This is a genomic window from Pseudomonas sp. Ag1 (assembly GCF_000278565.1).
Taxonomy (GTDB): Bacteria; Pseudomonadota; Gammaproteobacteria; order Pseudomonadales; family Pseudomonadaceae; genus Aquipseudomonas.
Genome location: NZ_AKVH01000101.1, coordinates 1 through 56499, shown reverse-complemented (window position 1 = coordinate 56499; position 56499 = coordinate 1). Strand labels below are relative to the sequence as shown.

The 56499-nt window shown below is 61.0% G+C and carries 51 protein-coding genes and 1 tRNA gene (1 of these 52 only partly in view); 29 read left to right on the top strand and 23 right to left on the bottom strand.

All coding sequences use genetic code 11. The annotated features are described in order from the left end of the window. The 3 genes from A462_RS14585 to bcsQ all read left to right on the top strand — a co-directional run. Nucleotides 1–174: the 3' end of an MBOAT family O-acyltransferase gene (locus A462_RS14585; protein WP_008435709.1), read on the top strand. The gene continues 1242 nt to the left of window position 1, outside the view; 174 of the gene's 1416 nt are visible here — the last part of the coding sequence; its start codon lies beyond the left edge, outside the window; the stop codon is at nucleotides 172–174. A 12-nt stretch (nucleotides 175–186) separates the two neighbouring features. After that, nucleotides 187–1314, top strand: coding sequence for an alginate O-acetyltransferase AlgX-related protein (locus A462_RS14590; RefSeq protein ID WP_008435708.1), 1128 nt, complete (start codon nucleotides 187–189; stop codon nucleotides 1312–1314). Nucleotides 1315–1487: 173 nt separating this feature from the next. Next, nucleotides 1488–2429, top strand: a complete 942-nt coding sequence (gene bcsQ / locus A462_RS14595) for a cellulose biosynthesis protein BcsQ (RefSeq protein ID WP_008435707.1) — start codon at nucleotides 1488–1490, stop codon at nucleotides 2427–2429. 242 nt (nucleotides 2430–2671) lie between these two features. On the opposite strand, the gene A462_RS14600 is transcribed toward bcsQ, so the two are convergent. The 5 genes from A462_RS14600 to A462_RS14620 form a co-directional block, all read right to left on the bottom strand. Beyond that, nucleotides 2672–3886 carry a methyltransferase gene (locus A462_RS14600; RefSeq protein WP_008435706.1) on the bottom strand — a complete coding sequence of 405 codons (1215 nt, stop codon included), beginning with the start codon at nucleotides 3884–3886 and terminating at the stop codon, nucleotides 2672–2674. Continuing rightward, a complete protein-coding gene (locus A462_RS14605; protein ID WP_032899447.1) occupies nucleotides 3867–4556 on the bottom strand; it encodes an ABC transporter permease in 690 nt (229 codons plus the stop codon). Before A462_RS14605 ends, A462_RS14600 begins: the two co-directional genes overlap by 20 nt. 38 nt (nucleotides 4557–4594) lie before the next feature. Continuing rightward, nucleotides 4595–5290: an ABC transporter permease gene (locus A462_RS14610; RefSeq protein ID WP_003218063.1), complete on the bottom strand. Its 696-nt coding sequence runs from the start codon at nucleotides 5288–5290 to the stop codon at nucleotides 4595–4597. Between the two features lie 73 nt (nucleotides 5291–5363). Continuing rightward, nucleotides 5364–6116: an ABC transporter substrate-binding protein gene (locus A462_RS14615; protein ID WP_003218061.1), complete on the bottom strand. Its 753-nt coding sequence runs from the start codon at nucleotides 6114–6116 to the stop codon at nucleotides 5364–5366. Nucleotides 6117–6129: 13 nt separating this feature from the next. After that, nucleotides 6130–6903, bottom strand: coding sequence for an ABC transporter ATP-binding protein (locus tag A462_RS14620; protein ID WP_003218059.1), 774 nt, complete (start codon nucleotides 6901–6903; stop codon nucleotides 6130–6132). A gap of 554 nt (nucleotides 6904–7457) precedes the next feature. Here A462_RS14620 and gabP point away from each other — a divergent pair. After that, entirely contained in the window at nucleotides 7458–8849 is a 1392-nt protein-coding gene (gene gabP, locus A462_RS14625; protein ID WP_003218057.1) for a GABA permease, read from the top strand. A gap of 135 nt (nucleotides 8850–8984) precedes the next feature. Here the strand turns inward: gabP and A462_RS14630 are convergent, their stop codons facing one another. Together A462_RS14630 and A462_RS14635 are read right to left on the bottom strand one after the other, a co-directional pair. Continuing rightward, nucleotides 8985–9398 carry a hypothetical protein gene (locus A462_RS14630; RefSeq protein ID WP_008435696.1) on the bottom strand — a complete coding sequence of 138 codons (414 nt, stop codon included), beginning with the start codon at nucleotides 9396–9398 and terminating at the stop codon, nucleotides 8985–8987. Nucleotides 9399–9471: 73 nt separating this feature from the next. Continuing rightward, a complete protein-coding gene (locus tag A462_RS14635) occupies nucleotides 9472–10392 on the bottom strand; it encodes an alpha/beta hydrolase family protein (protein WP_008435695.1) in 921 nt (306 codons plus the stop codon). A gap of 172 nt (nucleotides 10393–10564) precedes the next feature. Between A462_RS14635 and A462_RS14640 the strand changes: the two genes are divergently transcribed. From A462_RS14640 to A462_RS14650, 3 genes are all read left to right on the top strand, one after another. Next, on the top strand, nucleotides 10565–11530 hold the full coding sequence (locus tag A462_RS14640) for an arsenic resistance protein (protein ID WP_008435694.1): 966 nt from the start codon (nucleotides 10565–10567) through the stop codon (nucleotides 11528–11530). Between the two features lie 87 nt (nucleotides 11531–11617). Beyond that, the gene (locus tag A462_RS14645; protein ID WP_032899441.1) at nucleotides 11618–13258 is read left to right on the top strand and encodes an ArnT family glycosyltransferase; all 1641 of its coding nucleotides are present in this window, start codon (nucleotides 11618–11620) and stop codon (nucleotides 13256–13258) included. A gap of 252 nt (nucleotides 13259–13510) precedes the next feature. Then, nucleotides 13511–13786 (top strand): hypothetical protein, encoded by a 276-nt coding sequence (locus A462_RS14650; protein WP_008435692.1) that lies wholly within the window; start codon nucleotides 13511–13513, stop codon nucleotides 13784–13786. Nucleotides 13787–13877: 91 nt separating this feature from the next. Here the strand turns inward: A462_RS14650 and A462_RS14655 are convergent. The 4 genes from A462_RS14655 to A462_RS14670 form a co-directional block, all read right to left on the bottom strand. Then, nucleotides 13878–13953 (bottom strand) — tRNA-Phe (locus tag A462_RS14655). 103 nt (nucleotides 13954–14056) lie between these two features. Continuing rightward, on the bottom strand, nucleotides 14057–14329 hold the full coding sequence (locus A462_RS14660; protein WP_003218046.1) for an oxidative damage protection protein: 273 nt from the start codon (nucleotides 14327–14329) through the stop codon (nucleotides 14057–14059). After that, nucleotides 14326–15393: an A/G-specific adenine glycosylase gene (gene mutY / locus A462_RS14665; protein WP_008435691.1), complete on the bottom strand. Its 1068-nt coding sequence runs from the start codon at nucleotides 15391–15393 to the stop codon at nucleotides 14326–14328. The genes A462_RS14660 and mutY overlap by 4 nt, the downstream gene beginning before the upstream one ends. Continuing rightward, nucleotides 15390–17606, bottom strand: coding sequence for an AsmA family protein (locus A462_RS14670; RefSeq protein ID WP_008435690.1), 2217 nt, complete (start codon nucleotides 17604–17606; stop codon nucleotides 15390–15392). Before A462_RS14670 ends, mutY begins: the two co-directional genes overlap by 4 nt. Before the next feature lie 295 nt (nucleotides 17607–17901). Between A462_RS14670 and A462_RS14675 the strand changes: the two genes are divergently transcribed. The 7 genes from A462_RS14675 (at nucleotide 17902) to A462_RS14705 (ending at nucleotide 23690) form a co-directional block, all read left to right on the top strand. Continuing rightward, on the top strand, nucleotides 17902–19563 hold the full coding sequence (locus A462_RS14675; protein ID WP_008435689.1) for an OFA family MFS transporter: 1662 nt from the start codon (nucleotides 17902–17904) through the stop codon (nucleotides 19561–19563). A 256-nt stretch (nucleotides 19564–19819) separates the two neighbouring features. Next, the gene (gene hisB / locus A462_RS14680; RefSeq protein WP_003218037.1) at nucleotides 19820–20413 is read left to right on the top strand and encodes an imidazoleglycerol-phosphate dehydratase HisB; all 594 of its coding nucleotides are present in this window, start codon (nucleotides 19820–19822) and stop codon (nucleotides 20411–20413) included. Then, nucleotides 20413–21051: an imidazole glycerol phosphate synthase subunit HisH gene (gene hisH, locus A462_RS14685; protein WP_003218034.1), complete on the top strand. Its 639-nt coding sequence runs from the start codon at nucleotides 20413–20415 to the stop codon at nucleotides 21049–21051. Before hisB ends, hisH begins: the two co-directional genes overlap by 1 nt. Next, entirely contained in the window at nucleotides 21051–21308 is a 258-nt protein-coding gene (locus A462_RS14690) for a DUF2164 domain-containing protein (RefSeq protein ID WP_003218033.1), read from the top strand. Before hisH ends, A462_RS14690 begins: the two co-directional genes overlap by 1 nt. A 39-nt stretch (nucleotides 21309–21347) precedes the next feature. Beyond that, a complete protein-coding gene (gene hisA, locus A462_RS14695) occupies nucleotides 21348–22085 on the top strand; it encodes a 1-(5-phosphoribosyl)-5-[(5-phosphoribosylamino)methylideneamino]imidazole-4-carboxamide isomerase (RefSeq protein WP_008435688.1) in 738 nt (245 codons plus the stop codon). Nucleotides 22086–22094: 9 nt separating this feature from the next. Next, nucleotides 22095–22865 carry an imidazole glycerol phosphate synthase subunit HisF gene (gene hisF, locus A462_RS14700; protein WP_003218030.1) on the top strand — a complete coding sequence of 257 codons (771 nt, stop codon included), beginning with the start codon at nucleotides 22095–22097 and terminating at the stop codon, nucleotides 22863–22865. A 66-nt stretch (nucleotides 22866–22931) separates the two neighbouring features. Next, nucleotides 22932–23690: a substrate-binding periplasmic protein gene (locus A462_RS14705; RefSeq protein WP_003218028.1), complete on the top strand. Its 759-nt coding sequence runs from the start codon at nucleotides 22932–22934 to the stop codon at nucleotides 23688–23690. On the opposite strand, the gene A462_RS14710 is transcribed toward A462_RS14705, so the two are convergent. From A462_RS14710 to A462_RS14725, 4 genes are all read right to left on the bottom strand, one after another. Further along, complete coding sequence (locus A462_RS14710; protein ID WP_008435687.1) at nucleotides 23643–24947, bottom strand: Vps62-related protein; 1305 nt, start codon at nucleotides 24945–24947, stop codon at nucleotides 23643–23645. The two genes, A462_RS14705 and A462_RS14710, sit on opposite strands and share 48 nt — an antisense overlap. Before the next feature lie 74 nt (nucleotides 24948–25021). Continuing rightward, entirely contained in the window at nucleotides 25022–25804 is a 783-nt protein-coding gene (locus A462_RS14715) for a divergent polysaccharide deacetylase family protein (protein WP_008435686.1), read from the bottom strand. Nucleotide 25805: 1 nt separating this feature from the next. Then, nucleotides 25806–27113: a S41 family peptidase gene (locus tag A462_RS14720; RefSeq protein ID WP_003218023.1), complete on the bottom strand. Its 1308-nt coding sequence runs from the start codon at nucleotides 27111–27113 to the stop codon at nucleotides 25806–25808. Between the two features lie 31 nt (nucleotides 27114–27144). Next, nucleotides 27145–28449, bottom strand: coding sequence for a murein hydrolase activator EnvC family protein (locus A462_RS14725; RefSeq protein WP_003218021.1), 1305 nt, complete (start codon nucleotides 28447–28449; stop codon nucleotides 27145–27147). Nucleotides 28450–28826: 377 nt separating this feature from the next. Here A462_RS14725 and A462_RS34635 point away from each other — a divergent pair, with 377 nt between their 5' ends. Continuing rightward, a complete protein-coding gene (locus A462_RS34635; protein ID WP_238544241.1) occupies nucleotides 28827–29258 on the top strand; it encodes a PBECR2 nuclease fold domain-containing protein in 432 nt (143 codons plus the stop codon). A gap of 217 nt (nucleotides 29259–29475) precedes the next feature. On the opposite strand, the gene gpmI is transcribed toward A462_RS34635, so the two are convergent. After that, the gene (gene gpmI / locus A462_RS14730; protein WP_003218015.1) at nucleotides 29476–31002 is read right to left on the bottom strand and encodes a 2,3-bisphosphoglycerate-independent phosphoglycerate mutase; all 1527 of its coding nucleotides are present in this window, start codon (nucleotides 31000–31002) and stop codon (nucleotides 29476–29478) included. Nucleotides 31003–31153: 151 nt separating this feature from the next. On the opposite strand from gpmI, the gene A462_RS14735 reads away from it, so the two are divergent. The 3 genes from A462_RS14735 to secB are packed head-to-tail and all read left to right on the top strand — an operon-like array spanning nucleotide 31154 to nucleotide 32351. After that, nucleotides 31154–31567, top strand: coding sequence for a rhodanese-like domain-containing protein (locus tag A462_RS14735; protein WP_003218014.1), 414 nt, complete (start codon nucleotides 31154–31156; stop codon nucleotides 31565–31567). Between the two features lies 1 nt (nucleotide 31568). Beyond that, complete coding sequence (gene grxC / locus A462_RS14740; protein ID WP_003218011.1) at nucleotides 31569–31823, top strand: glutaredoxin 3; 255 nt, start codon at nucleotides 31569–31571, stop codon at nucleotides 31821–31823. Nucleotides 31824–31865: 42 nt separating this feature from the next. After that, the gene (gene secB / locus A462_RS14745; protein WP_003218009.1) at nucleotides 31866–32351 is read left to right on the top strand and encodes a protein-export chaperone SecB; all 486 of its coding nucleotides are present in this window, start codon (nucleotides 31866–31868) and stop codon (nucleotides 32349–32351) included. A 131-nt stretch (nucleotides 32352–32482) separates the two neighbouring features. Here secB and A462_RS14750 read toward each other — a convergent pair whose 3' ends face one another. Next, on the bottom strand, nucleotides 32483–32938 hold the full coding sequence (locus tag A462_RS14750; protein ID WP_003218007.1) for a tRNA (cytidine(34)-2'-O)-methyltransferase: 456 nt from the start codon (nucleotides 32936–32938) through the stop codon (nucleotides 32483–32485). On the opposite strand from A462_RS14750, the gene A462_RS14755 reads away from it, so the two are divergent. Next, on the top strand, nucleotides 32937–33377 hold the full coding sequence (locus A462_RS14755; protein ID WP_003218005.1) for a hypothetical protein: 441 nt from the start codon (nucleotides 32937–32939) through the stop codon (nucleotides 33375–33377). The two genes, A462_RS14750 and A462_RS14755, sit on opposite strands and share 2 nt — an antisense overlap. Nucleotides 33378–33987: 610 nt before the next feature. Here the strand turns inward: A462_RS14755 and ntrC are convergent. From ntrC to glnA, 4 genes are all read right to left on the bottom strand, one after another. Then, complete coding sequence (gene ntrC, locus A462_RS14760; RefSeq protein WP_008435682.1) at nucleotides 33988–35424, bottom strand: nitrogen regulation protein NR(I); 1437 nt, start codon at nucleotides 35422–35424, stop codon at nucleotides 33988–33990. Further along, nucleotides 35421–36506 (bottom strand): nitrogen regulation protein NR(II), encoded by a 1086-nt coding sequence (gene glnL / locus A462_RS14765; RefSeq protein WP_003218001.1) that lies wholly within the window; start codon nucleotides 36504–36506, stop codon nucleotides 35421–35423. The genes ntrC and glnL overlap by 4 nt, the downstream gene beginning before the upstream one ends. A 391-nt stretch (nucleotides 36507–36897) precedes the next feature. Beyond that, nucleotides 36898–37434, bottom strand: a complete 537-nt coding sequence (locus A462_RS14770) for a chorismate mutase (protein ID WP_008435681.1) — start codon at nucleotides 37432–37434, stop codon at nucleotides 36898–36900. A 189-nt stretch (nucleotides 37435–37623) separates the two neighbouring features. After that, complete coding sequence (gene glnA, locus A462_RS14775; RefSeq protein WP_003217999.1) at nucleotides 37624–39030, bottom strand: glutamate--ammonia ligase; 1407 nt, start codon at nucleotides 39028–39030, stop codon at nucleotides 37624–37626. 333 nt (nucleotides 39031–39363) lie between these two features. Here glnA and thiI point away from each other — a divergent pair, with 333 nt between their 5' ends. After that, a complete protein-coding gene (thiI, locus tag A462_RS14780; protein WP_023659343.1) occupies nucleotides 39364–40818 on the top strand; it encodes a tRNA uracil 4-sulfurtransferase ThiI in 1455 nt (484 codons plus the stop codon). Between the two features lie 139 nt (nucleotides 40819–40957). After that, nucleotides 40958–42778, top strand: coding sequence for a translational GTPase TypA (typA, locus tag A462_RS14785; protein ID WP_003217997.1), 1821 nt, complete (start codon nucleotides 40958–40960; stop codon nucleotides 42776–42778). 203 nt (nucleotides 42779–42981) lie between these two features. Here the strand turns inward: typA and A462_RS14790 are convergent, their stop codons facing one another. After that, on the bottom strand, nucleotides 42982–43416 hold the full coding sequence (locus A462_RS14790) for a YkgJ family cysteine cluster protein (protein WP_003217996.1): 435 nt from the start codon (nucleotides 43414–43416) through the stop codon (nucleotides 42982–42984). A gap of 235 nt (nucleotides 43417–43651) precedes the next feature. Here A462_RS14790 and A462_RS14795 point away from each other — a divergent pair, with 235 nt between their 5' ends. The 6 genes from A462_RS14795 to A462_RS14820 all read left to right on the top strand — a co-directional run bounded on the left by A462_RS14795 (nucleotide 43652) and on the right by A462_RS14820 (nucleotide 53282). After that, entirely contained in the window at nucleotides 43652–46102 is a 2451-nt protein-coding gene (locus tag A462_RS14795) for a glycogen/starch/alpha-glucan phosphorylase (RefSeq protein WP_003217995.1), read from the top strand. Between the two features lie 170 nt (nucleotides 46103–46272). After that, nucleotides 46273–49809, top strand: coding sequence for a DUF2339 domain-containing protein (locus A462_RS14800; RefSeq protein ID WP_008435680.1), 3537 nt, complete (start codon nucleotides 46273–46275; stop codon nucleotides 49807–49809). Beyond that, complete coding sequence (locus A462_RS14805; protein WP_008435679.1) at nucleotides 49809–51164, top strand: DUF3999 domain-containing protein; 1356 nt, start codon at nucleotides 49809–49811, stop codon at nucleotides 51162–51164. The genes A462_RS14800 and A462_RS14805 overlap by 1 nt, the downstream gene beginning before the upstream one ends. A 107-nt stretch (nucleotides 51165–51271) precedes the next feature. After that, entirely contained in the window at nucleotides 51272–52282 is a 1011-nt protein-coding gene (locus A462_RS14810) for a class 1 fructose-bisphosphatase (RefSeq protein ID WP_003217989.1), read from the top strand. Nucleotides 52283–52425: 143 nt separating this feature from the next. After that, entirely contained in the window at nucleotides 52426–52680 is a 255-nt protein-coding gene (locus tag A462_RS14815; RefSeq protein WP_003217986.1) for a hypothetical protein, read from the top strand. A 32-nt stretch (nucleotides 52681–52712) separates the two neighbouring features. Further along, nucleotides 52713–53282 (top strand): lipocalin family protein, encoded by a 570-nt coding sequence (locus A462_RS14820; protein ID WP_003217984.1) that lies wholly within the window; start codon nucleotides 52713–52715, stop codon nucleotides 53280–53282. Nucleotides 53283–53411: 129 nt separating this feature from the next. On the opposite strand, the gene A462_RS14825 is transcribed toward A462_RS14820, so the two are convergent. After that, complete coding sequence (locus A462_RS14825; RefSeq protein WP_008435678.1) at nucleotides 53412–54776, bottom strand: formimidoylglutamate deiminase; 1365 nt, start codon at nucleotides 54774–54776, stop codon at nucleotides 53412–53414. 147 nt (nucleotides 54777–54923) lie between these two features. On the opposite strand from A462_RS14825, the gene hutC reads away from it, so the two are divergent. Further along, entirely contained in the window at nucleotides 54924–55634 is a 711-nt protein-coding gene (gene hutC, locus A462_RS14830; protein WP_003217980.1) for a histidine utilization repressor, read from the top strand. Beyond that, entirely contained in the window at nucleotides 55631–56191 is a 561-nt protein-coding gene (locus A462_RS14835; protein WP_003217978.1) for a HutD/Ves family protein, read from the top strand. Before hutC ends, A462_RS14835 begins: the two co-directional genes overlap by 4 nt. The last annotated feature ends 308 nt before the right edge of the window (nucleotides 56192–56499 follow it).

The following is a 56499-nucleotide window of genomic DNA, read 5'->3' as shown; positions in this document are numbered from 1 at the left end:
CTCGGTTTGGTGTGCATCATCGCGCCGATCTGGCAGACCCGCTGCGAGCAGCGTTTTGGTACGCAGCCCTGGTTTGTGGTGGCCGCATCCCTGTGGCCGGTGGCCGGGTTTGTGTTGTCGTTCGCGCTGATTGCCAGCCGCGATGCCGTGCCGTTTCTGTACTTTCAGTTCTAAGGAAGCCTGACGATGCCCGCCCCTACCGCGCCGACCCCACCGAGTGAACTGGCCGTCCGCACCAGCCCCCTGGCGGGCTGGGTGTTGGTGCCTTTCCTGGCGGCGGGGCTGTTGTCTTGCGTCTGGCTGATGGTCAAGGGGCCGGTGAGTTTCCTGCCGCCCAAGGTCGACAGCGACATGCTGCTGCACGGTGAAGTGACCCATCGGTTTGCCAAGGAATTGTCCAAGGCACCGATGGCCATCGAAGCGGCAAACCTGGAGCGCGGCGCCAGTTGGCTGGCGTTCGGCGACACCGGGCCGCGGGTGCGCCAGGGCTGCCCGGGCTGGCTGTTTATCAGCGATGAGCTGAAGCTCAACCGCCACGCCGAAGACAATGCGCGCACCAAGGCCGACGCGGTGATCGACCTGAAAAAGCAGCTGGGCCAGCGCGGTATTGATCTGCAAGTGATGGTGGTGCCGGATAAAACCCGCATCGCCGCTGCCCAGCGTTGCGGCTTGTATCGTCCGGCCGTGCTGGATGGCCGGATCCAGCAATGGAGCACGCTGTTGCAAGCGGCGGGCGTTGAAGTGCTGGATTTGACCGACACCCTGAAACCCCTCGGCCCGGATGCCTACCTGCGTACCGACACGCACTGGAGCGAAATCGGCTCGAATGCCGGCGCCCGCGCCGTGGCCCTGCGCATCCAGCAGCGCGGTATCCAGGCCACGCCGGAGCAAGCCTTCGACATTACCCAGGCACCGCTCGCACCGCGACCGGGTGACCTGGTGCGCCTGGCCGGTCTCGACTGGTTGCCGCCGAAGTTACAGCCGGTGGGCGAGCAGGTTGCGGCCAGCACCGCGCATGAGAACGGCCCGGCGGCGTCGAGTAACCCTGACGATTTGTTTGGTGACGCCGGCCTGCCGAACGTGGCGCTGATCGGTACCTCGTTTTCGCGCAATTCGAATTTCGTGGGTTTCCTGCAAAAAGCCCTGAACGCTCCGGTGGGTAACTTCAGCAAGGACGGCGGCGAATTTTCAGGCGCCGCCAAGGCTTATTTCGACAGCCCGGCGTTCAAGCAGACGCCGCCCAAGCTGCTGATCTGGGAGATCCCCGAGCGGGATTTGCAAACACCTTACGACCCGATAAAGATTAGTCAGTAAATTGACCATTTACCGCTCGTCTTAAAGATTTCTTCAGAAACACCAAAATAATGACACTTTCATTCCTTTGTCACAGAATGCGTACACAAAGGCGCCCACAAAAAGACCTGCGGTAAGCATCAGTACAGCTGACCTTTCACGTCTTTAAGATGCGTCGTGAGGGAGTGTTGGCGATGAGCCGTACCGATGATCTTTTTTCGTTGTTCGATAAGACGACTGCCAGTGATGTTCAAGGGATGGATTCGATGCTGCAGTTCTTCGAAGACATGCCGGTCGACGACAGTGCCAGCCTCAATATGGGCAGTGGCGCGTCGTTCTCCCGACATTCCCCTTGTGCCAACGAGCAGTCCCGCGAAGCCGCGAACATCCGGGCGAAGGTGGTAGCGCTGGTTTCGGTCAATGGCGGCGTCGGCCGCAGCACCCTGGCCACCGCGCTGAGCAGCGGTTTGCAGCGCCTGGGGCAGCCAGTGGTGGCGCTGGACCTGGACCCGCAAAACGCGCTCTATCACCACTTCGGCCTGGGCCACACCTTGCCCGGCATCGGGCGCACCAGCCTGCATAACGAGCGCTGGAGCCAGATCCTTCATTCAGGCTTTGCCGGTTGCCAGGTGATCACGTTTGGCGAAACCGATATCCGTCAGCAGGAAGACCTCCAGCGCTGGCTGAAACAGGAGCCGCATTGGCTGGCGCAACATTTGTCGGCCCTGGGCTTGGGTGAGCAGGACACGGTGATCATCGACACCCCGGCGGGTAATAACGTCTACCTGCATCAGGCACTGAACGTGGCCGATGTGGTGCTGGTCATCGCCCAGGCGGATGCGGCTTCCCTTGGCACCCTGGAGCAGATGGAGCAGTTGCTGGCGCCACACCTTGATGATCGGCCGGCGCTGCGTTGCCACTTCGTGATCAACCAACTCGACGAGACCTCGGGCTTCAGCCTGGACATGGTCGAGGTGTTCAGGAAGCGCCTGGGTGACAGCCTGTTGGAGGTGGTGCATCGGGATCCGGCGATCAGCGAGGCCCTGGCTTTTGGCAGCGATCCGCTGGATAACCAAGCCGCAAGCATGGCCTGTGACGATATAAACGCGCTTTGCCGCCTGCTGGTTGCCCACTGAAAAGCCCGGGTTATGCCGCTAACCTCAGATGCTTATGCACAATCGGTTGGTTCGACCTGTCATCAAACCGCAATTTTGCGGAGCGGTTCTCATCACGCTGCAACTGCCTGTTTTGCGTGCGTTTTATTTTGTGAACAAAAAATGACCAGTCAGCATTTTGCCCCGCGAAGCTTGCCGGCAGGGCCTCTGCCAGAATTCCATCAACAGAGTTATCCACAGGGCACGCTGCGACAAAATGCCCTTTAATTGCGCTCGGCGAGCAGCATCAGGTTGCGCGGGGTGAGCGGTGTTTCGCAGAAGCTGCCGACTTGAACCCTGTAACCGTTTTCTTCGAGAAACAATGCCCGGTCCAGCACCAGCCACATTTCCAGCGGGCGCCGAAACAGACCACGCACTAATTCCAGGTTTCGCACCTGCGCCAAGCGCTGCCAGCCTTGGGCCTCCAGTGCCGACCAATGCTGTTCCCCTGTGGATAATCCCTTGAGGGCCGCCAGTTCGCGGCAGTAGTCGGCGAACGGCTTGGCCAGCCAACTCGCGGGCAGGGACGGAGTGGGCAGGTAAGCATCGCTCCCGCGTACTTGCCGCTGCAGAACATCAAAACCCAGTCGCCTGGCCATCGACGTATCGCGCTGCTGACGCACTCGAGCGCCGGCGGTAACGGTTTCGCTCAGCGGCAGGCCGAGGTCTTCCACCGATAAATGCAGTGACGACGCCTGGGCGGCAATCGACAGCGGCTGGTACTGCTCGGCGCGGATGCGGTTGTAGCAGCAGGGCGCCACGGCCAACTGCTGGCAGCCGGCGGCGCTGGCCAGCTGGAGCAGGCGCACATGCAGGTCGCCGCAGGCGTGCAGTGCCACCGGGGTTTGGTCGCTGCTGATCTGTACGTCGGCCATCACGTCTTGCAGGCGATGGGTGACGGGCAATTGATGGTGTTCGCTGAGGGCTTGCCCTGAGGCGATGAGGGCCGGGTCGTATTCCAGGCAGGTCAGTTGCTGCCCGGGTTGCAACAGGCGGCGGCCGAGGTGGCCCTTGCCGGCACACCAGTCGAGCCAGTGTTCGGGGGTTTGGCGAAATTGCAGCGCGGCGCCGAAGGCTTCGATCTGCTGCCATTTGCGGCCGGGTACATCGACGTTCAGGCGATGGCGGGCGGCGGGTAGCGGGCGGGATGGTAAGTTATCCACAGCGCTGAGATTCAGCGACTGCATGGCCAGCTCAGGGAAAGGCGCAGGCGCCGGCAAGTGGTGAGGCTGGTTATGGCTGGTTTCCGCTTCGGCCAGCGAGCGCTGGCGCAGCCAATGGGCCAGTTCGGGATGCTGGGTTTCCCACGGCAATTGCAGATGGGTAAAGGGCCGTGGTCGCCACAGCCCTTGATGTTCGGTGAGGAACGTATCCAGCGCCTGGAAGCGGGCGAGCAGGTGCTCACCCGTCAACAAGGCGTCAGCGGCCCTGGCAGGCATCGACCCGCAACCAGCGCTCCAGCAGCTTGAAGAAGCGCACCAAAACGTACGACATCAGCAGGTAGAACAACCCGGCAGCGAAGAAGATTTCCACCGGCAGGTAGGTGCGGGCAATGATCGTGCGGGCCATGCCGGTCAGTTCCAGCAGGGTCACGGTACTGGCCAGGGCGCTGGCCTTGAGCATCAGGATCACTTCGTTGCTGTAGGCCGGCAGGCCGATGCGCGCGGCACGCGGCAGGATGATGTAGAACAGCGCCTTGGGCCTGGACATGCCCAGCGCCCGCGCGGCTTCGATTTCACCCGGCGGGATGGCCTGGATCGCGCCGCGCAGGATCTCGGCGATATAGGCGGCGGTGTGCAGGGTCATGGTGGCGGTGGCGCACCAGAACGGGTCCCGCAGGTACGGCCACATGAAACTCTCACGCACGGCGTCGAACTGTGCCAGGCCGTAGTACACCAGGAACAGCTGCACCAGCAGCGGCGTGCCGCGGAAGAAGAAAATGTAGCAGTAGGGCAGGGTGCGCACGTACCACAGGCGTGACGAGCGGGCGATGCCCAGCGGGATTGCCAGCAGCAGGCCGGCGATCACGGCGATGGCCACCAGCTCCAGGGTCAGGGTTGCGCCCTGGGCCAGTTTCGGCAGCCATTTGATGATCACGGCCCAGTTCAGGCCCAGGTCGAAATGCGACAGCCAGCTGTAGTCGCCACTCATTGCGTGCTCCTCGCAAAGCCGCGCGCGGCACGTTTTTCCAGGAAGTGCATGCCGGTCATCGCCAGGACAGTTAGGCCCAGGTACATGAAGGCCGCGACCATAAAGAAGGTGAAGGGCTGCTTGGTGACGGTCACGCCGATCTGCGCGTGGCGCATGATTTCTTCCAGGCCGATCACCGAGACCAGCGCGGTGTCCTTCATCAGAATCATGAACAGGTTGCCCAGGCCAGGCAGCGCGATGCGCCACATCTGCGGCATGATCAAGCGGGTGAAGATCCGGACCTTCGACAAGCCCAGTGCGACACCGGCTTCACGGTGGCCCTTGGGAATGGCCAGGATCGCGCCGCGGAAGACTTCCGTGGCGTAGGCGCCAAAGCACAGGCCCAGGGCGATCACCCCGGCGGCGAAAGCGCTGAGGGAAAGGTCGGGGTTGCCGAAAAACTCCCCGAGGGAGCGCATCAGGTTGACCGTGCCGAAGTAGATCAGCAGGACCCACAGCAGTTCCGGGATGCCGCGAACCAGGGTGGAGTAGCTGCCGCCAAGCCATTGCAGCGGCTTGTACGGGGAAGTCTTGGCCAGGGCGCCGGCCAGCCCGAGCACCAGCCCGAGACACAGGGCGGTGAGCGCCAGCTTGACGGTCATCAGCGCACCGGCGGCAAGCGCCGGGCCGAATCCGTAGAGGTCGAAATTCATGGTTTAGTCGTTTCGCAAGGCAAAGCTCAGGACCGGCGCACTCAAGCGAGCACGCCGGGCAGGCCATTCAGGATCACTCGATACTGAAAGGGAAGTACTTGTCGTTGATCTTCTTGTAGGTGCCGTCGGCCTTGATTTCAGCCAGGGCTTTGTTCAAGCGCTCGCGCAGCGGGTCGCCTTTGCGTACGGCGATACCGATCTTGTCGCTCTCGACCACCGGGTCGCCCTTGAATTCGTAGGCGGAGCCGTCTTTGCTTTTCAGCCACTCGTACTGCACGTACTTGTCGGCGAGCATCCCGTCCAGGCGGCCGGAAGTCAGGTCGAGGTAGGCGTTTTCCTGGGTGTCGTAGAGCTTGGCGGTGGTGTCCGGCAGCTTGTCTTCCAGGTAGGTACCGGCCAGCGTTGCGCGCTGTGCACCGATGATCTTGCCCTTCAGGTAGTCCGCGTCGGTCTTGAAGTCTTTGTTGGCTTTGGGCGCGATGAACTGCAGCTTGTTGGAGTAGTACGGGTCGGTGAAGTCGACGGCCTGCTTGCGTTCATCGGTGATGGACAGCGAGGAGACCAGGAAGTCGAACTTCTTGGCATTCAGGGCCGGGATGATGCCGTCCCAGTCGGAGACATACACTTCGCACTTCTCGACTTTCATCTTGGCGCACAGGGCGTCGCCGATGTCCTTGTCGAAGCCGACGACGTTGCCGCTGGCATCTTTATTGTTGAACGGCGGGTAGGCTGCTTCGATCCCCATTTTCAAGGTTTCAGCCATCGCCGTGGCGCTGAACGCCATCGAAACAGCGGCGGCCAAGAGGAATTTTTTATAGTTCTGCATGCATGTTGCTCCGTTAGCGGTTGCTGGACATGAATTGTTTGCAGCGCGCCGAAAGCGGGTTTTCAAATACCTGCTGTGGCGATCCTTGCTCTTCGACCAGGCCCTGGTGCAGGAACACCACTTCACTGGACACCTGGCGGGCAAAGCCCATTTCATGGGTGACCAGCAGCATGGTGCGGCCTTCTTCGGCCAGGGCGCGGATCACATTAAGTACTTCCTGAACCATTTCCGGGTCAAGGGCCGATGTGGGCTCGTCGAACAGGATGACTTTGGGCTGCATGGCCAGGGTGCGTGCGATCGCGGCGCGTTGTTGCTGGCCGCCGGACAGTTGCGCGGGGTAGGCATGACGCTTGTCACTGATGCCGACCTTGGCCAGCAAGGCTTCGGCGATTTCAGTGGCTTCGGCCTTGCTCTGGCCGAGCACGCGGCGCGGGGCCTCGATGATGTTGTCGAGGACGCTCATGTGCGGCCACAGGTTAAAGTTTTGAAACACAAAACCGATTTCGCTGCGCAGGCGGTTGATCTGTTTGCCGTCGGCGGCCACCAGTTCGCCGTTTTTCGCAGCCTTGAGCTTGAGCTCTTCACCAGCCACCAGGATTTGCCCCTGGTGCGGGTTTTCCAGCAGGTTGATGCAGCGCAGGAACGTGGACTTGCCGGAACCGGAGGAACCCAGGATCGAGATCACATCGCCGTCGCGGGCGGTCAGCGAGATACCTTTAAGCACCTCCAGCTCACCATAGCGTTTATGCAAGTTGCGGATTTCAAGCGCGGGCGTGGCCTCAGCCATGTGCGGTCCTCATTGTGTTCATTGCGCTCCTGCTGTTGGCCCGCCTTCCTGGCGAGGCGCCAAGCTAGCATAGCGTCCGGATGACAGCCAACAGCCCTGCAGGCGGTAAACAGACGGTCTGCGGCAGGGTGTCGCATCGGCACAGCAGTGTGTCGCGCCATCAACAACCGAACAGCCGTTTGAACCAGTATTCCTACAGGTTTCGCGTAAAAAAGGGCGCGATGGTGCCAGCTTTGGCCGGGTGTTGGAAGGGTTAAACCGGCGAACGGTCCTTATCAGCCCTTTTATGGGGCGTCACGTACAAATTGTGTGTGTTTTTGGTGCACTGATTCGTCTTTCAAGTGAGTCGCACAGTAACGCTATAGCGGAATGCCATTAGTGTCAGTGACTTACGAGAGCTATTGAGTTTCCCTACAGCCCGCGTCAATCGCGGCTCTGTAACATTTTGGCGCAAATCTTGCGTAAAAAATAAAGAACGCCCCGTTGGTTTCTTTTCACGAGAAAGACGCCAGACCGGGTGGACCGTATTCGCAATTCCTCGCAAAGGTGTGTCAATGAGTAGTACGCAAAGCTCCAATGACCTCGAACAGGGGCTCAAACCGCGTCACGTCACCATGCTGTCGATTGCCGGCGTTATCGGTGCCGGGTTGTTTGTGGGCTCCGGCCACGCGATTGCTGCGGCGGGCCCGGCCGTGCTGCTGGCTTATGCCGCCGCCGGTACGCTGGTGGTGTTGGTGATGCGCATGCTGGCCGAGATGGCCGTGGCATCGCCGGACACGGGTTCGTTCTCTACTTATGCCGACCGTGCGATCGGGCACTGGGCCGGTTTCACCATCGGCTGGTTGTACTGGTGGTTCTGGGTGCTGGTGATTCCGCTGGAAGCCAACGCTGCCGCGACCATCCTGCACGCCTGGTTCCCCGGCGTGGCGATCTGGGCCTTCACCCTGATCATTACCTTGCTGCTGACCGCGACCAACCTGTTCAGTGTGAAGAACTACGGCGAGTTCGAGTTCTGGTTTGCGCTGATCAAAGTGGTGGCGATCATCGGGTTTGTGATCCTCGGCATCCTGGCGATCTTCGGCTTCCTGCCGGGCAGCCAGGTCAGCGGCGTTTCGCACCTGTTCGACACCCAGGGCTTCCTGCCCAACGGCATGGGCGCGGTCTTGGCGGCGATCCTGACCACCATGTTCTCGTTCATGGGCACCGAGATCGTGACCATCGCGGCCGCTGAATCGAAGAACCCGGGCCAGCAGATTTCCAAGGCCACCAACTCGGTGATCTGGCGGATCGGCTTGTTCTACCTGGTGTCGATCTTCATCGTCGTGGCCCTGGTGCCGTGGAATGATCCTGCGCTGGCAGCGGTCGGTTCCTACCAGACCGTGCTGGAACGCATGGGCATCCCGAATGCCAAGCTGATCGTTGACCTGGTGGTGCTGGTGGCCGTGACCAGTTGCCTGAACTCGGCGCTGTACACCGCTTCGCGCATGATGTTCTCCCTGGGCCGTCGCGGTGATGCACCGGCGGTGTCCAAGATCACCAACAAGAGCGGCACGCCTTACTGGGCGGTGTTGCTGTCTACCGGCGCGGCGTTCCTGGCGGTATTCGCCAACTACGTGGCACCGGCGGCGGTGTTTGAATTCCTGCTGGCCAGCTCCGGCGCCATCGCGCTGCTGGTGTACCTGGTGATCGCCGTGTCGCAGCTGCGCATGCGCCAGAAACGCACGGAAGCGGGCGAGAAGATTGCCTTCAAGATGTGGCTGTTCCCGGGCCTGACGTATGCGGTGATCGTGTTCATCGTGGGCGTGCTGACGATCATGTTGTTCCAGGAAGCGCATCAGGTGGAGATCATTGCCACCGGGATCCTGAGCTTGCTGGTCGTTGCGGCGGGGCTGATGGTGTCGCGTCGGCGCAAGGGCCGGAAGGTTGGGGCTGCGGTGCTTAACTGACGGAGTGCTTTCGTCGCAATACCGTTGATCAAATGTGGGAGCGGGCTTGCTCGCGAATGCGGTGGATCAGTCGACATTTGAGCTGACTGACACACTGCCTTCGCGAGCAAGCCCGCTCCCACATTTCGTTTTGTATCAGTCTTCGGAATTCACCAGCGCCTGTGACGCCGCGACGTAATCGGCCTGGAATTCCGGCGACTCAATCCACGCCAGCGCTGCCGCTTCATCCTCGGTATCCGTGGCCCACTGGCGATACTCGATCAGCGCCGCGAGGATAAAGTCCGTCGCTTCTTCTTCGCCTTCCTGCTCCAGCACCACTGCCAGCAGCGGGTGCGCCAGGAACACGGCACACAGCGCCTGCTGGCTGGTTTCGCCAGCGGTGCGCATCTCCAGGAACAGCTCGGTCAAATCCACCGATTCAAGATCAATGCGGCTGTCATCGCCGGCAAAGGCATCCGGCTTGGTGGCGACGGCGCGTTGGGTGCGATTCTGCTTGGCCTTGGCTTTTGCCCGGTGGGCGCGTTTTTGCTGCTTGTTCGGCGAAGCCATGGGCTCACGTCCTTGGTGTCAGGATCTGGGGATGGGGTATTGAAGCGCAGGTCTGGAGAAATCCCAAGGCTTTCTAGGTGCGATCCGTCACTTGGCGCCCCGGCGTGCCGTTGGCCAACTCTCCCCGTTGCAGCCAAGCCAATGCAATCGGCCACAGCCGATCCTGATACTGGCTGCGAAAGAATGCGAAGTGTCCGACCTCTTTTTCGCCGATATCTTCAGGGGCGATCCGCAGGTGCGTGCGCTTGCTGCCGTCGAAGTAACCCAGCAGGCGCTCGATTGCCGCCACTGTGCCAAACGGGTCGTCGGTAATGCTGATGGCCAATATCTGTGCCTTCACCCGCGAAAACGGCAACTCGGGCAAGGCTCGCCCACTCGGACGTTTTTCATAACTCGGCGTCGGCGTACTCCAGTCGCGTACCACGCCCGCCGGGGTATCCTCCAGCCAGCCTATGCGCTTGCCCGGGAAGTAGCCAAAAACCGCTGTCACCAGCGGCATCACCACATGCCATTTGGCAAACATCCGCCAGCGCCCGCTCGCCTCGTAGTCGCGCCAGTAGGCAAACTGCGCGCCTACCGTCACCAGGCGCCGAATCACTGCGCCGGAAGCCCCGAGCCCCGCCGCACACCCTCCAAAACTGTGCCCGACCACATCAATCGGCTGCCCGGCAAACTCCCGCTGGGCCCGCTGCAGGATCGCTTCGAAGTCCAGCACGCCCCAATCCGACCACGAGGCCTTGAACCCTTTCAGCGAGCCGCTGCGGGATTCGCCGATGCCGCGGTAGTCGTAGGTGATGACGTCGAAGCCATTGGCAAACAGGTAATCGGCAAACCGTGAGTAGTGACGGCAGCGTACGGAGGTGGCGGCGTTGATGATGACGACCGGGCGTTCAACGTCTGTGCGCGGATGGCGCCATGTGAAGCCGCCGATGGAATGCCCATCGGCTGTGGGCTCGCGGAATGCTTCGGCTTGAGGTCGGACTGGCAGGTTCATGAACAGGCTCGATCATTGCGCTTTCGATGGGGTGTCAAAGGCCCGTGCGCAGTTTTATGAGAAGTCGAAACTAACAAATTTCTGCTATGAAGACCCCGGGGATTTTTCTGAGGCTCGACCTGAGCGGCACAGATGCCTAGGCTTAGACCCTTTCGCCCACCAGAGCCGGCCCATGACCCGCGACACCCTCGAACAAAACCAGATCCCGATCTACTTCGCCAGCGTGGTGCTGGCTGCCGTTGTTGGCCTGCTGGCGCCCTCCATGGCTCAAGGTGTGGCCGCCCTGGTTACGCCCGCCATCGCCGTGCTGATGTACGCGATGTTTCTGCAAATCCCCTTTCTGGACCTGCGCCAGGGCTTGGGCAACAAACGCTTTATGGCCGCATTGCTGCTGGCCAACTTCATCCTGATTCCGCTGCTGGTGTGGGCGCTGACTCGGGGCCTGGTGGAACACCCGGCGATCCTGGTGGGTGCGTTGCTGGTGCTGTTGACGCCGTGCATCGACTACGTGGTGGTGTTTACCCATATCGGCAAGGGTGACTCGCGGTTGATGCTGGCGGCGACCCCGATTCTATTGTTGCTGCAACTGCTGCTGTTGCCGGTCTACCTGGGGTTGATGCTGGGGGCGCAGTCGCAGGTGGCGGTTGCAGTGGGGCCGTTTGTCGAGGCCTTCCTGCTGCTGATCGTTGCCCCCATGATTCTGGCGGTGCTGACCACTTCCCTGTCCCGGCGCTCACCGGTCGTCAGTGCCTGGAACGATGCCTGGGCCTGGCTGCCCGTGCCGGCCATGGCGCTGGTGCTGATGGTGGTGATCGGTTCGCAGATCACCGCCGTGGTCCGCGATATCGGCCTGCTGGCGCCGGTGATCCCGGTGTATATCGGCTTCCTGTTGCTGGCCCCGCTGATGGGGGCGCTGGCTTCGCGCCTGTTCAAGCTATCGGCGCCCACGGCGCGGGCGGTCACCTTCAGCGCCTCCACGCGTAATTCCCTGGTGGTGCTGCCGCTGGCGCTGGCGTTACCCGAAGAGATCCGTGGGCTCGCTGCTGCCGCAGTGATCACGCAAACCCTGGTGGAATTGGTAGGGGAGCTACTCTATATCCGCCTGCTGCCGCTGCTGATCTGGCCCGCTCGTCGTTAGGCGGATGAATGTTTGATTCCGTTCAGGGCTTATTCAGGGTGGCGTTCGGCAACATGAGCCGGTTTACCCCACCTGACAGGCTGAATAATGGATCAACACAATCGCTTTCGAATGGAATCGCTGGGTATTTTCCTCATCGCCCTGCTGCTGTTCACCCTGGGCATCTGGGACCAGCAGCCACAGGGCTTCGACGGCCGCTGGGCCGTGTTCATGCAAGAGATGTTTCGCCACGGCGCGAGCCTGTTTCCTACCACCTACGGTGAGCCTTACCCGGACTATCCGGGCACCGCGACCTACCTCAGCTACCTCTTTGCCCGTTTATTCGGCGCGCCCAACGACCTGGCTAACGTGATGCCCACCGCCCTGGCGTCTGCCGGGGTCATGGCGCTGATCTACCGCTTGCTGGTGCCGTCGGGCCGGGCGTGGGCGCTGCTGACGGTGCTGCTCACCGCATTGACTGCCCAGTTGCTGGAGAAGTCGCGCTCGGTGTGCCTGGACCAGATGATCTCGTTGTTGTGCCTGGGGTGTTTCTACCTGCTGCATACCGGTGAGCGCCTGGGCTCGCGGCTGCGCCAATATGCGATCTTTCCGTTGTTCGTGGTGGCGTTTGCCATTCGCGGGCCGCTGGGGTTGATCGAGGTGTGCGGGGTGGCCTGTGTCTACTGGGCGCTGGGCACCGCTCGTACGCGGCAAGAGCGGATTGCACTGCTGAAAAAGGTGATTGCCCACGGCGTGGTCGGTTTGATCCTGCTGGCCGGCTGTTGGTGGGCGCTGTTGAAACTGGCACGGATCAGCGGTGGCGATGCTTTCGTCGATGATGTGCTGCGGATGCAATTCACCGGGCGCCTTGATGAAACCGGTGAGGCGTTCTACTTCTATTTCAAGCTGAGCCTGTACCGCTATTTCCCGGTGGTGCCGCTGGCCCTGGCGACGATGATTGCCCTGCGCCACAAATGGTCGGCCCGCCACGACGATGCCGATGTGCAGTTGATGCTGCGTTTGGCCGCCTGCGGACTGATGATTTTGCTGGGCTTGTCGGTGCCGCACTTCAAGCGCGCCTACTACATCGTGCCCATGGTCCCGATGTTTGCCGCGGTGGCCGCCTATGGCTTGCTCCAGGCCCAGGGCTGGTTGCTGGGCGTGCGGCGTGGCTATGAGTGGCTGGTGGCGGTCCTGCCGGTGCTGGGCATTGTCGTGGTGTTTGTCTGTCGGCATCTGTGGCACAAGCACGGCTACTGGCCGGACGTTTCAGTGCCGGCGCTGGTGGGTGTGCTGATCGTGCTGCAACTCGCAGCCGTGATTGCCTGGCGCCGTTTGCAGGGCAATCTCGGCCAGCGCCTGGTGGTGCTCAGCGTGATTGCGCTGGCCACCCAATGGCTGGTGCTGGTGAAGGTTGTGGAGCCGGCCAAGGACCTGCAATTCGACACCAGGAACTTCGTAAGCGCGGTGGAAAAGCTGCGTGCCGATAATCCCGGGACCCTGGTGTTCGTCGATCTGGCCAAGGACACCTGGGCGATTCGCTACATCATGAACCTGGATCACGACGAGCAGCCGCTGTTCATCGGGCGCAACCAACCCTTGCTGGTGGATACGCTACCGCGCCCCGCCTGGGTGATTGTGGAGCGCAAGCAAACCGCATTGCTCAGCGGCACGCCGCTGGAACACATGGCGCCGGTGTTCAATGGGCGGTTGAATGACAACCCGCTGCTGGTGTTCCTGGTGAAGTGACTCAGTCGCCTTGACATCCTTGTCGGTGGTGACGCCGACGAGAGTGGCGATCACTGGGGAATTAAGGATGGATCAATGGGGTCGGAATGAGGTGTTGATAACCGGCACTTTGGATCGTCTTACTGTATGGTCGCCGCCTGGATGACCGGTTGGTCTGATTGGAGCGCTTTGCAGCCTGCCGCAAAACAGGCGCCTGCTAGGCTTGGGTACTTTCGTGGTGATGAGTTTGGGTGCGACATGGAAGCAGTAAAAATGGATTTTGAGTATGCCGGTGCCGAGAGCGTCGGTAGTGCCCACGTGATCGGCCGTTCCTGGCTTGGCGGCCTCAGCATCTGTTTTGACGGAGGCTGCAGCTACCCCTCGATGATCAGCGTGCTGGAGGCTGTATTCAGGCGCTACGGACGCCTGGTGCGTTTTGGCGAGTCGCTCTCGGCGCAGGATTGGATTGCGCGCGTGGAGGAGAGTGGTTTTCACATCTCCGAGCAGGAGCGGGTTGCGGTGTTGACGTTGATGCGGGGCGGGGGCTGAAGGAGTCAAAAACGGCAGGCAACAAAAAACCCGCACCAGGCGGGTTTTTTGTGTGTTTCAGATGACGTTTGCACCACCTGAAACTAATTAGTGGTGCCCAGAGACGGAATCGAACCGCCGACACGGGGATTTTCAATCCCCTGCTCTACCGACTGAGCTATCTGGGCAACGGGGCGCATTAAACGGGTTTTTCAGGGGGTCGTCAAGCAAGTTTTCAAAAAATATTTAATTATTACCGTCGCTTACGGGCCAACCCCCAAATTTGATCAATTATTCAGCAGGTGGCACGTAGCCGTCGGCCTTGGCGTAATCCTCGCCGGAAAAGTACTTGTCCATCTCGTCCTGCAGGTATTTGCGGTCTTCGGCGTTCATCATGTTCAGGCGCTTTTCGTTGATCAACAGGGTCTGGTGCTTTTGCCAGTCAGCCCAGGCCTTGGCGGAGACGTTGTCGAAAATGTCCTGGCCCTTGGCGCCAGGGAACGGGGCGCGCTCCAGGGCGGGCAGTTCTTCGTGGTACTTGCGGCAGATGATGGTGCGGGTCATGACGGAACTCCTGCGTTCAATACTTCAGCCGCGCGCTTCAGCAGTTTTTTCACCGGGGCGGCAAGGCCCAGGCGCGGCGGGGTGGCGAGGTTATACCAGAGCCAGTCAGCCTCGGCCACGTGATGGGCAGACTCCTGGACCTGGACCAGCCAGGGTTCGATAGCCAGTTGGAAGTGGCTGAAGGTGTGGATCAGGCTCGGCAGCTCCTGGTGTTTGCCCAGCGCCAGCGAGTGCTGGTTGGCCAGGTGTTCCAGGTCTGCCAGGTCATCCAGCTCCGGCAGGCTCCACAAACCGCCCCACAGGCCCGTGGAGGGGCGACGGTAAAGCAGGATCGCGCCCTCGCCATTGGCCAGCATCGGCATCAGAGTGCGCTTCTGGGGCACGGTCTTGCGTGGCTTGGGGATCGGGTAGCGGGTTTCCAGGCCGAGCAGGTGCGCTTCGCAGCCCTTTTCCAGCGGGCACAGCAGGCAGCTGGGCTTGCTGCGGGTGCAGAGGGTGGCGCCCATGTCCATCATGGCCTGGGTGTAGGCGTTGACGCGGTCATGGGGCGTAAAGCGCTCTGCGGTGGCCCACAGCTGTTTGGCGACCTTCGGCTCGCCCGGGTAACCCTCTTGCGCGGTAAAGCGCGCCAGCACGCGTTTGACGTTGCCATCGAGGATCGGCGCTCGCAGGCCCATGCTCAGGCTGGCAATCGCACCCGCGGTGGACAGGCCAATGCCGGGCAGTTCGGTGAGTTTTTCGACGTCACGGGGAAACTCGCCACCATATTCGGCAACGACGATCTTCGCGGTCTTTTGCAGGTTGCGCGCCCGGGTGTAGTAACCCAGCCCGGTCCACAGGTGCAGCACTTCGTCTTCCGGCGCGGCAGCCAGGGCTTCGACCGTTGGCAAGGATGCCATGAACCGGTCGAAGTAGTTCAGCACGGTGCTGACCTGGGTCTGCTGCAACATGATCTCCGAGACCCACACCCGGTAAGGCGTGATGCCCTGTTGCCAGGGCAGGTCATGGCGACCGTGGCGGTCGTACCAGTCGAGCACCGCCGTTGAAAACTGCTCGTTTCTCATCGTTTGAACAGGCCTTTAAGCGCGTCTTTCAGCTGTGGATTGACCTTGTCGAGCTTCTGTTCAAGCTTCTCGCCGAGCTTGTTGCCTGCCGCCTTGATGGCGACCTGGCTCAAGCCGTCCTTGTCCAGGCGGCAGGCCTTGGCGCCCAGTTCCAGTGGGCCACGGCAGCGCAGCGGGACTTCGATGTTCTGGAAGTTGGAGCCCACCTGGCAAGCCGGGTCCGGCACGTCGCGCTGGTCGCCTTCGACGATGATGCCGACGCGGTAGTCCATGCCCAGCACGCGCAGGTCGACGTCACCGTCGCCGTTGACGGTCAGGCCTGGGATGCGCACTTTCAGGTCGGGGTTGCTGGCCACGCCATTGCGGAAGGTCAGGTTGCCCTTGAGTTCCTGGAACGGGGTGTCCTTGCCGCGCTGGTCGCCGCTGAGGGTCTTGCGGTTGAGCAGGGCGATGCCGGTGCACAGCTGTTGCTCGATGTTGGCGTTGAGCAGCACGCCGTTGTTGATCGCGAAGCTGGCGGTACCGTTGAGGCTGTCGATCAGGGCTTTCTGGCTATTGCCGCGGCCGTTGAGGTTGCTGTCGAGGGTGAGCTGGCCCTTCACCGGCGGGTTCTGCCCCTGGGCTTGCAGGATGCGTTCGACCGGTACCTGCTTGATGCGGGTTTGCAGCGCCAGCAGCGGGATGTCCTGGCGCACGTCAAGGTTGCCGTTGGCCTGGAAGGTGCCGTTGTAGAGGCCGCCGCTCAAGGTATCGAGCTTGAGCTGGCCATCGAGGCCGGAGGCTTTCAGGGCGGCATTCTGGATCGGCAGCTTGCTCAGGGTCAGTTGGCCAAAGGACAGGTCGGCGTTTACGTCCAGGGTGCGCAGGCGGGTCAGCGGCAGCAGCTTGTCGGTACTCCACGCGGCTTTGGTCGGGGCGTCCGGCAACGGTGTGGTGCCACCGGCCGCCATGGCGCCGGCTTCGCTGTTCTGCACTTCAGCCTGGCGTGCGGCCGCGGCGCCCTTGGCGGCTTCGGACTTGGCCGGCAGGTAGTTGTCGGCGTTGAACGTATCGGCCTTGAGCTGCACCCGCAGGGATTGCCTGGCGAAATCATCCACGGCCACGCGACCGGTGAAGGTGCTGTCGTCGAGTTTCAGGTTGAGGTCTTCAAGCGCCAGGCTGGTCGGCGTGCCCTTGAGGCGGCTGACCAGTTCGACCTTGCTCAGGCTGCCGGCGGCCATCGGTGGCAGCGGGTTGCCGACGCTGTCGAGGAACTTGGCCAGGTCAAACTGGGCAATCGACAGGGCGCCGCTGAGCTGTGGAGTCTTGTCCAGGTCGTTGACCTTCAACTCGCCCAGGGCGCGCAGTTGGTTCAGCGACAACTTCATGCCGGTCCATTCGGCGATATTCGCAGACTGGTCCACCAGCAATTGGCCCTGGGTCGAAAAGGTCACGGTCTTGCCTTGCAGCGGCTCGCCGGTGGCTTCACCAGTGACCTTCATGTCTTCGAACTGGTAGCGCTTGAGGGCGCGCTGAATGCGCAGGTTGCCGTTGACCTCGGTCTTGACGCGCATCAGCGGCTGGTTGGTGCCGAAGAACGCGGTGAGTTTGACCGGGATGCTTGCACCTTCGTGCACGGCGCCGGCACTCAGCTGGATGCTTTCGGCGCTGAACTGCTTGCCGGTCTGCTCGTCGTTGTATTCGACGCGGGCGTTGTTGATGGTCAGGCTGTCGATGTCCAGGCGGATCGGCTGCGGCGGCTTTTCAGGCTTGGGCGGTGTGGCCGCTTCAGCCACGGCAGGCGTGGTGGCGGCGGTAGCCGGGTCCGGCACATTCTTGCCGATGTCTTCCCAGTTGCCGTGGCCATGCACGTCTTTGTTCAGGCGCAGGTTCAGGCCTTCGACACGTACATCGCTCATCTGCACTTCACGGCGCAGCAGCGGCAGCACGCGCACCGACAGGCCGAGCATCTGCAGGTCGGCAAACGGTTGGCTCGGATTGGTCAGGGTCGCAACGCTGGCCTCGTGCAATTCAAGACCGAGCCAGGGGAACAGGCTCCAGCCGATGTCGCCATTGAGCGTCAGCTCGATGTGGGCCTTGTCGCGGGCAATCTGGCGAATCTCGTCTTTGTAGTCGTTGGGATCGAAGAGATGGGTCAGGGCAAAGCCTAGAGCCACAATGATCAGCAACAGCCCGAGAAGTACCAGACCCAGGATTTTGCCGAACGCTTTCATGGGCGAGTCCTTGTATGTCGATTTTAAAATTTAGCCGAAGAGTATAACGCTCGTAGCCCTATGGCTGTTTAGGGATCGTTACATGGCGTCAAACAAATCAGATAACTCCAGAAAGGTGATATCAGTTTGGTTTTTCTGTCATCCACAGATGCTAATCTGCGCATGTTCGTCTGCCGTCTGCGACTAAACGTCGCGTTTAAAAGGAGCTTTACTCAACAAAACGGCCACGCCTTGCGTGTAAGGCCGAGGGAGAGAGCGCCCGACGGACACATACTAATAACTGGGGGAAACATCAATGAGCACTAGCACTGCGGCGGGTAATACTGCTGCACAGCCTGCGTTCCTGTCCAAGGAACGCATTATCGCCAAGCCCGGGTTCAACCGTTGGCTGGTACCACCGGCCGCCCTGGCGATCCACCTGTGTATCGGCATGGCCTACGGTTTTTCGGTGTTCTGGCTGCCGTTGTCCAAGGCGCTGGGGATCACCGCACCGGTCGCCTGCGCGCCGGACATGAGCTTCATCAGCCAGGTCTTCTCGTCGCAATGCGACTGGCCCATCTCCATGCTGGGCTGGATCTACACCCTGTTCTTCATCTTCCTCGGCTGCTCCGCAGCGATCTGGGGCGGCTGGCTGGAACACGCCGGGCCACGCAAGGCTGGTGTCGTTTCGGCCTTGTGCTGGTGTGGCGGCCTGCTGATCTCCGCGCTGGGGATCTATACCCACCAGATCTGGCTGATGTGGATCGGCTCCGGGGTCATTGGTGGTATCGGCCTGGGCCTGGGTTACATCTCGCCGGTCTCGACCCTGATCAAGTGGTTCCCGGACAAGCGCGGCATGGCTACCGGCATGGCGATCATGGGTTTCGGCGGCGGCGCGATGGTTGGCGCTCCGTTGGCAGCCGCCCTGATGGGCCACTTCGCTTCGCCGACCAGCGTGGGCGTGTGGCAGAGCTTCGTGGTCATGGCCGTGATCTACTTCGTGTTCATGATCGGCGGCGCCTTGTCCTACCGCGTTCCGCCTACCGGCTGGAAGCCTGAGGGCTGGACTGCCCCGGCGAAAAAAGCCAGCAACGCGATGATCACCCATCGTCACGTGCACGTGAACGTGGCCTGGAAAACCCCGCAATTCCGCCTGGTGTGGCTGGTGCTGTGCCTGAACGTGTCTGCCGGCATCGGCATCCTCGGCATGGCTTCGCCGCTGCTGCAGGAAGTGTTCGGCGGCAAGTTGCTGGGTAACGGCCTGGCATTTGGCCAACTGGATGCCGGCCAACTGGCTTCCATCGCGGCCATCGCCGCCGGCTTTACCGGCCTGTTGAGCCTGTTCAACATCGGTGGCCGGTTCTTCTGGGCATCGTTCTCCGACTACCTGGGCCGTAAAAACACCTACTTCGTGTTCTTCGCATTGGGCTTTGCCCTGTACGCGTTGATCCCGAACCTGGGTCACCTGGGCAACGTCACGCTGTTCGTGGCGGCGTTCTGCATCATCCTGTCGATGTACGGCGGTGGCTTTGCGACCGTCCCGGCTTACCTGGCGGACCTGTTCGGTACGCAAATGGTGGGCGCGATCCACGGTCGTCTGCTGACCGCATGGGCAGCGGCGGGCGTGTTGGGCCCGGTGCTGGTGAACTACCTGCGTGAGTATCAGTTGAGCATCGGCGTTGAACGCGCTGCCGCCTACGACATCACCTTGTACATCCTCGCCGGCCTGCTGGTGCTGGGCTTTATCTGCAACCTGCTGGTACGGCCGGTGGCAGACAAGTACTTCATGACCGACGCCGAACTGGCTGCCGAGCAGGCGCTGGGCCATGACAAGGGCGCCGATTCCAGCACCGTGCTGGAGTGGAAAGCCTCCTCCGGCAGCGTGCCATTGGCGGTGGCTGCCTGGCTGGCGGTGGGCATTCCGTTGGCGTGGGGCGTGTGGGTCACCCTGCAGAAAACTGCGGTACTGTTCCACTAACACCGCGTAACCCTTGTGGGAGCGGGCTTGTGTGGGAGCGGGCTTGCTCGCGAATGCGATGGATCAGTCAGCACATGTATTGGCTGACCCACCGCCTTCGCGAGCAAGCCCGCTCACACACAAAGCTGCTCCCACACTTGTACTGACATGTCTATCCCCGACACTCCATCAGTCTTATCCCCTCCGATGTTTCTGTTTAGCGCCCGCGCCCCTATAATGGCTGCCTTTTTCGCCCAATGATTTTGCGGAGCTGGTGATGGCCGAACGTAAGGCGTCCGTCGAGCGCGACACTCTGGAAACCCAGATCAAAGCCTCGATCAACCTGGATGGCACCGGAAAGGCCCGATTTGATATCGGTGTACCTTTTCTTGAGCACATGCTGGACCAGATCGCCCGTCACGGGCTGATCGACCTGGATATCGTCAGCAAGGGCGACCTGCATATCGACGACCACCACACGGTGGAAGACGTCGGTATCACGTTGGGCCAGGCATTTGCCAAAGCCATCGGCGACAAGAAAGGCATCCGTCGCTACGGCCACGCCTATGTCCCGCTGGATGAAGCGCTGTCGCGTGTGGTCATCGACTTCTCCGGCCGCCCGGGCCTGCAGATGCACGTGCCGTACACCCGCGCCACCGTGGGCGGCTTCGACGTCGACCTGTTCCAGGAATTCTTCCAGGGTTTCGTCAACCACGCCCTGGTCAGCCTGCACATCGACAACCTGCGTGGCACCAACACCCACCACCAGATCGAGACCGTGTTCAAGGCTTTCGGCCGTGCCCTGCGCATGGCCGTGGAGCTGGATGACCGCATGGCCGGGCAAATGCCGTCGACCAAGGGCGTCCTGTAATGCAGACGGTCGCGGTTATCGACTACGGCATGGGTAACCTGCACTCGGTGGCCAAGGCCCTCGAGCACGTAGGTGCCGGCAAGGTGCTGATCACCAGCGATGCCGACGTGATTCGCGAAGCCGACCGGGTGGTGTTCCCGGGGGTTGGCGCGATTCGCGACTGCATGGCCGAGATTCGCCGCCTGGGCTTCGACAGCCTGGTGCGTGAAGTCAGCCAGGACCGGCCGTTCCTCGGCATCTGCGTGGGCATGCAAGCCTTGCTCGACAGCAGTGAAGAGAACGACGGCGTCGACTGCATCGGTCTGTTTCCGGGCCAGGTGAAGTTTTTCGGCAAGGACCTGCACGAAGACGGCGAGCACCTGAAGGTGCCGCACATGGGCTGGAACGAAGTGCGCCAGACCGTGGATCACCCGCTGTGGCACGAAGTGCCGGACCTGGCGCGTTTCTATTTCGTGCACAGCTATTACATCGCCGCCGGTAACCCGCGCCAGGTGGTGGGTGGCGGGCACTATGGCGTCGACTTCGCCGCGGCCCTGGCCGACGGTTCGCGCTTTGCCGTGCAATTCCACCCGGAGAAGAGCCATACCCATGGCCTGCAATTGCTGCAGAACTTCGCCGCGTGGGACGGGCGCTGGTAATGGCCAAGAAGGTCAAGCCGCCGATCTTGAACCTCACTCCCCAGCAGGAGAGTGAGGCCACCGACAAGATCAAGCGTTTCATGGAAGACCGCTTCGAGCTCAAGCTCGGCTCGTTCGAGGTCGCAGAAATCCTCGAACTGTTCACCACTGAAATTGCTCCGCACTATTACAACAGGGCGATTTTCGATGTGCAGACGCACCTTAAAGAAAGGTTCGAAAGCATCGAAAGCGACTTGTGGGCGCTCGAGAAACCCTGATTTCCCGAGCAACGCTGAATATCGAATAAGGTTTGCCAGATGCTGATTATTCCCGCTATCGATCTCAAGGACGGCGCCTGCGTACGTCTGCGCCAGGGCCGCATGGAAGATTCCACGGTGTTCTCCGATGACCCGGTGAGCATGGCTGCCAAGTGGGTGGAAGGCGGCTGCCGTCGTCTGCATCTGGTGGACTTGAACGGTGCGTTCGAAGGCCAGCCGGTCAACGGCGAAGTGGTGACGGCGATCGCCAAGCGCTACCCGAACCTGCCGATCCAGATCGGCGGCGGTATCCGCTCCCTGGAAACCATCGAGCACTACGTGAAAGCGGGCGTGAGCTACGTGATCATCGGCACCAAGGCCGTGAAAGACCCGGCCTTCGTCGCCGAAGCCTGCCGTGCGTTCCCCGGCAAAGTGATCGTGGGCCTGGACGCCAAGGACGGTTTCGTCGCCACCGACGGCTGGGCCGAGATCAGTACCGTCCAGGTGATCGACCTCGCCAAGCAGTTTGAAGCCGACGGCGTCTCCGCCATCGTTTATACCGACATCGCCAAAGACGGCATGATGCAGGGCTGCAACGTACCGTTCACCGCTGCGCTGGCCGCCGCCACCAGGATCCCGGTGATCGCTTCCGGCGGTATCCACAACCTGGGCGACATCAAGTCGCTGCTGGACGCGAAGGCGCCGGGGATCATCGGCGCCATCACCGGCCGGGCGATCTATGAAGGCACCCTGGACGTCGCTGAAGCCCAGGCTTACTGCGACGCCTACAACGGCTGAGGACTGACCATGGCGCTGGCCAAACGCATCATCCCTTGCCTGGACGTCGACAACGGTCGCGTGGTCAAGGGCGTCAAGTTCGAGAACATCCGTGACGCCGGCGACCCGGTGGAGATCGCCCGTCGCTACGACGAACAGGGTGCTGACGAGATTACCTTTCTCGACATCACCGCCAGCGTCGATGGTCGCGACACCACGCTGCATACCGTGGAGCGCATGGCCAGCCAGGTGTTTATCCCGCTGACCGTGGGCGGTGGCGTGCGCACCGTGCAGGACATTCGCAACTTGCTGAATGCCGGCGCGGACAAGGTTTCGATCAACACCGCCGCGGTGTTCAACCCGGAATTTGTCGGCGAAGCCGCACAGCACTTCGGTTCGCAATGCATCGTGGTTGCCATCGACGCCAAGAAAGTCTCCGGCCCGGGCGAAACTCCGCGCTGGGAGATCTTCACCCACGGCGGGCGCAAGCCGACCGGGCTGGATGCCGTGCAGTGGGCGATGAAGATGGAAGCCCTGGGTGCCGGCGAAATCCTGCTGACCAGCATGGACCAGGACGGCATGAAAAACGGCTTCGACCTGGGCGTGACCCGCGCCATCAGCGACGCACTGGGCATCCCGGTGATTGCTTCCGGCGGCGTCGGCAACCTGCAGCACCTGGCCGACGGCGTGATCGAAGGCCACGCCAGCGCAGTGCTGGCGGCGAGTATTTTCCACTTTGGCGAATACACCGTGCCTGAGGCCAAGGCCTACATGGCGGCGCGCGGTATCGTCGTACGCTAAACGTCACTGGACACCATGGCAGGCTCGCGGCACTCTCTGGGCTTGCCATGGATTCCGGTAACTTTCATGTTCAAAGACCTGCTGCTCGCCCTCGCCAGTACCACCGTTCTGCTGACGGGTTCGGCTTACGCTGATGAACCGTCCGACGGCGCTTCCCTGGTGTTGCTGACGGAAAACTTCCCGCCGTACAACATGGCGAAAAACGGCAAGAACTTCGCCAAGGAAGAGAACATCGAAGGCATTGCCGTGGACATCGTCCGCGAGACGTTCCAGCGTGCGGGTATTTCCTACAACCTGACCCTGCGGTTCCCTTGGGACCGGATCTACAAACTCGCCCTGGAAAAACCCGGTTACGGCGTGTTCGTGATGGCGCGCTTGCCGGACCGTGAGGCGCTGTTCAAATGGGTCGGCCCCATCGGCCCGGACGATTGGGTGCTGCTGGCCAAGGCTGACAGCAAGATCCAGCTGAGCGACCTTGAGCAGGCGCGGCGCTACAAGATCGGCGCCTACAAGGGCGACGCCATCGCCGAGAGCCTGGAGAAGCAGGGGCTCAAGCCGGTAATCGTGTTGCGGGATCAGGACAACGCGAAAAAGCTGGTGGATGGCCAGATCGACCTGTGGGCCACCGGGGACCCGGCGGGCCGTTATCTGGCACGCCAGGTCGGGGTGACCGGGCTCAAGACTGTGTTGCGTTTCAACAGCGCGGAGCTGTACCTGGCGCTGAACAAAAACGTGCCGGATGACGTAGTGGCGAAACTCCAGGCGGCCCTCGATCAGTTACGGCAGGAGGGTGTCGTCGATGAAATCATGGGGCGTTATCTCTAGGTTGTTTTCTGTGGGCTCGGGCACCGCTGCTGGTACTTCCTCTGGCTCCTCAACAGCAGTAACCGCCGCTTCAGGTTGCAGCAGCTCGCTGAAGTAGACGTTATCTCCGCTGGCATAGGTCAGGGTTGGCCCGAGCTGGCTGCCGTCAGCCCGCAATAGCTCGTATCGGCTTTTGACCAGGTAGGCAGCGATGGATTTATTCGCCGGGATGTAAGCCATCACATCCGCCACGCCCTCCCGTTCCCAGCCTTGTGCGGTCAAGCCCGTATGCGTGAAGTCGCGATTGAGGTTGGCACTGATACTCAACGGATGCCGGGGTGCCCAGGCAGCCTTTATATCGACGCCGGTCAAGGAGCGCAGGCCCAAGGAGAAGTCACTGATCTCTCCTTTTGCGAATACCCAACTGAAGGTTTGGCTTGCTGGCGTGGTGTTTTGACCGCTGGCCACCAAGCTGTACTGGTCGATTCTTTTCAACCGATATACCGGGCACGTTTGCAGTTTTTCCAGGGGCGTCAGGGTCGGGTCGTTCACGGTAAACCAGGGCAGTTCGCACACATGAATGCCCTCTGTTACCTGCTCCGGCATCGTGCGTCCTGGTGCCATTTCGGGTGAAAGTGGCTGCAAATCTTCGGAATGAAGCGCAAGGTCCAGCCGCAGGGCGTGCACCGGGCTTTGCCTGGTTGGCTTGGCATAGCCCTCGGCGCCGGTAAAGGTGCCCGGTGCCAGGTAGGCTTGGCCAGGAGCTGCTTGCGACGGGGAGACACCCCAGGCGCTGAAGTCCCGGTGGGCGCCGCTGCCTTGGTCGCTCCAGATCAATTGGTCGACATAGGCCTGAGTCACCAGGTCTTCTCTGACACAGCGGATGGTATTGCGTGGTGGTTTGTCGTTACCGAGGCCACAGACCAGCCCCATCGCCACATAACCTTCTGGAGCGGTGGGCAGCCAGATTGAGAAATTGGCGCGTGCCCTTGGTCCCGAGTGTTCCCAGACTCTCTCGAAGTCGACGGGGGGCCGCAAGGCGGTGCCATTCTCCCGGTCAACTTCGCTGACAACCGCGACGATGTTCAGTTGATTGATGTTGTGGTAGCCCGCCACCGCCACATCACCCAGCGGGACGAAGTTGCCCAGCGCGTCGGAGGATGTGCTCGGGCGCCAGAAGGTCACGGGTTTCTCGGCGCGAGTGCCTTTGTCGTTCCATACAGGAACGAACTCGGTGGTGAAGTTGATCAGCAGGTCTTTGTATTGCAGTGAGTTCATCTACAGACTCTCCAGTGGATACGAAGATCCACTATCGGAGAGTCCGCTCGGTCAGGCGCGGTAGCTATATAGCACTAGCGGTAAGTGCCGTTTTTTCCGTGGCCGGCCATGGCCTGGTTGCTGCGCAGGCTGATCATCAACTTGATGTCGATCCACTCGACGCCCTGGGCCTTGAGCTTGGGCAGCTCACGTTCGAGTACCGCCAGGGTCTGTGGATAAGGGTGGCCGATCATCACCGCCGAACCCTGTTTGTGGGCCAGCTTGATCGCGGTCTGCAGCTGGGTGGTGATGGCCGCTTCGGTGCGTTCGTCGTCGAGGAACACATCCCGCGAGACGCTGGCCAGGCCAATCTTTTGCGCCTCGGCGGCGGCGACGGTTTTAGCGCTGGTGCGGCTGTCGACGAAGAACTTGTGGCGTCGTTGCAGCTCACCCATCAACCAGGCCATGGCCTCCGGCTGGGCGGTCATGCGGCTGCCCATGTGGTTGTTGATGCCGGCGGTGTAGGGCACGGCCTTGAAGGCCGCGTCCAGGCGTTTGCCCAGCTCTTCGATAGGCAGGTCGGGGTGCCAGGCGAACGGGCCGGTGGCCGGGTCCATGGGCATGTGCAGGATGACGATCTTGCCGGCCTTGTGGGCTTCGCGGGCGAATTCGGCGGCGTGGGGTGTGTCGGGCATGATCGCCGTGGTCACCGGGCCGGGCAGGGCGAGCACACGACGATCCCGGGGCAGGTTTTGCCCAAGGTCGTCGATGATCAGGGTCAGGTAGGCTTTGTGTTCAGCGGGGGCTGCACTGGCGGGGTTGCCTTGGGCAACTCCCGCCAGACAGCACAGCAAAGCGATGATCAGTCCACGGCGCATATCAACGGCTGCGCGTAATGCTCAGGCCCTTGAGCAGGCTCAGCGCCTGGGCCAACTGATAATCGTCGTCCTGCGGCATCGGCTTGGCTTTCGAGCCGCTGCCGGTCGGCTGGTCGGCGCCGCCGTTGCCATTGCCCAGGTGGCCTTGCAGGTCCGCTTCCTTGTAGAACTCGCTGTCGGCTTCGTTGGTGATCTTGGCCTTGCGCACTTCGATGTCCGGCACGATGCCCTGGGCCTGGATCGAGCGACCGTTCGGCGTGTAGTACAGCGCCGTGGTGATCTTCAAGGCACGCTCGTTGTTCAGCGGCAGCACGGTTTGCACCGAGCCTTTGCCGAAGCTGGTGGTGCCCATCAGCACGCCGCGTTTCTGGTCTTGCAGGGCGCCGGCGACGATTTCCGAAGCCGAGGCGCTGCCGCCGTTGATCAGCACAACCATCGGCACGCCTTCGCTGAGGTCGTTGCCGGTGGCCGAGAAGCGCAGCTCGGAGTTGGCGATACGGCCCTTGGTGTAGACGATCAGGCCCTTGGTGATGAAGTGGTCGACCACTTCCACAGCGGCCTGCAACACGCCGCCCGGGTTGTTGCGCAGGTCGAGCACGATGCCGCTGAGTTTCTTGCCGTTGTCTTTGCGCAGCTTGGCGAGGGCCTTGGCCACTTCGTCGCCGGTCTTGACCTGGAACTGGGTGATACGGATGTAGCCGTAGCCCGACTCCAGCAGCTGGCTCTTCACGCTCTTGACCGTGATGGTGGCGCGGGTCAGGGTCACGTCGAACGGCGTGCCGCCGTCGCGCACCAGGGTCAGAGTGATTTTCTGGCCGATCTTGCCGCGCATCTTGTCGACGGCTTCGGTCATGGTCTGGCCGCGGGTCGGCTGGCCGTTGATCTTGACGATAAAGTCACCGGCCTGGATGCCGGCCTTGGACGCAGGGGTGTCATCGATCGGCGAAACGACCTTGATGTTGCCGTCGTCGGCGCCGACTTCAATGCCCAGGCCACCGAATTCACCGCTGGTGCTCTCCTGCAGCTCGGCGAAATCTTCCGGGCCCAGGTAGGCGGAGTGCGGGTCAAGGTTGCTGAGCATGCCCTTGATGGCATTTTCCAGCAGGGTCTTGTCGTCCACAGGTTCGACATAAGCGGCCTTGATCCGGTCCATGACCTCGGCAAAGGTGCGCAACTCGTCCAGCGGCAGCGGGGCCTTGGTGGTCGCGGCCGTGGCCGACTGGGCGGTCTGGTCGGCGAATGCCAAAGGCGCGCCGATCACCAGAGCGATCGTCAGGGCCAGCGATGTGAGGCGGGACAAATGCAGCATGTCGAACGAACTCCTAATGTAGATGCGACCCTTATCCTTGGGTACGGCACCATTGTGCCGGGTCGCTCGGGCGGCCCTGCTGACGAATAGCGAAGTACAGCGCCGGGGTGTCCTGGCCACCACTGTTACCGACAGTGGAGATGGATTCACCGGCTTTTACAACATCACCTGCCGCTTTAAGCAAAGTTTGATTGTGGCCGTAAAGGCTCAAATAGCCATTACCGTGGTCAAGAATCACCAACAAACCTGCGCCACGCAGCCAATCGGCGAATACCACACGGCCGCCGTGGATAGCGTGGACCTGGGTGCCGGCACCGGCACTGATCATCACACCGTCCCACTTGGCGCGGGTGTCATCGCCACGGGTTTCACCAAAGCGTGCCAGTAATCGACCATCAACTGGCCATGGAAGTTTGCCCCGAGCTGAAGCAAAAGGTCCGCCGAAGGATTCGCCGGCGCTGGAAACCAGCGGGCCAGGCGCTGCACGCGCCGGTTTACGCGGGGCCGGGGCGTCGGTAGTGGCGCTGGCGACTGCCTCGGCGGCTTCACGCTCGCGCTTTTTTTCGGCTTCCTGCTGGGCAAGCAGCGCTTTTTGCCGCGCCTGCTCTGCCTCACGGGCCTGGCGCGCCAGGGTTTCCTCGATGGTTTTCAGGACTTTGCCGAGGTCGGCCTGGTCTTGCTCGCGGGCCTGGAGCTTGGCGTCACGGGCTTTCACGTCGTCATTCAGCTTGGCCAGCGCCTGCTGGCGCTCCTTGCGGACCTTGTCCAGCTCGTCGCGCTGGCTGTCGAGGGCGGTTTTCTGGTCGAGCAACTGCGACTGCTGGTTGGCGATTTCCTGCTCGACGTTGGCCAACTGGCGCAGGGTCTCGTTGAAGCTTTTCAGTTGCTCCAGGCGGGCCTTGCTCAGGTAGTCGTAATAGGTAAGGGTGCGGGCGAATTTTTCCGGGTTCTGCTGGTTGAGCAGCAGCTTGAGGTATTCCTGGCGACCGTTCTGGTAAGCGGCGCGGGCCTGGATCGCGATCAGGCGTTGCTGTTCAACGCGTGCGCTCTGGAGTTTTTTTTTCTCAGCGTCGAGTCGCTCCAGTTCCGACTCGCTCTTCTTTAGTTCTTTTTGCAGCTCCTGGACCTGCTTCTCCAGCTTGCCCATCTCGGTTTCCGTGCCGCGCAGGTCTTTCTGCACGCCGGACTTCTCTTCCTGGAGCTTGCCGAGCAGCTTCTTCAGCTCGGTAATGTCCTGACGCGTAGCGTCCAACTGTTGTTGGGTTTGTGCGCGCTCATCGGCAAACGCCGGTTGGAGCAGGCAGACAAGAGCAAGGGTAATCAAGGCGCGAAGCATAGAGGCGGGCGACACCAGGGAAAGGGACGGCCTAGTATGCCCGCCAAGCGCTGCAAAAAAAACGCCCAATTCGGCTTGGCAGGCAAGTTAGGTGCCCAGTGGCCGCATTCTGCAAGCAATTGTGGGCAAGTCCCATAGCCCTTTGAAGGCGACGAGCGGTAGAGAGCGTCGTGTCGTGCTTCTGCAGTTGTTTTGTGTGCTTCGCGAAATGCCTTGAAATGCTCCACCCTGACGGTGCATTTGCGCTCGGAATAGACTCTTCGGCCCTGTTAATCCGACGGTCGGCATAGTCAGTAATGCCTTGTATTCACGAGTCAAAAGGCCAGCAAACGTGGCTTGATTATGGGCTTCCCGACCTTCGTAGTCTGGATCGGGCTTTGCGAGCGCGTCCACTTGAGGAAGTGGCCGCCGGCAATGACGTCGAAGCGGCCATCGATATAGTCGCAATGCATTTTGGCATTGCCCATTCGAGCTGTTCGGAAGTGGAAGTCGCCTCGCCTTTGGGGCAAATAGCGATCAGGCGTAGCTGTCTGCAGCACATTGTTGAAAAGCGGCAGGACGCCAGAGAGCGTTATGTCAGGTTCGCCTTGGACACATTGACGGGGCCTCTGGAAATATGGCGTGTTGCTTATAGCGATTGCTCCGCTCGTTTAGCATTCATTGGGGCTTATGAATCCAGGAGGCAGATGCTGGTGGTGGTCAATGTTCAGGCTGGCAATGTGCTGTGGAACTTCATGCAGACAGACGCCAAGGCCTTGAACAAGCATCGTCATGGTGAGTTGCTCTACAAGCGTTACGAGCTTTTGTGATGCCCAAAGAAAAGGGCAGCTCTTTCGAACTGCCCTAAGTAGTGCTTGCTTGATATTCATATACACACCCTCAAGCAGGGGTGTGGAGGTCTCACCCTACGCGGATATCCAGCCATCTGCGGGGTTCCTACGCCAGTTATCGCCGCTGGAGGCAACTGGTTTCGCGCTCGAGTCCATTATTGACGGGCTGCCTGTTTTGAGCAACCCCTGAACTGTGTCAGACCAGAATCGAAGTGCCAGTCATCTCTTTCGGCTTCTCCAGCCCCATCAGCATCAACATGGTCGGTGCCACGTCGGCCAGCACGCCGCCATCACGTACTTTAAAGTCACGTTTGCCTACGTAGATGAATGGCACCGGCTCGGTGGTGTGGGCGGTGTGGGCCTGTCCGGTGGATTCGTCGGACATTTGCTCGCAGTTGCCGTGGTCAGCGGTGATCAGCGCTTCGCCGCCCACCTTTTCCAGCGCGTCGACGATGCGGCCGACGCACAGGTCCAGGCATTCCACGGCTTTTACCGCCGCTTCCAGGTTGCCGCTGTGGCCCACCATGTCACCGTTGGCGTAGTTGACCACGATCACGTCGTAGCGCTGGTGTTCGATGGCGTCGACGATCTTGTCCGTGACTTCCGGGGCACTCATCTCCGGCTGCAGGTCGTAGGTGGCGACTTTCGGCGACGGGATCAGGATGCGTTCTTCACCCGGGAACGGTTCTTCACGACCGCCGGAGAAGAAGAAGGTCACGTGGGCGTATTTCTCGGTTTCGGCAATACGCAGTTGGGTCTTGCCGTTTTTCGCCAGGTAATCCCCCAGCACGTTTTCCAGGCTGCCCGGGGCGAATGCCGACGGGGCCGGGATGTTGGCCGCGTATTGGGTCAGCATCACGAATTCGACTTTCGGCTGGCGGGCGCGCTCGAAGTCCTTGAAGCCGGCATCGACGAATACGTGGCTCAGCTCGCGGGCACGGTCGGCGCGGAAGTTCATGAACACCACGGCGTCGCCATCTTCGACCTTGACCGGTTCGCCGATGGTGGTGGCCTTGACGAACTCGTCACTCTCGCCACGGGCGTAGGCGGCCTCCAGGCCTTCCTGGGCGGTGGCGGCGTTGAATTCGGCCTGGCCGTCGACGATCAGGTTGTAGGCCTGTGCCACGCGGTCCCAGCGGTTGTCGCGGTCCATGGCGAAGTAGCGGCCGACCAGGCTGGCGATGCGGCCTTTGCCGAGGGTCTTGAAGGTTTCATCCAACAGTTCGATGGAGGACTGGGCGCTTTTCGGCGGGGTGTCGCGGCCGTCGAGGAACGCGTGCAGGTAGATCTTCTCGGCGCCGCGCTTGAAGGCCAGTTCGGCCATGGCGATCAGGTGGTCCTGGTGGCTGTGGACGCCGCCGTCCGACAGCAGGCCCATGAAGTGCACGGCCTTGCCGGCCTTGACCGCTTTATCCACTGCCGCGCAGATGTTTGGGTTCTCGAAAAACTCACCGTCGCGGATCGCTTTGGTCACGCGGGTGAAGTCTTGATAGACCACTCGTCCGGCACCGAGATTCATATGGCCGACTTCCGAGTTGCCCATTTGGCCGTCCGGCAGGCCAACATCCATGCCCGAGCCCGAGATCAGGCCGTTCGGAACGGTAGCGCTCAGACGGTCCAGTACTGGCTTGCTGGCCGAGTACACGGCGTTGTCGTGGTGGCTTTCACTGTGTCCGAAGCCATCGAGAATTATCAGGACCAAAGGTTTAGGCGTAGTAGTCATAGATCCTCTCGCGGCGGTAATGAATGAAGGGAATAGAAAAGGGAGTGGCAGTTTAAAGCGAAGTTCCGACCACGTCACCGCTTTACGGGGGTTGGCCGACCATGACGGCTGTGTATACTTACCGCCATTTTAACGCCCTGGAACCTCCTTGATGGTTGATCACCTGATTGCATTTGCCACTACCCACTATTTGCTCGCTGGTGCGTTCGTCGTACTGCTGGCGCTGCTGATCGCTCACGAATTGAGCCGCGGTGGCCGCAGCCTCAGCACGTCCGAGCTGACCGCCCTAGTCAACAAGGATGAGGCCGTAGTGGTGGACATTCGTCCCGCCAAGGATTTCGCCGCCGGTCACATTGTCGGCGCGCTGAACATTCCCCAGGACAAACTGATTTCGCGCCTGGCCGAGCTGGAAAAGCACAAGGCCAAGACCATTATCCTGGTCGACGCACAGGGCCAGCACTCCGGCACCCACGCCCGCGAGATGCTGAAAACCGGCTTCAACGCCGCCAAACTGTCGGGTGGTATTTCCAGCTGGCGTGGCGATAACCTGCCGCTGGTGAAGTGATATGAGCCAGGTTGTCGTTTATTCCAGCGATTATTGCCCTTATTGCATGCGGGCCAAGGCCCTGCTTGTGAAAAAGGGCGTTGTCTTCGAAGAGATCAAGGTTGATGGCAAGCCCCAGGTGCGCGCCGAGATGACCAAGAAAGCGGGACGCACGTCCGTGCCGCAGATCTGGATCGGTGACAAGCATGTCGGTGGTTGCGATGACCTGTTCGCACTCGAGCGCGCCGGTAAACTGGATGCGCTGCTTCACGTCTGACTCCTAACCCCTAAAAGACCCCAAGATCACGAAGGATCTGCGATGACTGACCAACAGAACACCGAAGCGGCAGCAGAAGAAGCTCAAGGCCCACAATTTTCCCTGCAGCGTATTTACGTGCGTGACTTGTCGTTCGAAGCGCCGAAAAGCCCGGCCATCTTCCGTCAGGAATGGACCCCGAGCGTTGCGCTGGACCTGAACACCCGTCAGAAGGCCCTGGAAGGTGACTTCCACGAGGTCGTGCTGACCCTGTCGGTCACCGTCAAGAACGGCGAAGAAGTGGCCTTCATTGCTGAAGTGCAACAGGCCGGTATCTTCCTGATCCAGGGCCTGGACGAAGCGTCCATGAGCCACACCCTGGGCGCGTTCTGCCCGAACATCCTGTTCCCGTATGCCCGTGAGACCCTGGACAGCCTGGTCACCCGTGGCTCGTTCCCGGCGCTGATGCTGGCTCCAGTGAACTTCGATGCCCTGTATGCGCAAGAGCTGCAGCGCATGCAACAGGAAGGCTCGCCAACGGTTCAGTAAGCTGTTCTGAGCAACGACGCCGATCCAATGTGGGAGCGGGCTTGCTCGCGAATGCGGTACTTCAGTCGATATCTTCGTTGACTGGCACTCCGCTTTCGCGAGCAAGCCCGCTCCCACATTTGTTATGTGCGTTATTTGAAACCGAGTTGCCGCCAACCTTCGTAAACGGCGACGGCCACGGTATTGGACAGGTTCAGGCTGCGGCAGCCTTCGCGCATCGGCAGGCGCAGGCGGTGGCCGTCTGGCAGGGCGTCCAGCACGTCTGCCGGCAGGCCGCGGCTTTCCGGGCCGAACAGGAAGGCGTCGCCTTCGGCAAAGCTGGCATCATGAAACGGCCGCGAACCCTTGGTGGTAAACGCGAACAACCGTGGGTGGTTCAGGCTTTCCAGGCAGCTGGCAAGGTCGGCGTGGCGTTGCAGGGTGGCGTACTCGTGGTAGTCCAGCCCGGCGCGGCGCAGGCGCTTGTCGTCCATGTCGAAACCCAGGGGCTCGATCAAATGCAGGTGGCAGCCACTGTTGGCGCACAGCCTGATAACGTTGCCGGTATTCGGCGGAATTTCTGGTTGAAAAAGGATGACGTGAAACATGCACGGCTCCGAAGGCAAAGATGCGCTGCATTCTACCCCTGAAGAAGACCCCAGGCCGAAGCTATTGCCACGGGTTTTAGGCTCGTTGGCGATTGTCGGCTTGATGGTGGGCCTGATGATCGGCCGGCTGACCACGCCAGACCCGGTTGAGCTGCAGCAGGTAGAGCCCGCCGCCGATGGCCTGGTGGTGTGGTTCAACAGCGAACCCAAGCTGCACGGCGAGCATATCGACGGCACCGTGGCGCTGCTGTTCGACGCGCTTGGCAAGGCCCAGGGCGGCCAATTGAAGGTCAATGACAAGGATGTGAACTGGCGCGTACGCAAGACCGATGGCGGCTTGCTGCTGAACCTGGTGGCGGCTCGGCCGTTGCGCGGGGAGTGGTCGGGAGAGAAGGCCGATGGACGCTGGCGGGTGGAGATCCATCTCCAGGAGCAATAAAAGAGGGAATCCCCAGCCTGCCTGTACCAAGGTTCCCAAAACGGGCTGGGGCTATGGGCGCGTTGCCTCATAAGCCCCGGGTGTAAAGAAGGGAGTTCCCGGCCTGCCTGTACCAGGGCTCCCAAAACGGGGTGAAGCCAAAGGCTTCGGTGTTAAAGAGGGAATCCCCGGCCTGCCTGTACCGAGGTTCCCGAAACGGGTGTGGGGCGCGACGCGATCCGCATCAAGCACCCCGAGTGTTAAAGAGGGGATTCTCGGCCTGCCTGTACCAAGGTCCCCGAAACTGGGTAGTAACAGGGTTATTGCAGGGCGCGTGCCAGAATTGCGAAGTGGCGCCAAAAAATTTCTTCAGAAAGCGCAAAGCCCCGGAATACGGGGCTTTGGCTTTTTTGGGTTTTAATATTTTCTTAACAAGGCATGGGTTTCAGGCGTTGGATAAGTGCGCGATGCCGGTTCGTGGTGCATTGAAGCGGTGCACGGTCGTTAGTCTGGTACAAAACAAATGTGGGAGCTGGCTTGCCTGCGATGGCGCTGTGTCAGTCGATAAATCCAGTGACTGACACAGCGCCATCGCGGGCAAGCCCGGCTCCCACATTAGATCTTCAGTGGATCAGGCCTCATCACCTTCATCATCATCCCCACCGTCGACCTTCATCCCCAGCTCCTTGATCTTGCGTGTCAGCGTATTGCGGCCCCAGCCCAGCAGCACGGCGGCGTCGCGACGACGTCCAGCAGTATGCTTGAGGGCGGTTTCGATCATGATCCGCTCGAAAGCCGGCACAGCGCTGTCCAGCAGGTTCGACTGGCCACGTGCCAGGGCCTGGTCGGCCCATTGGCGCAGCGCCTGCTCCCAGTTGGTCACCGGTGCCGAATCCTGCGGCAGGCTCAGCAGCTCAGGCGGCAGGTCGCTGATATGCACTTCGCGCCCCGAAGCCATCACCGTGATCCAGCGGCAGGTGTTCTCCAGCTGACGCACGTTGCCCGGCCATGGCAGGTTCTTCAGGTATTCCTCGGTCTCGCTTTTCAGCAGCTTCGGCTCGACGGCCAGCTCCTGGGCGGCGCGGCTGAGGAAGTGACGGGCCAGGGTCGGGATGTCCTCGCGGCGGTCCGACATCCGTGGGATGTGGATGCGGATCACGTTCAGGCGGTGGAACAAGTCTTCACGGAATTTCCCGGCGTGCACCAGGGTTTCCAGGTTCTGGTGCGTCGCCGCGATGATACGTACGTCGACCTTGACCGGCGTGTGCCCGCCTACCCGATAAAACTCGCCGTCGGCCAGGACCCGCAGCAAGCGCGTCTGGGTGTCGGCCGGCATGTCGCCGATTTCATCGAGGAACAGCGTGCCGCCGTCGGCCTGTTCAAAACGGCCACGGCGCAGGTTGGCCGCACCGGTGAACGCGCCTTTTTCATGGCCGAACAGTTCCGATTCCATCAAGTCCTTCGGAATCGCCGCCATGTTCAGCGCAATGAACGGCGACGCCGCCCGTGGGCTGTGACGGTGCAGGGCGTGAGCTACCAGTTCTTTACCGGTACCCGACTCGCCGTTGATCAGCACGGTGATGTTGGAGTGGCTCAAACGCCCGATGGCGCGAAACACTTCCTGCATCGCCGGCGCTTCGCCGATGATTTCCGGGGTACGGGTCAGGGCCGGCGGGGCTTCCTGGTTCTGCTGTTCCTGGGCGTGCTGGTTGGCGCGTTTTACCAGCGCCACCGCTTCGTCCACGTCGAACGGTTTTGGCAGGTATTCAAAGGCGCCGCCCTGATAGGACGCGACAGCGCTGTCCAGGTCCGAGTGCGCGGTCATGATGATCACCGGCAGGCGCGGGTGCTGCTCGCGAATCCGCGCCAGCAAGTCCAGGCCACTGGCGCCGGGCATGCGGATGTCGGAGATGATCACATCGGGCTGCTGGCGAGCCAGGCGGCTCATCACCCCGTCGGCGCTGTCGAAGCTCTGGGTGGTCATGCCTTCCTGTTGCAAGGCTTTCTCCAGGACCCAGCGGATAGAACGGTCGTCATCGACGATCCAGACAGTTTCACTACGGCTCATGTCGATGGGGCTCCTTGTTCCAGTGGCAGAAAGATCGAGAAGGTGGTGTGACCGGGATGGCTCTCACATTCGATCAAACCCTGGTGCTGGCTGATGATGTTCTGGGTAATGGCCAGGCCGAGTCCGGTACCGTCCGGGCGGCCGCTGACCATTGGGAAAAAGATGGTTTCCTGCAGTTCTGCAGGGATGCCGGGGCCGTTGTCGATGATCTCGACCTTGGTTACCAGGCGATGGCGCACGTGGCCAATGGTGAACTGGCGCAGGGCACGGGTGCGCAGGCTGATGCGGCCCAGGCGCAGCTCGTTCTGGCTGCTGATGGCCTGCATGGCGTTACGCACGATATTGAGCACCGCCTGGATCATCTGCTCGCGGTCGATCAATACGTCGGGAATGCTCGGGTCGTAGTCGCGCACCAAGGTGATGCAGCCCTGGCTTTCGGCCTCCACCAACTGGCAAACCCGCTCCAGCACTTCGTGCACGTTGGTCATTGCCAGCGACGGCAGCTTGTTGGAGCCGAGCATGCGGTCTACCAGGTTACGCAGGCGGTCGGCTTCCTCGATGATGACGTTGGTGTAGTCCTTGAGGTTTTCGTCCGGCAGCTCGCGGGCCAGCAGCTGTGCGGCACCGCGAATCCCGCCCAGGGGGTTCTTGATCTCATGGGCCAGGCCGCGCACCAGCATCTTGCTGGTTTCCTGCTTGGACAGCTGCGCCTCTTCCTTGGTGATGCGCAGCAGGCGATCGCGGGGATGCACCTCCAGCAGCAACAAGGTGGCGCCGTGGCTGAGGATCGGTGTTACCGCGTAGTCGACGGTGAGGGTCTGGCCGGTGAGGGCGGTGAGCATCGCTTCGCGCTTGGTGAACGGGTGCGCCTGCTCCACGGCCTGGCGCAACGAGCTCAAGGCCTCGGCCGACTCAGTGAACAGCTCACTGATGAATTGCCCATGGCTGCGCTGCCCGCTGATGGCCAGCAGCATCTCCGCCGCCGGGTTCATGTACTCAAGGCGCAGTTCGTCATTGAGCAGAATGGTCGCGGTGGTCAGGTTGTCGAGTAACAGGCGGTGCAGTGCGTCGCTGATGGTCATTAGGACCTCTTTTGGAGCAAGGCGCGGGCTTGAGGCACACGCTGATACAAGGAAAATGCAAAAACCAAACCAAAGCTCCGAAAAGAAGCGTTAAAGCCCTGAAATGGGGGATTAAGGCGCGAAACTGTGGCGTTCTGCCAGCTTGGACGGGAAGTTTCGAACCAAAATGGGTTGCGTAAGTGGGAAGGGTGCAGCGTATCGCACCAATATAGTGCGGTTTTGAAAAGTCTGTTCAGGAAGCTGGTGGCAGCGACTGATTGGCTGAATGGGTCGGATCTAAATTGTGGGAGCGGGCTTGCTCGCGAAGGCGGCGTGTCAGTCATGCATATATCAACTGACACACCGCCTTCGCGAGCAAGCCCGCTCCCACATTTTGATGGGGTTCGCAATTTTAGATTTTATAGAGGCACAGCTCGGCGGTGGCGCGGATCATTGCCAGCTGGTGCAGCGAGTCTTTGGCAGGTGCGTGATTGGCCTGGGCCAGCCATTGCGGGCATTGCGGGTTGGTGCGCTCCGGGGTGAAGTCCGCCAGCTGTTGCAGCAGGCGTTTTTGCAGCAGGTCCAGTTTAGGGCGGATCTGGCCGACCAGATCCGGGCGTGGGTCATTCGGCGCCTTGCCTTGCAGCTGCCAGTCGGAAAGGTGGGCGTACTGCACCAGTTTGTTCGCCTCGATCTGGGCCAAGAAAAACTGCTCGGCCTGTGCTGGTGCCAGTTTGTAGCTCGGCGCCTGGGCGACGACGCTGGCGATCACGTCCTGCTCCCGTGGGCGGTCCTCGACGGGCTTGTGGCTGTCCCATTTGCTCAGGGCCACCTGGTCGGCAATCGCCAGGCGTTCGGCAATGCTTTCGAGCAGCGGGGCGAGGGTGGGTGGTGCTGCAAATACATTGGCGCTGATGGCCAGCAAGATGAACCCAATTTTTAGTTTCAAGGCAGATCCCTCTTCTGTAGGGGCGAGCTTGCTCGCGAAGGTCGTTAACGATAACGCGTAAATATTGAAGAAATGCGGCGCCTTTGGATTTTTCGCGGGCAAGCCCGCTCCCACAGGGTTTTGCGGGCAAAAAAAAGACCTCCCGAAGGAGGCCTTTTTCATCACGCCACGTTAAGCAGCGCTACCGGATCAGCAGCTGTAGTACAGCTCGTATTCCAGTGGGTGTACGAAGGTGCGGACCTTGATTTCTTCTTCGCTTTTCAGGGCGATGTAGGCATCGATAAAGTCGTCGCTGAACACGCCGCCTTTGGTCAGGAACGCACGGCCCTTGTCCAGCTCTTCCAGGGCTTCTTTCAGGCTGCCGCATACTTGTGGGATTTCTTTGGCCTCTTCAGGCGGCAGGTCGTACAAGTTTTTGTCGGCGGCATCGCCAGGGTGGATCTTGTTCTGGATACCGTCCAGGCCGGCCATGACCAGGGCAGCGAAGGCCAGGTACGGGTTGGCTGCCGGATCCGGGAAACGGGCTTCGATACGGCGAGCGCGAGGGCTGGACACGTAAGGAATACGGATCGAAGCGGAACGGTTGCGAGCCGAGTAGGCGAGCATTACCGGAGCTTCGAAACCTGGGACCAGACGCTTGTAGGAGTTGGTCGATGGGTTGGTGAAGCCGTTCAGGGCCTTACCGTGCTTGATGATACCGCCGATGAAGTACAGGGCAGTGTCGGACAGGCCGGCATAACCTTCGCCAGCGAAGGTGTTCTTGCCTTCTTTGGCGATGGACAGGTGAACGTGCATACCCGAACCGTTATCGCCGTACAGAGGCTTAGGCATGAAGGTAGCGGTACGGCCGTAGGCATCAGCCACGTTGTGTACGCAGTACTTCAGGGTCTGAACTTCGTCAGCCTTGGCAACCAGGGTGTTGAACTTCACGCCGATTTCGTTCTGGCCGGCAGTCGCCACTTCGTGGTGGTGAACTTCGATGACCAGGCCCATCTCTTCCATGGCGTTGCACATGGAGGTACGGATTTCGTGGTCGTGGTCGAACGGAGGAACCGGGAAGTAGCCGCCTTTGATACCTGGACGGTGGCCTTTGTTGCCGCCTTCCACGTCCTGGTCGGACATCCACGAACCTTGTTCGGAGAAGATCTTGAACATGGAGCCAGAGATGTCGGACTTGAACTTGACCGAATCAAAGATGAAGAATTCTGGTTCCGGGCCTACGAATACGGTGTCGCCGATACCGGTCGACTTCAGGTATTCCTCGGCACGCTTGGCGATCGCACGTGGGTCACGGTCGTAGCCCTGCATGGTCGAAGGCTCGATCACGTCGCAGACGATGATCAAGGTTGGGTCTTCGGTGAACGGGTCGAGTACGGCAGTGCTGTCGTCCGGCATCAGGATCATGTCGGAAGCTTCGATGCCTTTCCAGCCGGCAATGGAGGAGCCGTCGAACATTTTGCCTTCTTCGAAGAAGGCGTCATCCAGCGCGTCGCGAGCCGGCATGGTCACGTGGTGCTGAGTGCCTTTGGTGTCCGTGAAGCGCAGATCAATCCATTTGACGTCATGATCTTTGATGAGTTGAACCGACTTCGACATAGTGTCCTCCGGGTGGCTTCGGGCTGGGGTAGTGGAGTAGCCCTTAGAATGTGGGTGATGCCGGCGCGAATACTCGACCAAGGCAACCTGCCTCACAAGAGAGCAAATTGCATGCCAGTGCCCCGACATGGGTTTTTTGCCACAAAAACGCCCCTATAAAGGTGCAATCCGCTGAAACGGAAGAAATTGCGCACCGCAATGTAGCGCTTATTTTGGTTTGTGACCCGTTTTGGTGCGCGAAAGGTCAGTTGCATATTAACTGGTTAAACCTTGAGCGATTTCCGCTATAATCCGCGCCCCCCTTTTTCGGCTGGGCCTGCGCGCGCTGTTTTCATGAAATTAATCGTTAAAGTCTTCCCCGAGATCACCATCAAGAGCCGACCGGTACGGATGCGTTTCATCCGTCAATTGGCCAAGAACATCCGTGCCGTGCTCCGCGATCTGGACCCGGCTGTGGTGGTGAATGGTGTGTGGGACAATCTCGAGCTGGAAACCCGCCTCACAGACCCCAAGGCCCTGAAGGACATGACCGAGCGCCTGAGCTGCGTGCCGGGCATCGCGCATTTCCTGCAGGTCGACGAGTACCCGCTGGGCGACTTCGACGACATCACCGAAAAGTGCAAGCAGCACTACGGCGATGTGCTGGCAGGCAAGGTGTTTTCAGTGCGTTGCAAACGCGCCGGCAAGCACCCGTTCAGCTCCATGGATGTCGAGAAATATGTGGGCAGCAAGCTGCGTCGCGAGTGCGGCGCTGCCGGAATTTCCCTGAAAGAGCCGCAAATTGAAGTGCGGATGGAAATTCGCGACCAACGGTTGTTTGTGATCCACAGCCAGCACGACAGCATCGGCGGCTACCCGCTGGGTGCCCTGGAACAGACCCTGGTATTGATGTCCGGCGGTTTCGATTCCACTGTCGCGGCCTACCAGATCATGCGCCGCGGGCTGATGAGCCACTTCTGCTTCTTCAACCTGGGCGGGCGTGCACACGAATTGGGCGTGATGGAAGTCGCGCATTACATCTGGAAGAAGTACGGCAGCTCGCAACGGGTGCTGTTTGTCAGCGTACCGTTCGAGGAAGTCCTGGGAGAAATTCTCGGGAAAGTCGATAACAGTCATATGGGCGTAGTATTGAAGCGTATGATGTTACGCGCTGCGTCCCGAATCGCGGATCGGCTGGAAATCGACGCACTGGTCACCGGTGAAGCGATTTCCCAGGTGTCCAGCCAGACCCTGCCGAACTTGTCGTTGATCGACTCTGTGACCGAGAAGCTGGTACTGCGCCCGCTGATCGCCAGTCACAAGCAAGACATCATCGACCTGGCGACCCAGATCGGCACGGCGGATTTCGCCAAGCACATGCCGGAATATTGCGGGGTCATCTCGGTGAACCCCAAGACCCACGCCAAGCGCAACCGCGTGGAGTACGAAGAACAACAGTTCGATATGGCGGTGCTCGAGCGTGCGCTTGAGAACGCCAAGCTGGTGCCGATCGATCGGGTTATCGACGAATTGGGCCAGGATTTGCAGATCGAAGAAGTCAGCGAGGCTCTGGCCGGTCAGATCATCATCGACATCCGTCACCCGGATGCCGCTGAAGACGAGCCGCTGGAAATTGCTGGCATCGACGTACAAACGCTGCCGTTCTATGCATTGAATGCGCGTTTCAAGGAACTGGATGACAGCCGTCAGTACCTGTTGTATTGCGACAAAGGCGTGATGAGTCGCCTGCATGCCCACCATTTGCTCAGTGAGGGGCATGCCAATGTGCGCGTTTATCGACCGAGCTAAGAGCCCGGGGCTGTTTGCCTGTGGCCTGCGTCACCGGCCCCCCGACTCTGCCGTCAAGCTGTAACGGCAAGGCCTGACTCTACTGTTAATCGCTGCCACGACCTGTCAGCACACCGAATCCTCTGATCGAGATACACAAGTGATCGAAAATCTACGCAACATCGCCATCATTGCTCACGTTGACCATGGTAAGACCACCCTGGTAGACAAACTCTTGCGTCAATCCGGCACCCTGGAGCGCAACGAGCTCAACGACGAGCGCGTGATGGACTCCAACGACCAGGAGAAAGAGCGCGGTATTACCATTCTGGCGAAAAACACCGCCATCAACTGGAACGGCTACCACATCAACATCGTGGATACCCCGGGCCACGCCGACTTCGGCGGCGAAGTTGAACGCGTAATGTCGATGGTTGACTCCGTTCTGCTGCTGGTTGACGCTCAAGACGGCCCTATGCCGCAAACCCGTTTCGTGACCAAGAAGGCTTTCGAAGCCGGCCTGCGTCCGATCGTGTGCATCAACAAGGTTGACCGTCCAGGCGCGCGTCCGGACTGGGTTCTGGACCAGATCTTCGACCTGTTCGACAACCTGGGTGCCACCGAAGAACAGCTGGACTTCAAAGTCGTCTACGCCTCGGCCCTGAACGGCATTGCCGGTCTGGAACACACCGACATGGCTGAAGACATGACCCCGCTGTACCAGTCGATCGTCGACAACGTACCGGCTCCGAAAGTTGACCGTGAAGGCCCGTTCCAGATGCAAATCTCGGCACTGGACTACAACAGCTTCCTGGGTGTTATCGGTGTTGGCCGTATCGCTCGTGGTAGCGTCAAGCCGAACACTCCGGTGGTCGCCATCGGCGCCGACGGCAAGAAGCGCAACGGTCGTATCCTGAAGCTGATGGGTCACCACGGCCTGCACCGCATCGACGTTGAAGAAGCGTTTGCCGGTGACATCGTGTGTGTGAGCGGTATGGACTCGCTGTTCATCTCCGACACCCTGTGCCAGCCGGACAACGTCGAGGCGATGAAGCCTCTGACCGTTGACGAGCCAACCGTTTCCATGACCTTCCAGGTAAACGACTCGCCTTTCTGCGGTAAAGAAGGCAAGTTCGTGACTTCCCGTAACATCAAGGAACGTCTGGACAAAGAGCTGCTGTACAACGTTGCTCTGCGCGTTGAAGAAGGCGACTCGGCTGACAAGTTCAAGGTTTCCGGCCGTGGTGAGCTGCACCTCTCGGTACTGATCGAAACCATGCGTCGCGAAGGCTTCGAAATGGGCGTTGGTCGTCCTGAAGTGATCATCCGTCAGGTTGACGGCGTGAAGCAGGAACCGTTTGAAAACGTCACCATCGACACCCCTGAAGAATCCCAGGGCAAGGTCATGGAAGAGATGGGCCTGCGTAAGGGCGACCTGACCAACATGGTGCCGGATGGCAAAGGCCGTGTGCGTCTGGAATACAACATCCCTGCTCGTGGTCTGATTGGTTTCCGTAACCAGTTCCTGACCCTGACCAACGGTGCTGGCATCCTGACCTCGATCTTCGATCGCTACGACACCATGAAGTCCGGCGACATGTCCGGTCGTCAGAACGGTGTTCTGGTATCGGTAGAAACCGGCAAGGCGCTGACCTACTCCCTGGAAACCCTCCAGGCGCGTGGCAAGCTGTTCGTTGAACACGGTCAAGAGATCTACAACGGTCAGATCGTTGGCCTGAACAGCCGTGACAACGACATGGGCGTCAACCCAACCAAAGGCAAGAAGCTCGACAACATGCGTGCTTCGGGTAAAGACGAAACCATCGCTCTGGTTCCACCTGTTCGCTTCACCCTGGAACAGGCTCTGGAATTCATCCAGGACGACGAGCTGTGCGAAGTTACGCCTAAGTCGATCCGCCTGCGTAAGAAGATCCTGGACGAAGGCGAGCGTACCCGCGCTGCCAAGAAAGCCAAGAACTGAGTTAACTCAGGCTGAATGAAAAACGCCCCCGGTCGAAAGGCCGGGGGCGTTTTTTTATGCCTGCAATATCTGTAGTGACTGTGCGGGCCCCTTCGCGAGCAAGCCCGCTCCCACATTCGACCGCGTTTTCTCAGGATGAGTAAGGTCAAGTGTGGGAGCGGGCTTGCTCGCGAAAGCGGTAGTTCAGGTAATAAGAATCTGGATCAGAACTTGTCGAGGGTCTTGAACCTGGTCTCGCGCACCACTTCCTTCGGCTTGTACGCGCAATACCCCGGGCGCGGCCCGATTTTCGGGTGATTGCGGCAAGTATCCGGGCGCTTGTCATAAATAGTGCAGAAGCGGCTCTTACGATCCAGGTACAGGCAATCGTTGTTGCTCATGCGCTGCAGGGTGAAGATCTCGGATTTGGCGTTGAAGCGCTCGACGATGCCTTCCTTCTGCAAGCGCTTGGCGATGTTCTTCGGCGGGTCGCCACGCTCGAACTCATCGACGATGCCGATGCGGATCAGGTCCTTGATCTTCACCTCAACCGGCAGGGTGCAGCAGCTCGACACACAGCCGCCACACATATGGCTTGAGTATTTCTGCCAGGTCTCGAGACGGTCGAGTTCCGCGGCGGCGATCAGTTGAGGCTTCATCAGGTTTCCAAGAGGGGTGTTATCCGGCGCGGGATCATACCGGAACTGGTGGTTTTTTGAACAATATCTTCCAGCTTTCAGCTCGAAGGCTGTGCCGGGCCACAAACGGGCACGGCCCCTGCATCAAATTCCCGCAAAGGTGAATGAGTTAAAAAACTGCCGAACCAGAGCGTCTACCGTCTGTCAGACCGTCTAGGCTCTAGCAACTCCTTCTATCTCGCCCGAGGTCGCATCGATGTCTCAGGAACCGCTTGTACGAGAAGCAGAGGTAGCCGCATTTCGCGATGCCGTCTTGACCAAACTTACCTATGCGGTGGGCAAGGACCCCGATCACGCCTTCGACCACGATTGGTTTGAAGCCATCGCACTGGCCGCCCGCGACCACATGGTCGACCACTGGATGGACCACACGCGGCACATCTACCGCAAGGGACAGAAGCGGGTCTATTACCTCTCGCTGGAATTCCTGATCGGCCGTCTGCTCTACGACAGCCTGAGCAACCTTGGCTTGCTGGACGTGGCCCGTGAGGCCATGAGCGAGTTGGGTGTGGACATGGAGCGCATTCGCCTGCTGGAGCCCGACGCGGCCCTGGGCAACGGTGGCCTTGGCCGCCTGGCGGCCTGCTTCATGGAAAGCATGTCGACCCTGGGCATCGCCGGCCATGGCTATGGCATTCGGTATGAGCACGGGCTGTTTCGCCAGGCGATTGTCGATGGCTGGCAGCAGGAGCAAACCGAACGCTGGCTGGATTTCGGCAACCCCTGGGAGTTCGAGCGCGCCGAAGTGATCTACCCGATCGGCTTTGGCGGTGGTGTGGAAACCGTGCTGGACGCGTCCGGCAAGTCGATCCAGGTCTGGTCGCCGAATGAAACCGTACGCGCGGTGGCGTATGACACCCCGGTCGTCGGCTGGCGCGGCGCAAGCGTCAACACCTTGCGCCTGTGGCGTGCCCGTGCGGTGGAAGACCTGCACCTGGAACGTTTCAACGCCGGTGACCACTTGGGCGCCGTCGCCGAGGTGGCCCGCGCCGAAAGCATCTCCCGAGTGCTTTACCCGGCCGATAGCACCGAAGCAGGGCAGGAGCTGCGCCTGCGCCAGGAGTACTTCTTCGTCTCCGCCTCGTTGCAGGATCTGCTGCGTCGCCACAAGAACATGCACGGCTCGGTATTGAGCCTGGGCGAGCACGCGGCCATCCAGCTCAACGACACTCACCCCTCGATCGCGGTGGCCGAGTTGATGCGTCAGTTGGTGGACCTGCACGACATCCCGTGGGATGCCGCCTGGGACGTCACCGTCGAAACCCTTTCGTACACCAACCACACCTTGCTCCCCGAGGCGTTGGAAACCTGGCCGGTCGGCCTGATGGAGCGCATGCTGCCGCGGCACATGCAGATCATCTACCTGATCAACGCCCAGCATATCGACTCGCTGCGGGCCAAGGGCATCCATGACTTCGACGTGCTGCGTGCCGTCTCGCTGATCGAAGAAGACAACGGTCGCCGCGTACGCATGGGCAACCTGGCGTTCCTCGGCTCCCACAGTGTCAACGGCGTATCCGGCCTGCACACGCAACTGATGCGCAGCACGGTGTTCTCCGAACTGCACAAGCTCTACCCGGACCGCATCAACAACAAAACCAACGGCATTACCTTCCGCCGCTGGCTGTACCAGGCCAACCCCAAGCTCACGGCGATGCTGGTGGAGGCACTGGGCCCGGACGTGCTGGATAACCCCGAACAGCGCCTGGCAGACCTGGAACCGTTCGCCGAGAAGCAAGCCTTTCGCAAGGCCTTCGCCGAACAGCGCCTGCACAGTAAGCGGGCACTGGCCGACATCATTCACGAGCGCCTGGGGATTTCGGTCAACCCGGCGGCGATGTTCGATGTGCAGGTCAAGCGGATCCACGAGTACAAGCGCCAGCTGCTGAACCTGATGCACACCGTCGCGCTGTACCAGGCGATCCGGGCCGAGCCGGGCACCGACTGGGTGCCGCGGGTGAAGATCTTCGCCGGCAAGGCCGCGGCCAGCTATCACCAGGCCAAGCTGATCATCAAGCTGACTAACGACATCGCCCGTACCGTCAACAACGACCCTACCGTGCGCGGGTTGCTCAAGGTGGTATTCCTGCCCAACTACAACGTCAGCCTGGCGGAAAGCATCATTCCGGCGGCCGACTTGTCGGAGCAGATTTCCACCGCTGGCTTTGAAGCCTCGGGCACCAGCAACATGAAATTCGGCCTCAACGGCGCGCTGACGATCGGCACCATGGACGGCGCCAACGTCGAGATGCACGAGCGCGTGGGTGCCGACCACATGTTCATCTTCGGCCTCAGCGCCCAGCAGGTGGAAGCGCGCAAACACGCGGGCGAGTTCAACGCCGGGCCAGAGATTGCCGCGTCCCATCGCTTGAATGATGTGCTGCAAGCGATTCGTGGCGGGGTGTTCTCACCGGATGATCCGGGCCGTTATGCCGGGTTGGTGGATTCGCTGATCGACTACGACCGCTTCCTGGTCTGTGCCGACTTCGATTCCTACTGGGATGCCCAGGCGCGGGTCGAGGCCCATTGGCACGACTCCAAGGAATGGTGGCGTTCGGCGGTGCTCAATACCGCGCGCATGGGCTGGTTCTCGTCGGACCGGACCATCCGCGAATACGCGACGGAAATCTGGAAAGCGTTGGATTAGACACTGCAATAAAAAATGTGGGAGCGGGCTTGCTCGCGAAAGCGCAGCGTCAGTCGACAAATTTGTGACTGATCCACCGCCTTCGCGAGCAAGCCCGCTCCCACATGGGGTCCGTGTCGATATACTGAGCATCGCCTTTGCCCGCTTCGGGCTGCTTAGGGATATCGACCATGCAATGGATTTTCATGCTGATTGGCCTGGTGCTCGGCTGGACGCTCGATGAGTCGTTCAGTGATGCGGGCATTGGAGCGCTGCTCGGTTTGGGCATTGGCCAGGCGATTCGCCTGTCGATGCTCGCCTCGCGTACGGAGGAACAAGGCCGTCAGCTGGAGTCTGCCCGCAACGCCCTGAAAGTGGTCGAGCAACGCCTGGCCTTGCTGGAAAGCCCTGCCGCCGTTGAAACCCCCGGACCTGTGTTTGTCGAAGAGCCGCTGCCGGTAGCGGCGCCGCCTGAACTCGTCTGGGAATTACCCGCCGAACTGGAACCTGCCTACGCAAGTGTGGTGGCCGAACCCAGCCAGCCATTGCCGGCTGATGTGTGGCGGGCCGAACCGAGCGCGAAAATCCCTGAACAGCCTGCCGCGCCTGCGGTGCCTCGCGGCCCCAACTTTATCGAGCGCGCAATCAGCGGTGCCCGCAACTGGCTGTTCGGTGGCAACACCGTGCTGCGGGTCGGCGTGGTGTTGTTGTTCCTCGGCCTGGCTTTCCTGCTGCGCTATGCCACTGAAGGCATGGTGGTGCCAATCGAGTTGCGTTACGCAGGTGTCGCCGGTTGCGCATTGGCACTGCTGGGCCTGGGTTGGTGGCTGCGGCTGCGCAACAGTAATTACGGGTTGATGCTGCAGGGCACCGGCATTGCGGTGTTGTACCTCACGGTGTTCGCCGCGATGCGCCTGCACCCGCTGCTCGACCCCGGCGCGGCACTCGGCTTGCTGGTGGCGGTCACCGTTTTCTCGGCGATCCTGGCGATTACCCAGGACGCCCTCGGCCTGGCCTGCGCCGCTGCACTCGGCGGTTTTGCGGCACCGATCCTCACGTCCACCGGCGCCGGCAACCATGTGGCGCTGTTCAGCTATTTCGCCCTGCTCAACGCAGGCATTCTCGCCATCGCCTGGTTCAAGGCCTGGCGCCTGCTCAATTTGATCGGTTTTGTCGGCACCTTCGGCATCGGCTTCGCCTGGGGCATGCGCTCCTATACACCGGAGCTGCTGTGGAGCACCGAGCCGTTCCTGATTCTATTTTTCCTGATGTACCTGGGCATCGGCCTGTTGTTCGCCCGGCGCAAGTTGCTGGAGATGCGCGACGCGCCGGACGATGACAGCCGTGGCGCGTTGCTGCGCTGGTCGGCGGCCAAGGGCGATTATGTGGACGGCAGCATGCTGTTCGGTCCGCCGCTGGTGGGCTTCGGTTTGCAGTTTGCGCTGGTGCAGCACTTGGAGTTTGCCGCTGCGTTCAGCGCGCTGGCCCTGGGCATTATCTATATGGGCCTGGCTCGTTTGCTGAGTGGCGGGCGCGCCTTGCTGCTGGCGGAAACTTGCCTGGCGCTGGGTGTGATCTTCGCCAGCCTGGCGATTCCGTTGGGCCTCGACGCACGCTGGACCGCGGCGGCCTGGGCCGTGGAAGGCGCCGGGATTTTCTGGCTCGGCCTGCGTCAGCAGCGGCCCTTGGCACGGGCGTTTGGCTTGCTGTTGCAAGTCGGTTCGGCGCTGGCGTTCCTCAGCGAATTGCGGATTGGCGAGACCAGCCTGCTGGACGGTGCACCCTTGGGTGCTTTGTTGCTGGGGGCGGCCTTGCTGTTCAGTTTTGACCAGTTGCGCAAGGCGCCGTTGGAGCACGCGGCGCAGTGGGAGCGTCGAGGTTTGCCGGTATTGGCCTGCGTCGGCCTGGGCTTCTTGTACCTGCTCGCACCGTTGCTGCTGTGGACCCAAGGCACGGCCATCAGTTGGGCGCTTGCCGGTCTTGCGACCTTGCTGGTGGGCCTGCGCATCGGCTCGCGTACGTTCCTCTTCACCGCGTTTGCCGTGCAACTGCTGGGTGGCGCGCTGTTCCTGCTGCGCCTGCAAGCGGGGGCTGATTCAGGCGCGGTGTTCAGTGCGGGCTGGAGCGGCTTGCTCACCGCATCGCTGATTGGCCTGGCATTGATCGGCGGCATGCTGCTGGCCGCGCGGGACACCATGGTGCGCAGCGATGTGCGGTTGTTGCGTGGCCTGTCGGTGGTGTTGCTCGCCGGGTTGGTGCTGATCAACCTGGCGGTGCTGTTTGTGCTGCCGTGGGAGACCGCCAGCGGCGTGTGGGCGGCCAGTGGTTTGTTGATCATCTGGCTGAGCCTGTACCTGCAACAGCGCGTCAGTTTTGTCTTCGGGTTGTTGCTGCAAGTGATCGGCGGCGCTTCGTTCCTGATCGCGGTGCCGGACCTGCTCGGGCCGCTGACCAGCGAGGGTTTGCGTCCTTTGGGCCATAGCGGTTTCTGGACGCCAATGGTGCTCGGGCTGGCGGCGCTGGTCGGTGCCTGGCGCTTGCAGCGTCGACCTCACGCGCCGGTGTTCGAAGCGTTGAGCTTGCAGCGGCTGTCCGACGTGCTGCTGGTGTGGGGTGCGGGTTGGTGGACGCTGGCGTTGGTCAGCGAAGTGCTGCGGTTTGCACCATCGATGCTGCAAGGCACCTGGCTGTTGGCGGTAGCGGCGGTGAGTGTGGCGATCTGGGCGGTGCTGGCTTTGCGGCTGCAATGGGCGTCGCTGGGCGTGTTGTGCACGCTGTTGATGCCGGCGGTGGGCGTGGTGTTGCTGGGCGCGTGGGGCTCGCGTTATCACCCGGCGGCGAACTTCGCCTGGCTGGCCTGGGCGGCGGTGTTTGCGGTGCACTTCGTGTCGCTGCGACGCCTGGCTTTGGTCATTCCGGAGAAAGCCCTGAGCGCCGCGCATGTGCTTGGTTGCTGGCTGCTGATCGGCGTGCTGGCGCTGGAGCTGCGCTACGGCCTGTTGCTGCTGTCCGAGGAATACAACGCCTGGCGCTGGCTGGGCTGGGCGATCCTGCCAAGCCTATACCTGGTGCTGGCCGCCGCGCCACGCAGTTGGCCGTGGCCGGTGTCGGCGTACCCGCGCGAGTACCGGTTGTATGCCGCGTTGCCGCTGGCGGTGTTGATGCTCGGCTGGTTCTGGCTGGCGAATATCTTCAGCGACGGCACCGCCGAGCCGCTGCCGTATGTGCCGCTGCTTAACCCGCTGGATATTGGATTGCTATTCGCGCTGTTGGGTGTGTACCTGTGGTCCCGCAGTGCCGCACCGCAACGCGGGCCACGCGCCGAACTGGTCGCCCAGGCGGTCGCCGGTGTCTCGTTGTTCGCCTTCTTCACCGCGCTGGTGATGCGCACGGCTCATCACTGGGGTGGCGTGCCGTTCCATCTGGATGCGTTGCTGGAGTCGATGCTGGTGCAGGCCGGGCTGTCGATCGTGTGGACCCTGATTGCCCTGAGCCTGATGATAGGCGGCCATCTGCGTCACCGGCGTGAGGTGTGGCTGATCGGTGCGGCATTGATTGCCGTCGTGGTGGCCAAATTGTTCTTCGTCGAATTGAGCAACCGCGGCGGGCTGGCGCGGATCGTATCGTTTATCGGTGTGGGCGGGCTGTTGCTGGTGGTGGGCTATTTCGCCCCGCTGCCGCCCAAGCGCCCCGAGCCGGTGGTTGAAACTGAAGGAGTGGCCTCTTGATGGGCAAGCTGAGTGTGGCGCTGTTGGGGTTGTGCACGACGTTATCGGCCTGGGCCCAGGAAACGCCCGCCGATTTCACCACGCGTGTGCCGCTGACGGTCAGTGGAGAAGGCCCGTGGTACCGCCTGGAACTGCCGCTGGCGGTGCAATTGAGCGCCCGTCAGGCCGACCTGGGTGATGTGCGGGTGTTCAACGCCGCTGGCGAGCCCCAGGCTTACGCACTGGCGCGGCAGTCGGCGCAAAGCACCGAAAGCCGCAGCCTGTCCAACGTGAAGTGGTTCCCGTTGTACGCTGCGGCTGACTCCTCCGAAGCCGTGCCCAGCGTGCGTGTGCAATCCACGTCCACCGGCACGCTGGTGCAAGTGCAGCCGCCGAGCCAACTGGAGGCCGGCGAAGAAGTGCTGCGCGGCTGGCTGCTCGATGCGAGTGCGATCAAGGCCCCGTTGCAGCAACTGATCCTCGACTGGACGAGCGAGCGCGACGGCTTCCAGCGTTTCAGCATCGAAGCCAGCGACGACTTGCAGCACTGGCGCGCCTGGGGCGAAGGGCAGGTGGCGCGGTTGTCGTTTGCCGATGAGCGCGTCGAGCAGCATGAAGTGAGTTTGCCGGGGCAGTCGGCGCGGTATCTGCGTCTGCTGTGGAAAGGCCAGGCGGCACCGGCGCTGACGTCGGCGCAGTTGGAGAGTGTCAGCGCCCACAACCTGCCGTTGCCGCTGGTGTGGTCGCAGCCGTTGTCGGGCAGCCGGCTCAAGGCCGGGGAATACAGCTGGCAGTTACCCAACGCACTGAACGTCGAACGCTTGCGAATCGACTTGAGCCAACCCAACAGCCTGGCGCCGGTCACCTTGTCGGGCCGCCGGGAAAGTAATCAGGCCTGGCAACCCATGAGCAGCGGTTTGCTCTACCGGTTGACGCAAAATGGCCAGGACGTTTTACAGAACGAACTGCAGTTGCCCGGCCAGGCTGTTGCCCAGCTCAAGCTCGACGTGGACGAGCGTGGCGGTGGCCTGGGCGTGGAGGCGCCGACCTTGAGCTTCGCGGTGCGGGCCACGCAGTTGGTGTTCCTGGCGCGGGGCGAGCCACCGTTCACCCTTGTGCTCGGCAATCCGTCGGTGAAAGGCGCGAACTTGCCGCTGTCGACCCTGATTCCGGACTACAGCGCCGAACGTCTCGCGGGGCTTGGGCAGGCCAAGGTGGCGGGCGAGGCGGTGGTCACATCGGCTGCGGTCGCGGCCCCGGTTGTTGCCGGGCCGAACTGGAAAAAGCTCGGTCTTTGGGCCGTGCTGCTGCTCGGTGTGGCGGCCCTGGGCGCCATGGCCTACAGTTTGCTGCGCAAGCCACCGGTGGCACGTTAAATAAAGTCCATGAACTCTATTGGGTTTAAATCCTCTGATAGGAGGAAATACGCCCCGACTCGCGTTAAACTGCGCGGGTTTTTAGCCCCCCATTTCCGGAGCCTTCCATGTCCCGCGTTACCCTGAGTCGCTATTTGATCGAGCAGACCCGCAGCAACAACACGCCTGCCGATCTGCGCTTCCTTATCGAAGTGGTGGCGCGTGCTTGCAAGGAAATCAGCCACGCCGTGTCCAAAGGCGCGCTGGGTGGTGTCCTGGGCAGCATGGGCACTGAAAACGTACAAGGCGAAGTGCAGAAGAAGCTTGACGTGATCTCCAACGAAATCCTGCTCGAAGCCAACGAGTGGGGCGGTCACCTGGCCGGCATGGCGTCCGAAGAAATGGACAATGCCTACCAGATCCCTGGCAAATACCCGAAAGGCGCGTACCTGCTGGTATTCGACCCACTGGACGGTTCGTCGAACATCGACATCAACGCGCCAGTCGGCACCATCTTCTCGGTACTGCGTTGCCCGAACGAATACCTGAGCCAGAACGAAGCCCTGAACGAAAAGGCCTTCCTGCAGCCGGGCACCGAGCAGGTAGCTGCCGGTTACGCGATCTACGGCCCACAGACCATGCTGGTGCTGACCCTGGGCGACGGCGTCAAGGGCTTCACCCTGGACCGCGAAATGGGCAGCTTCGTGCTCACCCACGAAGACATCACCATTCCTGCGTCCACCCAGGAATTTGCAATCAACATGTCCAACCAGCGTCACTGGGAAGAGCCGGTTACCCGCTATGTAGGCGAGTTGATGGCCGGCGAAGAAGGCCCGCTGAAGAAGAACTTCAACATGCGCTGGGTGGCTGCGATGGTTGCCGACGTGCACCGCATCCTGACCCGTGGTGGCCTGTTCATGTACCCACGCGACAGCCGTGAGCCGTCCAAGCCGGGCAAGCTGCGCCTGATGTACGAAGCCAACCCGATGTCGTTCCTGGTTGAACAGGCGGGCGGTGCGTCCACCGACGGCCACCAGCGCATCCTCGACATCCAGCCTGAAGGCCTGCACCAGCGCGTGGCGGTGTTCCTGGGTTCGAAGGAAGAAGTTGAGCGTGTGACCGGCTACCACAAGGCGTAAGTCCTTGCGGTAAGCAAAAGCCCCGAAACGTTTCAGCGTTTTCGGGGCTTTTTTGTTTTCGCTCGTCGGGAACCAGACACCTCTTTTCCCTTCTAAGCTTCTGGCAGACCCCCAAGCTGCTTCGTCTCTCCAGGAGTTTTTCCATGTCGTTACGCCGTCTCGCCCTGTTGTCGTTTTGCGTGCTTCTGGCCGCTTGCAGCAAGGTCACTCAAGAAAATTACGCAAAACTGTCGGCCGGCATGCCAAAGGCCGAGGTGGAGTCGTTGTTGGGCAAGCCGACTGATTGTTCTGGCGCGCTGGGTATGTCCAGTTGCACCTGGGGCGATAAAAACAGCTTTATCAGCGTGCAATATGCCGGTGACAAAGTACTGATTTTTTCCGGGCAAGGCCTGAAGTAAACCGGGGCGAAAGCCTGCGGGAGAAAAACAACATGATGCGTTTCGTTCTCTACCTCTGCGCCAGCCTGTTTTTGGCGGGCTGCGCCAGCCATTCTGGCGATGATCTGCAACCCAAGACTGTTGGCAGCGTCAACCTCAAGCGTTACCAGGGCACCTGGTATGAGTTGGCCCGTTTGCCGATGTACTTCCAGCGCAATTGTGCGCAGTCCGAAGCCCGCTACACGCTGTTGCCCGATGGCAACATGTCGGTGTTCAACCGCTGCCTGACCCCTGAGTGGAAGTGGCAGGAAGCCAAGGGCACTGCAACGCCGCAGGTCGCCGGCAAGACCGACAAACTGTGGGTCGAATTCAATAACTGGTTCACCTCGCTGTTGCCGGGCGTGGCCAAGGGCGATTACTGGGTGCTGTACGTCAGCGATGACTACAAGACCGCCATTGTCGGCAGCCCGAGCCGGCGCTACATGTGGTTGCTGTCGCGCACGCCGACGGTCAGCGCCGACACCCGCGAAGACCTGCTGAGCAGGGCGCGGCAGCAGGGGTATGACACCACGCGTTTGATCTGGCGTACGTCGGACAAGCAGATGGCGAAGACCTCGCAGTAATACGAAACAGCGCCAATCCAATGTGGGAGCGGGCTTGCTCGCGAAGGCGGTGTGACAGTCACCAGATGTATTGACTGATCCACTGCCTTCGCGAGCAAGCCCGCTCCCACATTTGTTATGTGTCGTCTGTCAGCCCAGCAAATCCCGCAAGACCTGGGTAAACGCCCGGCTGCTGTCTTCTTCGGCGGCGTGATGCCCGTCGCGAATCACCCACTGGCCGTTGACCAGCACGTCGCGCACCTGGCGATCACCACCGGCAAACAACCAGCGATTGAGGATCCCGTCTTCGTTCGCTGTCGCCAGGTACGGATCGTTGCCGTCCAGCACCAGCCAGTCCGCACGCTTGCCAACTTCCAGGCGCCCAATCGGCTGCCCCAACGCTTCGGCACCGCCGTCCAGCGCGGCATCGAACAGCGTACGCCCAACCATCGGCTGATCGCTGCGATACAGCCGGTTGCGCCGCTGGTCCCGCAGCCGCTGCCCATATTCCAGCCAGCGCAATTCTTCCACCACGCTCAGTGATACATGGCTGTCGGAACCAATCCCCATGCGCCCGCCCTGGGCCAGGAAGTCCACCGCCGGGAAAATCCCGTCGCCCAGGTTGGCTTCAGTGGTCAGGCACAACCCGGCAATCGCCCGGCTCCTGGCCATCAACGTCACTTCTTCCGGATTGGCGTGGGTGGCGTGCACCAGGCACCAGCGCTGATCCACTTCAACATGGTCATACAACCATTGCAGCGGGCGCTGGCCGCTCCAGGCCAGGCAGTCGTCGACTTCCTTCTGCTGCTCGGCGATGTGGATATGCACCGGGCACGCCTTGTCGCTGGCGGCCAGCACTTCGCTGATCTGTTGCGGTGTGACGGCGCGCAGCGAGTGGAAACACAGGCCCAGCCGTTGTGCCGGTTGCGCGGCCAGAATCGGTTGCAGGCGTGATTGCAGGCTCAGGTAATTTTCGGTGCTGTTGATAAAGCGGCGCTGGCCTTCATTGGGTGCCTGGCCGCCGAAACCGGAGTGGCTGTAGAGCACCGGCAACAACGTCAGGCCGATACCGCTGCTGGCGGCGGCCTGGCTGATTTGCCGCGACAGCTCCGCAGGGTCCGCATAGGGCTGGCCGCTGACGTCGTGGTGCACGTAGTGAAATTCGGCCACCGAGGTGTAGCCGGCCTTGAGCATTTCGATATACAACTGGCGCGCGATGACCTGCAACTGGTCGGGGCGGATTTTGCCGACCATCCGATACATCAGGTCGCGCCAGGTCCAGAAACTGTCATTCGGGTTGCCGGCCACTTCCGCCAGCCCGGCCATCGCGCGCTGGAATGCGTGGGAATGCAGGTTCGGCATGCCCGCCAGCACGGGGCCCCTGAGCCGTTCGGCACCGTCTGCACTGGCGTTGGGCTCAACCTTGGTCAGCAGGCCATCGGCGCTGACTTCAAGACGTACATCGTTGGCCCATCCATTAGGCAGCAGCGCGCGTTCGGCAAAGAAAGCGGACATGATTCAGGCACCCCAGTCGTGTGTTTATTTGTATATACATATACAGACGTTTGCCTGCTCGGTAAACTCCGGCAAGCTATGCTTCTTTTTCACCTACAAGGATTTCCTGTGTCGACTCCGCCCGCCAAGTCTCCACTGGCTGCCCACATGGACGAAAGTCCGGCGCCCTTGTATGCCCGCGTCAAACAGATGATCAGCCAGCAGATTCTCAACGGCAACTGGCCGCCGCATTATCGCGTGCCTTCGGAGAGCGAACTGGTCAACCAGTTGGGCTTCAGCCGCATGACCATCAACCGCGCCCTGCGCGAGTTGACTGCCGAAGGCCTGCTGGTACGCATGCAAGGTGTGGGCACCTTTGTCGCCGAGCCCAAGAGCCAGTCGGCGCTGTTTGAAGTGCACAACATTGCCGATGAGATCGCCTCCCGCGGTCATCGCCATACGTGCAAGGTCATTACCCTCGGTGAAGAAGCCGCCGGCTCCGAGCGCGCCGTCGCGCTGGAAATGCGCGAAGGCGGGCGGGTGTTCCACTCGTTGATCGTGCACTACGAAAACGACATTCCGGTGCAAATCGAAGACCGTTTCGTCAACGCCCTGGTAGCACCGGAATACCTGCAGCAGGATTTCACCCAGCAAACGCCCTATGCCTACCTCAACCAGGTGGCGCCGCTGACCGAAGGCGAGCACGTGGTCGAGGCGATCCTGGCCGACGCCGACGAATGCAAGCTGCTGCAAATCGAAACCAGCGAGCCGTGCCTGCTGATTCGCCGCCGCACCTGGTCTGGCCGCCAGCCGGTCACGGCCGCACGTTTGATCCACCCCGGTTCCCGTCATAGCCTGGAAGGACGTTTCAGTAAATGAGTTCGATGAAAGTCTGGCGCGCTACCGATTACATTCGCATGCCGTGGAAAAACGGTGGCGGCAGCACTGAAGAAATCACCCGTGACGCGGGGGAGGGCCTGGACGGTTTCGGCTGGCGCCTGTCGATTGCCGATATCGCCGAGTCGGGCGGGTTCTCCACCTTTGCCGGGTACCAGCGCATTATCACCGTGCTGCAAGGCTCGGGCATGGTGCTGACGGTGGATGGCGAGGAACAACTCGGGTTGTTACCGCTGCAGCCATTCCCGTTCAAGGGTGACAGCCAGGTGTCCTGCCGCTTGATCGGCGGGCCGATCCGCGATTTCAACCTCATCTATTCGCCGCAGCGCTATCAAGCGCGGTTGCAATGGATGGACGGCACGCAGCGTTTCTTCAGTGCCGCGCACACCGTGCTGGTGTTCAGCGTGGCCGATGAAGTGAAGGTGCTCGGTGAGCGGCTGAACCGTCACGACTGCCTGCAACTGGACGGTAACACCGGCCTGCTGGACGTCAGCGTGACTGGCCGTTGCTGCGTTATCGAATTGACTGCCGCCGCCTGAACAGGTGGGGGTTTCTTCCCCCACATTTTGTTTCCCTCTTCCCGCACCAACTTGTTACCGAACGCCCCAGCATGGCGCAAAGCCCTGCCTCGATGACAAGTCTCCCGCACTGTAAAAATCCCCCGTAAGAAAATTCATCATGCTGCGAAGCCTTGTTTTCCAAGGCTTCCACCCTCGTCCCGGAAAAATCTTCAAACCTTGCGCGCAAAGTTGGCCGCTTGATTGCATATGCTTGTATGTACAAGTAAAGATGTGTGTGTAAGAGTCCATGAACTTCCTCTTCGCACCCATCAATGTTCGCGCATTGA

Excerpts from the sequence above, each read along its gene's own strand:
- glnA (WP_003217999.1), bottom strand. The coding sequence starts at position 39,030 with ATGTCGAAGTCGGTTCAACTCATCAAAGATCATGACGTCAAATGGATT.
- A462_RS14635 (WP_008435695.1), bottom strand. The coding sequence starts at position 10,392 with ATGAACCTGCCAGTCCGACCTCAAGCCGAAGCATTCCGCGAGCCCACA.
- A462_RS14735 (WP_003218014.1), top strand. The coding sequence starts at position 31,154 with ATGGTTGATCACCTGATTGCATTTGCCACTACCCACTATTTGCTCGCT.
- A462_RS14675 (WP_008435689.1), top strand. The coding sequence starts at position 17,902 with ATGAGCACTAGCACTGCGGCGGGTAATACTGCTGCACAGCCTGCGTTC.
- A462_RS14790 (WP_003217996.1), bottom strand. The coding sequence starts at position 43,416 with ATGAAGCCTCAACTGATCGCCGCCGCGGAACTCGACCGTCTCGAGACC.
- gpmI (WP_003218015.1), bottom strand. The coding sequence starts at position 31,002 with ATGACTACTACGCCTAAACCTTTGGTCCTGATAATTCTCGATGGCTTC.
- A462_RS14630 (WP_008435696.1), bottom strand. The coding sequence starts at position 9,398 with ATGGCTTCGCCGAACAAGCAGCAAAAACGCGCCCACCGGGCAAAAGCC.
- A462_RS14615 (WP_003218061.1), bottom strand. The coding sequence starts at position 6,116 with ATGCAGAACTATAAAAAATTCCTCTTGGCCGCCGCTGTTTCGATGGCG.
- A462_RS14610 (WP_003218063.1), bottom strand. The coding sequence starts at position 5,290 with ATGAATTTCGACCTCTACGGATTCGGCCCGGCGCTTGCCGCCGGTGCG.
- A462_RS14600 (WP_008435706.1), bottom strand. The coding sequence starts at position 3,886 with ATGCCTGCCAGGGCCGCTGACGCCTTGTTGACGGGTGAGCACCTGCTC.
- A462_RS14800 (WP_008435680.1), top strand. The coding sequence starts at position 46,273 with ATGCAATGGATTTTCATGCTGATTGGCCTGGTGCTCGGCTGGACGCTC.
- A462_RS14650 (WP_008435692.1), top strand. The coding sequence starts at position 13,511 with ATGGATTTTGAGTATGCCGGTGCCGAGAGCGTCGGTAGTGCCCACGTG.
- A462_RS14810 (WP_003217989.1), top strand. The coding sequence starts at position 51,272 with ATGTCCCGCGTTACCCTGAGTCGCTATTTGATCGAGCAGACCCGCAGC.
- hisF (WP_003218030.1), top strand. The coding sequence starts at position 22,095 with ATGGCGCTGGCCAAACGCATCATCCCTTGCCTGGACGTCGACAACGGT.
- A462_RS14705 (WP_003218028.1), top strand. The coding sequence starts at position 22,932 with ATGTTCAAAGACCTGCTGCTCGCCCTCGCCAGTACCACCGTTCTGCTG.
- A462_RS14805 (WP_008435679.1), top strand. The coding sequence starts at position 49,809 with ATGGGCAAGCTGAGTGTGGCGCTGTTGGGGTTGTGCACGACGTTATCG.
- A462_RS14820 (WP_003217984.1), top strand. The coding sequence starts at position 52,713 with ATGATGCGTTTCGTTCTCTACCTCTGCGCCAGCCTGTTTTTGGCGGGC.
- bcsQ (WP_008435707.1), top strand. The coding sequence starts at position 1,488 with ATGAGCCGTACCGATGATCTTTTTTCGTTGTTCGATAAGACGACTGCC.
- A462_RS14690 (WP_003218033.1), top strand. The coding sequence starts at position 21,051 with ATGGCCAAGAAGGTCAAGCCGCCGATCTTGAACCTCACTCCCCAGCAG.
- glnL (WP_003218001.1), bottom strand. The coding sequence starts at position 36,506 with ATGACCATCAGCGACGCACTGCACCGCCTGTTACTCGACAACCTGACC.
- A462_RS14835 (WP_003217978.1), top strand. The coding sequence starts at position 55,631 with ATGAGTTCGATGAAAGTCTGGCGCGCTACCGATTACATTCGCATGCCG.
- hisH (WP_003218034.1), top strand. The coding sequence starts at position 20,413 with ATGCAGACGGTCGCGGTTATCGACTACGGCATGGGTAACCTGCACTCG.
- A462_RS14710 (WP_008435687.1), bottom strand. The coding sequence starts at position 24,947 with ATGAACTCACTGCAATACAAAGACCTGCTGATCAACTTCACCACCGAG.
- mutY (WP_008435691.1), bottom strand. The coding sequence starts at position 15,393 with ATGAGAAACGAGCAGTTTTCAACGGCGGTGCTCGACTGGTACGACCGC.
- A462_RS14755 (WP_003218005.1), top strand. The coding sequence starts at position 32,937 with ATGCACGGCTCCGAAGGCAAAGATGCGCTGCATTCTACCCCTGAAGAA.
- secB (WP_003218009.1), top strand. The coding sequence starts at position 31,866 with ATGACTGACCAACAGAACACCGAAGCGGCAGCAGAAGAAGCTCAAGGC.
- A462_RS14725 (WP_003218021.1), bottom strand. The coding sequence starts at position 28,449 with ATGCTTCGCGCCTTGATTACCCTTGCTCTTGTCTGCCTGCTCCAACCG.
- A462_RS14660 (WP_003218046.1), bottom strand. The coding sequence starts at position 14,329 with ATGACCCGCACCATCATCTGCCGCAAGTACCACGAAGAACTGCCCGCC.
- A462_RS14815 (WP_003217986.1), top strand. The coding sequence starts at position 52,426 with ATGTCGTTACGCCGTCTCGCCCTGTTGTCGTTTTGCGTGCTTCTGGCC.
- A462_RS14590 (WP_008435708.1), top strand. The coding sequence starts at position 187 with ATGCCCGCCCCTACCGCGCCGACCCCACCGAGTGAACTGGCCGTCCGC.
- hisA (WP_008435688.1), top strand. The coding sequence starts at position 21,348 with ATGCTGATTATTCCCGCTATCGATCTCAAGGACGGCGCCTGCGTACGT.
- A462_RS14720 (WP_003218023.1), bottom strand. The coding sequence starts at position 27,113 with ATGCTGCATTTGTCCCGCCTCACATCGCTGGCCCTGACGATCGCTCTG.
- A462_RS14640 (WP_008435694.1), top strand. The coding sequence starts at position 10,565 with ATGACCCGCGACACCCTCGAACAAAACCAGATCCCGATCTACTTCGCC.
- A462_RS14645 (WP_032899441.1), top strand. The coding sequence starts at position 11,618 with ATGGATCAACACAATCGCTTTCGAATGGAATCGCTGGGTATTTTCCTC.
- hutC (WP_003217980.1), top strand. The coding sequence starts at position 54,924 with ATGGACGAAAGTCCGGCGCCCTTGTATGCCCGCGTCAAACAGATGATC.
- A462_RS14715 (WP_008435686.1), bottom strand. The coding sequence starts at position 25,804 with ATGCGCCGTGGACTGATCATCGCTTTGCTGTGCTGTCTGGCGGGAGTT.
- ntrC (WP_008435682.1), bottom strand. The coding sequence starts at position 35,424 with ATGAGCCGTAGTGAAACTGTCTGGATCGTCGATGACGACCGTTCTATC.
- A462_RS14825 (WP_008435678.1), bottom strand. The coding sequence starts at position 54,776 with ATGTCCGCTTTCTTTGCCGAACGCGCGCTGCTGCCTAATGGATGGGCC.
- thiI (WP_023659343.1), top strand. The coding sequence starts at position 39,364 with ATGAAATTAATCGTTAAAGTCTTCCCCGAGATCACCATCAAGAGCCGA.
- A462_RS14670 (WP_008435690.1), bottom strand. The coding sequence starts at position 17,606 with ATGAAAGCGTTCGGCAAAATCCTGGGTCTGGTACTTCTCGGGCTGTTG.
- A462_RS14750 (WP_003218007.1), bottom strand. The coding sequence starts at position 32,938 with ATGTTTCACGTCATCCTTTTTCAACCAGAAATTCCGCCGAATACCGGC.
- hisB (WP_003218037.1), top strand. The coding sequence starts at position 19,820 with ATGGCCGAACGTAAGGCGTCCGTCGAGCGCGACACTCTGGAAACCCAG.
- gabP (WP_003218057.1), top strand. The coding sequence starts at position 7,458 with ATGAGTAGTACGCAAAGCTCCAATGACCTCGAACAGGGGCTCAAACCG.
- A462_RS14620 (WP_003218059.1), bottom strand. The coding sequence starts at position 6,903 with ATGGCTGAGGCCACGCCCGCGCTTGAAATCCGCAACTTGCATAAACGC.
- grxC (WP_003218011.1), top strand. The coding sequence starts at position 31,569 with ATGAGCCAGGTTGTCGTTTATTCCAGCGATTATTGCCCTTATTGCATG.
- A462_RS14795 (WP_003217995.1), top strand. The coding sequence starts at position 43,652 with ATGTCTCAGGAACCGCTTGTACGAGAAGCAGAGGTAGCCGCATTTCGC.